51 protein-coding genes (1 of these 51 only partly in view) are annotated in these 57,671 nt (G+C 36.0%); 9 read left to right on the top strand and 42 right to left on the bottom strand.

Going from position 1 to position 57,671, the window contains the following annotated elements; all coding sequences use genetic code 11:
• The 6 genes from ACFFGL_RS11535 to rfbA all read right to left on the bottom strand — a co-directional run.
• A protein-coding gene (locus ACFFGL_RS11535) for a M1 family metallopeptidase (protein ID WP_309729654.1) crosses the window boundary here: on the bottom strand, nt 1-1,512 show its 5' portion. 414 nt of this gene lie to the left of the window's left edge; 1,512 of the gene's 1,926 nt are visible here — the first part of the coding sequence; the start codon lies at nt 1,510-1,512; the stop codon falls past the left edge of the window.
• 232 nt (nt 1,513-1,744) lie between these two features.
• Complete coding sequence (locus ACFFGL_RS11530) at nt 1,745-3,001, bottom strand: sulfate adenylyltransferase subunit 1 (protein WP_309729652.1); 1,257 nt, start codon at nt 2,999-3,001, stop codon at nt 1,745-1,747.
• A gap of 37 nt (nt 3,002-3,038) precedes the next feature.
• The gene (gene cysD, locus ACFFGL_RS11525; protein ID WP_309729649.1) at nt 3,039-3,944 is read right to left on the bottom strand and encodes a sulfate adenylyltransferase subunit CysD; all 906 of its coding nucleotides are present in this window, start codon (nt 3,942-3,944) and stop codon (nt 3,039-3,041) included.
• Between the two features lie 25 nt (nt 3,945-3,969).
• A complete protein-coding gene (gene cysC / locus ACFFGL_RS11520; RefSeq protein WP_309729646.1) occupies nt 3,970-4,566 on the bottom strand; it encodes an adenylyl-sulfate kinase in 597 nt (198 codons plus the stop codon).
• Nucleotides 4,559-4,990 carry a DUF2061 domain-containing protein gene (locus tag ACFFGL_RS11515; RefSeq protein WP_309729643.1) on the bottom strand — a complete coding sequence of 144 codons (432 nt, stop codon included), beginning with the start codon at nt 4,988-4,990 and terminating at the stop codon, nt 4,559-4,561. Before ACFFGL_RS11515 ends, cysC begins: the two co-directional genes overlap by 8 nt.
• 74 nt (nt 4,991-5,064) lie before the next feature.
• Entirely contained in the window at nt 5,065-5,931 is an 867-nt protein-coding gene (gene rfbA / locus ACFFGL_RS11510) for a glucose-1-phosphate thymidylyltransferase RfbA (RefSeq protein WP_309729641.1), read from the bottom strand.
• 252 nt (nt 5,932-6,183) lie between these two features.
• Between rfbA and ACFFGL_RS11505 the strand changes: the two genes are divergently transcribed.
• Complete coding sequence (locus tag ACFFGL_RS11505) at nt 6,184-7,467, top strand: OmpA family protein (protein ID WP_309729638.1); 1,284 nt, start codon at nt 6,184-6,186, stop codon at nt 7,465-7,467.
• Nucleotides 7,468-7,637: 170 nt separating this feature from the next.
• Here the strand turns inward: ACFFGL_RS11505 and wecB (ACFFGL_RS11500) are convergent, their stop codons facing one another.
• The 6 genes from wecB (ACFFGL_RS11500) to ACFFGL_RS11475 all read right to left on the bottom strand — a co-directional run bounded on the left by wecB (ACFFGL_RS11500) (nt 7,638) and on the right by ACFFGL_RS11475 (nt 14,483).
• Nucleotides 7,638-8,702 carry a non-hydrolyzing UDP-N-acetylglucosamine 2-epimerase gene (gene wecB, locus ACFFGL_RS11500; RefSeq protein WP_374708762.1) on the bottom strand — a complete coding sequence of 355 codons (1,065 nt, stop codon included), beginning with the start codon at nt 8,700-8,702 and terminating at the stop codon, nt 7,638-7,640.
• 73 nt (nt 8,703-8,775) lie between these two features.
• The gene (locus tag ACFFGL_RS11495; protein ID WP_309729633.1) at nt 8,776-9,120 is read right to left on the bottom strand and encodes a phosphomannose isomerase type II C-terminal cupin domain; all 345 of its coding nucleotides are present in this window, start codon (nt 9,118-9,120) and stop codon (nt 8,776-8,778) included.
• A gap of 10 nt (nt 9,121-9,130) precedes the next feature.
• On the bottom strand, nt 9,131-10,372 hold the full coding sequence (wecC, locus tag ACFFGL_RS11490) for a UDP-N-acetyl-D-mannosamine dehydrogenase (protein WP_309729630.1): 1,242 nt from the start codon (nt 10,370-10,372) through the stop codon (nt 9,131-9,133).
• Between the two features lie 85 nt (nt 10,373-10,457).
• Nucleotides 10,458-12,857, bottom strand: coding sequence for a GumC family protein (locus tag ACFFGL_RS11485; protein WP_309729628.1), 2,400 nt, complete (start codon nt 12,855-12,857; stop codon nt 10,458-10,460).
• Nucleotides 12,858-12,864: 7 nt separating this feature from the next.
• On the bottom strand, nt 12,865-13,623 hold the full coding sequence (locus tag ACFFGL_RS11480) for a polysaccharide biosynthesis/export family protein (protein WP_309729625.1): 759 nt from the start codon (nt 13,621-13,623) through the stop codon (nt 12,865-12,867).
• Between the two features lie 119 nt (nt 13,624-13,742).
• Nucleotides 13,743-14,483, bottom strand: a complete 741-nt coding sequence (locus ACFFGL_RS11475; RefSeq protein ID WP_309729622.1) for a tyrosine-protein phosphatase — start codon at nt 14,481-14,483, stop codon at nt 13,743-13,745.
• 286 nt (nt 14,484-14,769) lie between these two features.
• Here ACFFGL_RS11475 and ACFFGL_RS11470 point away from each other — a divergent pair, with 286 nt between their 5' ends.
• Nucleotides 14,770-16,698, top strand: coding sequence for a polysaccharide biosynthesis protein (locus ACFFGL_RS11470; RefSeq protein ID WP_309729619.1), 1,929 nt, complete (start codon nt 14,770-14,772; stop codon nt 16,696-16,698).
• 125 nt (nt 16,699-16,823) lie between these two features.
• On the opposite strand, the gene wrbA is transcribed toward ACFFGL_RS11470, so the two are convergent.
• The 8 genes from wrbA to ACFFGL_RS11430 form a co-directional block, all read right to left on the bottom strand.
• Nucleotides 16,824-17,420 carry an NAD(P)H:quinone oxidoreductase gene (gene wrbA, locus ACFFGL_RS11465; RefSeq protein WP_309729616.1) on the bottom strand — a complete coding sequence of 199 codons (597 nt, stop codon included), beginning with the start codon at nt 17,418-17,420 and terminating at the stop codon, nt 16,824-16,826.
• Between the two features lie 223 nt (nt 17,421-17,643).
• Nucleotides 17,644-17,796 (bottom strand): hypothetical protein, encoded by a 153-nt coding sequence (locus ACFFGL_RS11460; RefSeq protein WP_309729613.1) that lies wholly within the window; start codon nt 17,794-17,796, stop codon nt 17,644-17,646.
• A gap of 10 nt (nt 17,797-17,806) precedes the next feature.
• Nucleotides 17,807-18,037, bottom strand: coding sequence for a hypothetical protein (locus tag ACFFGL_RS11455; protein WP_309729610.1), 231 nt, complete (start codon nt 18,035-18,037; stop codon nt 17,807-17,809).
• A 12-nt stretch (nt 18,038-18,049) separates the two neighbouring features.
• Nucleotides 18,050-18,445, bottom strand: coding sequence for a DUF5675 family protein (locus tag ACFFGL_RS11450; protein ID WP_309729607.1), 396 nt, complete (start codon nt 18,443-18,445; stop codon nt 18,050-18,052).
• Nucleotide 18,446: 1 nt separating this feature from the next.
• Nucleotides 18,447-19,202: a hypothetical protein gene (locus tag ACFFGL_RS11445; RefSeq protein ID WP_309729605.1), complete on the bottom strand. Its 756-nt coding sequence runs from the start codon at nt 19,200-19,202 to the stop codon at nt 18,447-18,449.
• Nucleotides 19,203-19,582: 380 nt separating this feature from the next.
• Nucleotides 19,583-20,326, bottom strand: coding sequence for a hypothetical protein (locus tag ACFFGL_RS11440; protein WP_309729602.1), 744 nt, complete (start codon nt 20,324-20,326; stop codon nt 19,583-19,585).
• Between the two features lie 223 nt (nt 20,327-20,549).
• A complete protein-coding gene (locus ACFFGL_RS11435) occupies nt 20,550-21,383 on the bottom strand; it encodes an RteC domain-containing protein (RefSeq protein WP_309729599.1) in 834 nt (277 codons plus the stop codon).
• A gap of 18 nt (nt 21,384-21,401) precedes the next feature.
• A complete protein-coding gene (locus ACFFGL_RS11430) occupies nt 21,402-23,810 on the bottom strand; it encodes an aminotransferase class I/II-fold pyridoxal phosphate-dependent enzyme (RefSeq protein WP_309729597.1) in 2,409 nt (802 codons plus the stop codon).
• Nucleotides 23,811-24,048: 238 nt separating this feature from the next.
• Between ACFFGL_RS11430 and ACFFGL_RS11425 the strand changes: the two genes are divergently transcribed.
• Both ACFFGL_RS11425 and ACFFGL_RS11420 read left to right on the top strand, forming a co-directional pair.
• Complete coding sequence (locus tag ACFFGL_RS11425; protein ID WP_309729594.1) at nt 24,049-24,432, top strand: DUF7793 family protein; 384 nt, start codon at nt 24,049-24,051, stop codon at nt 24,430-24,432.
• Complete coding sequence (locus ACFFGL_RS11420) at nt 24,422-25,330, top strand: helix-turn-helix domain-containing protein (RefSeq protein ID WP_309729591.1); 909 nt, start codon at nt 24,422-24,424, stop codon at nt 25,328-25,330. The genes ACFFGL_RS11425 and ACFFGL_RS11420 overlap by 11 nt, the downstream gene beginning before the upstream one ends.
• A 224-nt stretch (nt 25,331-25,554) precedes the next feature.
• On the opposite strand, the gene ACFFGL_RS11415 is transcribed toward ACFFGL_RS11420, so the two are convergent.
• A complete protein-coding gene (locus ACFFGL_RS11415; protein WP_378928471.1) occupies nt 25,555-25,773 on the bottom strand; it encodes a hypothetical protein in 219 nt (72 codons plus the stop codon).
• 408 nt (nt 25,774-26,181) lie between these two features.
• Here ACFFGL_RS11415 and ACFFGL_RS11410 point away from each other — a divergent pair, with 408 nt between their 5' ends.
• From ACFFGL_RS11410 to ACFFGL_RS11395, 4 genes are all read left to right on the top strand, one after another.
• Nucleotides 26,182-26,421, top strand: a complete 240-nt coding sequence (locus ACFFGL_RS11410) for a ribbon-helix-helix domain-containing protein (RefSeq protein WP_309729589.1) — start codon at nt 26,182-26,184, stop codon at nt 26,419-26,421.
• Complete coding sequence (locus ACFFGL_RS11405; RefSeq protein ID WP_309729585.1) at nt 26,414-26,701, top strand: type II toxin-antitoxin system RelE/ParE family toxin; 288 nt, start codon at nt 26,414-26,416, stop codon at nt 26,699-26,701. Before ACFFGL_RS11410 ends, ACFFGL_RS11405 begins: the two co-directional genes overlap by 8 nt.
• Before the next feature lie 760 nt (nt 26,702-27,461).
• Nucleotides 27,462-27,926: a MauE/DoxX family redox-associated membrane protein gene (locus ACFFGL_RS11400; RefSeq protein WP_309729582.1), complete on the top strand. Its 465-nt coding sequence runs from the start codon at nt 27,462-27,464 to the stop codon at nt 27,924-27,926.
• A gap of 221 nt (nt 27,927-28,147) precedes the next feature.
• Nucleotides 28,148-28,414: a DUF6520 family protein gene (locus ACFFGL_RS11395; RefSeq protein ID WP_309729579.1), complete on the top strand. Its 267-nt coding sequence runs from the start codon at nt 28,148-28,150 to the stop codon at nt 28,412-28,414.
• A 61-nt stretch (nt 28,415-28,475) separates the two neighbouring features.
• On the opposite strand, the gene ACFFGL_RS11390 is transcribed toward ACFFGL_RS11395, so the two are convergent.
• From ACFFGL_RS11390 to ACFFGL_RS11375, 4 genes are all read right to left on the bottom strand, one after another.
• Entirely contained in the window at nt 28,476-31,343 is a 2,868-nt protein-coding gene (locus ACFFGL_RS11390; RefSeq protein ID WP_309729576.1) for a M16 family metallopeptidase, read from the bottom strand.
• A gap of 16 nt (nt 31,344-31,359) precedes the next feature.
• Nucleotides 31,360-32,763, bottom strand: coding sequence for a RagB/SusD family nutrient uptake outer membrane protein (locus ACFFGL_RS11385; protein WP_309729574.1), 1,404 nt, complete (start codon nt 32,761-32,763; stop codon nt 31,360-31,362).
• A gap of 11 nt (nt 32,764-32,774) precedes the next feature.
• Nucleotides 32,775-35,690 (bottom strand): SusC/RagA family TonB-linked outer membrane protein, encoded by a 2,916-nt coding sequence (locus ACFFGL_RS11380; protein WP_309729571.1) that lies wholly within the window; start codon nt 35,688-35,690, stop codon nt 32,775-32,777.
• A gap of 369 nt (nt 35,691-36,059) precedes the next feature.
• Complete coding sequence (locus tag ACFFGL_RS11375; protein WP_309729568.1) at nt 36,060-36,248, bottom strand: hypothetical protein; 189 nt, start codon at nt 36,246-36,248, stop codon at nt 36,060-36,062.
• A gap of 468 nt (nt 36,249-36,716) precedes the next feature.
• Here ACFFGL_RS11375 and ACFFGL_RS11370 point away from each other — a divergent pair, with 468 nt between their 5' ends.
• On the top strand, nt 36,717-37,001 hold the full coding sequence (locus ACFFGL_RS11370) for a helix-turn-helix domain-containing protein (RefSeq protein WP_309729565.1): 285 nt from the start codon (nt 36,717-36,719) through the stop codon (nt 36,999-37,001).
• A gap of 51 nt (nt 37,002-37,052) precedes the next feature.
• On the opposite strand, the gene ACFFGL_RS11365 is transcribed toward ACFFGL_RS11370, so the two are convergent.
• From ACFFGL_RS11365 to ACFFGL_RS11285, 17 genes are all read right to left on the bottom strand, one after another.
• Nucleotides 37,053-37,697 (bottom strand): acetyltransferase, encoded by a 645-nt coding sequence (locus ACFFGL_RS11365; protein ID WP_309729562.1) that lies wholly within the window; start codon nt 37,695-37,697, stop codon nt 37,053-37,055.
• Between the two features lie 10 nt (nt 37,698-37,707).
• Entirely contained in the window at nt 37,708-38,313 is a 606-nt protein-coding gene (locus ACFFGL_RS11360; RefSeq protein ID WP_309729558.1) for a sugar transferase, read from the bottom strand.
• Nucleotides 38,306-39,505 carry a glycosyltransferase family 4 protein gene (locus tag ACFFGL_RS11355; RefSeq protein WP_309729555.1) on the bottom strand — a complete coding sequence of 400 codons (1,200 nt, stop codon included), beginning with the start codon at nt 39,503-39,505 and terminating at the stop codon, nt 38,306-38,308. Before ACFFGL_RS11355 ends, ACFFGL_RS11360 begins: the two co-directional genes overlap by 8 nt.
• Nucleotides 39,506-40,645, bottom strand: coding sequence for a non-hydrolyzing UDP-N-acetylglucosamine 2-epimerase (gene wecB / locus ACFFGL_RS11350; RefSeq protein ID WP_309729801.1), 1,140 nt, complete (start codon nt 40,643-40,645; stop codon nt 39,506-39,508).
• A 13-nt stretch (nt 40,646-40,658) separates the two neighbouring features.
• Entirely contained in the window at nt 40,659-41,075 is a 417-nt protein-coding gene (locus ACFFGL_RS11345; protein WP_309729552.1) for a WxcM-like domain-containing protein, read from the bottom strand.
• Nucleotides 41,076-41,092: 17 nt separating this feature from the next.
• Nucleotides 41,093-42,238 carry a capsular polysaccharide biosynthesis protein CapF gene (locus tag ACFFGL_RS11340; RefSeq protein WP_309729550.1) on the bottom strand — a complete coding sequence of 382 codons (1,146 nt, stop codon included), beginning with the start codon at nt 42,236-42,238 and terminating at the stop codon, nt 41,093-41,095.
• A 37-nt stretch (nt 42,239-42,275) separates the two neighbouring features.
• Nucleotides 42,276-43,283 carry a polysaccharide biosynthesis protein gene (locus ACFFGL_RS11335; RefSeq protein WP_309729547.1) on the bottom strand — a complete coding sequence of 336 codons (1,008 nt, stop codon included), beginning with the start codon at nt 43,281-43,283 and terminating at the stop codon, nt 42,276-42,278.
• Nucleotides 43,280-44,167, bottom strand: a complete 888-nt coding sequence (locus ACFFGL_RS11330; RefSeq protein ID WP_309729544.1) for a glycosyltransferase family 2 protein — start codon at nt 44,165-44,167, stop codon at nt 43,280-43,282. The genes ACFFGL_RS11335 and ACFFGL_RS11330 overlap by 4 nt, the downstream gene beginning before the upstream one ends.
• A gap of 31 nt (nt 44,168-44,198) precedes the next feature.
• Complete coding sequence (locus ACFFGL_RS11325) at nt 44,199-45,275, bottom strand: glycosyltransferase family 4 protein (protein WP_309729541.1); 1,077 nt, start codon at nt 45,273-45,275, stop codon at nt 44,199-44,201.
• Nucleotides 45,276-45,316: 41 nt separating this feature from the next.
• Nucleotides 45,317-46,468, bottom strand: coding sequence for an O-antigen ligase family protein (locus ACFFGL_RS11320; RefSeq protein WP_309729538.1), 1,152 nt, complete (start codon nt 46,466-46,468; stop codon nt 45,317-45,319).
• Nucleotides 46,469-46,520: 52 nt separating this feature from the next.
• Nucleotides 46,521-47,711 carry a glycosyltransferase family 4 protein gene (locus ACFFGL_RS11315; RefSeq protein ID WP_309729536.1) on the bottom strand — a complete coding sequence of 397 codons (1,191 nt, stop codon included), beginning with the start codon at nt 47,709-47,711 and terminating at the stop codon, nt 46,521-46,523.
• A complete protein-coding gene (gene murB / locus ACFFGL_RS11310; RefSeq protein ID WP_309729533.1) occupies nt 47,663-48,514 on the bottom strand; it encodes a UDP-N-acetylmuramate dehydrogenase in 852 nt (283 codons plus the stop codon). Before murB ends, ACFFGL_RS11315 begins: the two co-directional genes overlap by 49 nt.
• Before the next feature lies 1 nt (nt 48,515).
• Nucleotides 48,516-49,808 carry a flippase gene (locus ACFFGL_RS11305; protein ID WP_309729530.1) on the bottom strand — a complete coding sequence of 431 codons (1,293 nt, stop codon included), beginning with the start codon at nt 49,806-49,808 and terminating at the stop codon, nt 48,516-48,518.
• A gap of 6 nt (nt 49,809-49,814) precedes the next feature.
• Nucleotides 49,815-51,059, bottom strand: coding sequence for a UDP-N-acetylglucosamine 1-carboxyvinyltransferase (gene murA, locus ACFFGL_RS11300; RefSeq protein WP_309729526.1), 1,245 nt, complete (start codon nt 51,057-51,059; stop codon nt 49,815-49,817).
• 1 nt (nt 51,060) lies between these two features.
• Complete coding sequence (locus tag ACFFGL_RS11295; protein ID WP_309729523.1) at nt 51,061-52,080, bottom strand: NAD-dependent epimerase; 1,020 nt, start codon at nt 52,078-52,080, stop codon at nt 51,061-51,063.
• A gap of 15 nt (nt 52,081-52,095) precedes the next feature.
• Nucleotides 52,096-53,496, bottom strand: a complete 1,401-nt coding sequence (locus tag ACFFGL_RS11290) for a nucleotide sugar dehydrogenase (RefSeq protein ID WP_309729520.1) — start codon at nt 53,494-53,496, stop codon at nt 52,096-52,098.
• A 2,274-nt stretch (nt 53,497-55,770) separates the two neighbouring features.
• A complete protein-coding gene (locus tag ACFFGL_RS11285; protein ID WP_309729518.1) occupies nt 55,771-57,078 on the bottom strand; it encodes a nucleotide sugar dehydrogenase in 1,308 nt (435 codons plus the stop codon).
• Nucleotides 57,079-57,671 lie beyond the last annotated feature (593 nt).

Raw genomic sequence — 57,671 nt, 5'->3', positions numbered from 1 at the left:
GAATCGTTCTTCACCTAAAATATATTCGCGTAACAATATTAGACCAACCGCAGGTTTGTAATAAGCGGTATAGCCTAAATTCCGCAGATTGGTAACATCTGGATAATTGTCGATTCCTTCTCGGGTTTCCTTAGTTAAATAATTGGTTAAATTTCTTGTTTGATCTAAACTAGAAGGATATTCTTGATTATTAAAAGCGAGGGTGCTATAATGATTGATAAATGTATTAAAACCTTCATCCATCCAAGCATATCTTCTTTCGTTACTGCCGACAATCATTGGAAACCAATTGTGACCAAATTCGTGGTCGGTTACACCCCAAAGAGATTCACCCTTACTTTTCCAACTACAAAAACTTAAACCGGGATATTCCATTCCGCCAATATCTGCTGCTACATTTACGGCACTTTTATAGGGATAAGGAAAATATTCTTTTCCGTAATATTCAATTGATGCTTTTGTATATTCTGTAGAACGACTCCACGCTCCCTGCCCGTCACTTTCTTTAGGATAAGCTGATTGTGCGATTGCTTTTTTTCCATCGGTTAAATTAATTTTTGCGGCGTCCCAAATAAATGCTTTTGAACTTCCAAAAGCAACATCGCGGCTATTTTCCATTTTAAAGTGCCACGTTAATTTTCCACTATTAACAGGTCTTGAACTTGCCGTCCCAACTTCTTCTGGCTTTATAATGTAAACAGTAGACTCACTCTTTTTAGCTTTTTCCATTCGGTCAAGCTGGGTTTTCGTAAGGACGTCTTTGGGATTTTGAAGTACTCCTGATCCCACTACAATATGATTATAAGGAACAGTAACTTTATAATCATAATCACCATAATCTAAATAAAATTCTCCGGCTCCTAAATAAGGTTCAATATTCCAACCTACCACATCATCATAAACTGCCATTCTGGGATACCATTGTGCCATTGCGTAAATAGTACCATCTTCCACTTTTAAACGACCCATTCTATCCATTCCCTCTACAGGAATTTTATAGCTGAAATTCATACTTAATTCAACATCTTCGCCGGGTTCTAAAGGTTCTTTTAACCAAATTTGCATACGTGTGTCGGTAATGATGTATTTTGCAATTTCTCCTTCAACTTTAACTTGGGAAAGGTTGTAACCGCCTTCTTCATCACCATTATAACGATTGCCTTGAATGGGCGTAGTAAGCGTTCCGCGAGAATTTTCAGAAAAGCGGTTTTGCTCTACATGCAACCACAGAAATTTCAAGTCTTCTGGACTGTTGTTTGTATATTCGATTTCAACTTTTCCGGTCGCGATATGTGTTTGATCATTTAATTCGACTTCTATTTCATAATCTGCGCGATTTTGCCAATAATCGGGACCGGGTTTTCCAGAAGCTGTTCGGTAGGAATTTCCGCGTCGATACATAAATTCATCGAACATTCCCTGATTATTTTCTTTTGCCGGTTGATTTTGCGCATTCATTAAAAATGGAACAAACGCGAGGATCGCCCATAGATTTTTTTTGAAATATTTCATTGTAAATTTTTAAATTGACGTATTTTCCAGTCAAATTTACTAAAAGTGCATTAATGCCGAAAGTTTAATAAATCTGAATGTTAGAAGAATTTTATTTTTTTGTTAAATGAATCGCTCTAGTAAGAATTACTTCACTAAAACCAAATCTTAATTAGATCAACTTCAAAATAGCTCAGTATAACTGCAAAAACCTCACAAAAGCTTTCTTTATTTTAACGTATTTTTATAAAGGCTAAACAATCATTCCGGCAGCTACGGTTTCTTTGGTTTGCTCATCAATTAAAATTAAACTCCCCGTATTTCGGTTTTCTCTGTACGCGTCGAGCATTATAGGTTTGGAAGTTCTTATTTTTATGCGCGCGATATCATTCATTGTCAAATTTGTATCTTCGGTAATTCTATTATAGGTATTGATGTCTATTTTATAGGTTACTTCTTTAATTATAGCGCGTTGCTCGTTTGTGGTATGCATTAAGGTATATTTCGCTCTCGGTTTTGCAGCTTCGTTATTTAACCAGCATAACATTACATCGAATTCTTGAATTGTTTCGGGTTGATTGTTGGTTTTCACTAACATATCGCCACGGCTTATATCGATATCATCTTCTAGCGTCATTGCTACCGACATTGGCGCAAAAGCTTCATTTATTTCTTTATCAGCAAGGTGAATGCTTTTTATTTTTGAAGTAAATCCTGATGGAAGCGCTGCAATTTCATCGCCAATGCGGTAAATTCCGCTGGCGATTCTTCCTACATATCCACGGTAATCTTTAAATTCTTCATTTTGAGGTCGTAAAACGGTTTGTACTGCAAAACGAGCGTCTACCTTATTTATATCACTACTGATATGAATATTTTCTAATTCATATAATAAAGGTGAACCTTTATACCATTCCATATTTGCGGAACGATTAACTACATTATCACCCAATAATGCGCTTATGGGAATAAAACGAATATCGGTTAATAATAATTTTGAAGAAAACTCTTCGAATTGTGTGATGATATCTTCATAAACTTCTTCTTGGAAGTCTACTAAATCCATTTTATTGATACAAACAATGATGTGCGGAATCTGCAATAAGGAAGCTATAAATGAATGTCGTTTGGTTTGTTCGGTCACACCGTGACGCGCATCGATTAAAATTACCGCAGCGTTAGCTGTAGAAGCGCCAGTAACCATATTTCTTGTATATTGAATATGACCCGGAGTGTCGGCGATGATAAATTTTCTTTTAGGCGTAGTGAAATAGCGATAGGCAACATCGATGGTAATTCCTTGTTCACGTTCATCTTTTAAACCATCGGTAAAAAGTGCTAAGTCGACACCTTCTTGTCCTTTTTTTCGAGAAGTATTTTCTACGGATTCTAACTGATCTTCAAAAATAGATTTTGAATCGTATAACAACCTTCCTATTAAAGTACTTTTTCCGTCATCTACACTTCCTGCAGTTGTAAATCGTAATAATTGGTTTTTATCTATTTTCATATTAACTGTAAATAATGGAGAAATATTTTATTCGTTTTTAGAAATAACCTTCGCGTTTTCGATCTTCCATAGCGGTTTCCGATCGCTTATCATCAGAACGGTTTCCGCGTTCGGTTTTTCGCATACTGGCAACTTCGGTTACAATTTTTTCTATGGTATCGGCTTCGCTTTCAATTCCGCCAGTTATAGTGATATCGCCTAAAGTTCTAAAACGTATTTTTTTAGTTTCAACTTTTTCATTTTCTTCAAGCTTTAAAAATTCTGAATTGGGTATCCAAGAATTATTTCTCCAAACCACTTCCCGCTCGTGTGCTAAATAAAGTGACGGGATTTTGATATTCTCTTTGCTGATGTAGTTCCAAACATCCATTTCTGTCCAATTACTGATAGGAAATGCACGAAAATGCTCGCCTTCAAAATGTTTCCCGTTTAGTAAATTCCATAATTCGGGACGTTGATTTTTAGGATCCCACTGTCCAAAATCATCGCGATGAGAAAAGAAACGTTCTTTGGCTCTGGCTTTTTCTTCATCTCTTCTTCCGCCCCCAATCGCGCAATCTATTTTTTCATTTTCAATAATATCTAAAAGCGTCGTGATTTGTAAAGCGTTTCTAGTCGCATTTTTTCCTTTTTCTTCGGCTACTCTTCCTTTGTCGATTGATTCTTGAACCGAGCCTACCAAAAGACGCGCCTTTAATTCTTCAATAAGTTTATCTCTAAATTGAATGGTTTCAGGAAAATTATGCCCCGTATCGATATGCATTAGCGGAAATGGAATATTTGCGGGATAGAATGCTTTTTTAGCCAAATGAGTGACTAAAATTGAATCTTTTCCGCCGGAAAATAAAATTACGGGATTCTGAAATTGCGCGTAAACCTCACGTACAATGTAAATTGCTTCCGCTTCTAATTCTTCTAAATAGTTTAAATAATATTTACTCATATTTATTTTATTTCAACTAGAAATATTAGCTAGTACTAAATTTTTTATTCAGGTATGTAAGCAGTTTTTGAGTTGCTTCTTCTATGGTGTTTTCTTCCGTATTTATTACAAAATCAGGATTTTTGGGCGTTTGATAAGGCGAATCGATTCCGGTAAAATTATGAATTTCTCCTTTTCTAGCTTTTTTATATAAACCTTTTACGTCACGTTTTTCACAGGTTTGCAGACTTGTTTCAACGTAAACTTCGACTATATTTTTATTTCCTACAATTTCTTTAATCCGTTCGCGATCTTTTTCTAAAGGTGAAATAAATGCGGCTAAGGTAATAATTCCTGCATCTATAAAGAGCTTAGAAATTTCAGCAATTCTTCTTAAATTTTCTGAACGTCCTTTTTCTGAAAAATCTAAATCTCTGTTAATTCCCTGGCGAATATTGTCTCCATCTAATACATAGGTATGCTTTTCTTGTTGGAATAATTTTTTTTCTAAAGCGTTGGCGAGGGTTGATTTTCCTGACCCTGAAAGTCCAGTAAACCAAACTAAATAAGAAGAATGACCATACTTATTTTCTCGATTTTCTCTGGAGAGGCTGTAGATTTGTTTTATTGTATTTTCACTCATTGCATCTTCTTTTTATTCCATAATTGCTTTTGTACCAAATTCTTTCGTGCAGGTAATATAAAACTGGTTTTGTAATTAATTCTACGCCTCCAATTTTTAATCCTGCGATAAGATTTCCTGTTAGAAACCAACTTAGTAAAAACGTATCTAAGGTTCCTATAAAACGCCAGGTGATTGCTTTGGTTATGTGACGGGTTTTACTTTTCTGAAATTCATCATTTTTAGTTAAATCTACCCTTACCCATACACGTTCGTGCGCATAATAAAGTACCATTTTAGAAAAAGTTTCTAAAAAACCGATTTTTATTCCTGTAAATGGATTCCCAACTAAAATGGTAGAAATAAGCATCGTATCTAAAGTTCCCACTAAACGCCATGTAACTGTTTTTGCTAGGTGTCTTTTAGAACTTACTTGCTGTGACATTTATTAATGAAATCTATATCTCAAATTTAAACTTCCAAAGATATAATAGCATTGCAGTAGTTACAAATCGAAATTTAAATCTCTTCTGCTATTTCACTTAAATATTTTCCGTATTTCGATTTTTTATATTTCTCGGCGGCTGCTTTCAATTGGTCTTTATTTATAAAACCTCTTCGATAAGCTACTTCCTCAATACAACCAATCATAGTGCTTTGCCTATTTTGAAGAACTCTTATGAACTCGGTAGCATCATCTAGAGAATCTACGGTTCCTGTATCGAACCAGCTCATCCCACGTTGCATCACGCCTACTTCTAGCTGATTTTTTTCTAAATAAAGTTGATTTATAGCGGTAATTTCCTTTTCCCCTCTTGCTGAAAAAGGAATTTGTTTCGCCATTTCTATTACTTGATTATCATAGAAATAAATTCCCGGTACAGCATATTTAGATTTTGAATCACTAGGTTTTTCTTCAATCTTTGTGGCTTTATGATTGTCATCGAAAGTAACTACACCATACCGCTGCGGATCTTTAACGGGATAAGCAAAAATGGATGCTCCGGGTTTATTTCTCTTTTCACGAAGTAAATTTCCTAATCCGTTACCGTAAAAAATATTGTCTCCTAAAATTAAAGCTACATGATCATCCCCAATAAATTCTTCTCCTATTATAAAAGCTTCGGCTAATCCTTGAGGTTTTTCTTGAACAGCATACGTGAATTTACAGCCTAATGCACTTCCATCACCTAACAGCTTCTGAAAAAGAGGTTTATCTAAAGGCGTGGTGATGATCAAAATTTCTTTAATATCTGCAATTAATAATACCGATAAAGGATAATAAATCATCGGTTTATCGTATACCGGGAGTAATTGTTTACTTACAGCTATAGTAATAGGAAAAAGGCGCGTTCCAGAACCACCTGCCAAAATTATACCTTTCATATGTGAATTTTGGTGATAAATATAATAGAATTTTACTTACTCATTCTTCAGTACCTAACATATATTATATGTTCATTATGCATAATTGGAAAGTTATAAATCATAAGAAATACAGAATCATGTTAATTCATATTAAAAAATCTTAAATAAATGATAATTCGAGGGGTATAATGCCCACCCCCTTTTAAAAAATTTTATATTTGCTCACTAGACTACAACGTCAATCAATTTATATCAGAAAAAATTTTAGACATGAAGAATTTGAAAAAGATTACACTTTTAGCAGCCTGCACTCTTTTAGGAGTAAATGCTCAAGCTCAAGATGATACGAGCCAAGAAAACCAGGATTTTAATCGCTGGTCTATTGAATTAGAAGCTGGTGTTCATAAACCTAGTAGAGCTTTTGCTCCTGGTTACTTCACCAACACACCTAGCTTTGGACAAGGTGGACTTGGGGTACGTTATATGTTTACCAATCGATTCGGTTTAAAAATCGATGGTGGATACCAAAGTATCGAAAGTGATGATGAATCGTTAGAATTTAAAAGTCGTATTATTCGCACCTCACTTCAAGGAGTTGTTAATGCAGGAGACATTATGAACTTTAGAGAATGGAGTAACACCATTAATGTTTTATTTCACGGTGGTTTAGGATATTCGGTTTTAAAAGCTGAAGAGCCTTTTGAACAAGGAAATGACCAGATGTTAAACTTAATTGCTGGTATTACACCACAAGTTAAGTTAAGTGACCATTTTGTATTAACCGGTGATGTTTCTGCAATTGGAAATATTCGTCAATCTTATACTTATGATGGAACAATGAGAAATAATATAAGAGGAGTTGATGGCTTTTTAGTAAATGCTTCAGTAGGTCTTACAGTTTACTTAGGTAGCGCTGAAAAACACGCAGACTGGTACAATGAAAAAGAAGATGGTTTAGCTAAAGATGTAGATTCTCTTCGTCAACGTTTAGCTGATATCGAAAATGATATGAAAGACACCGATAAAGATGGTGTTCCAGATTATTTAGATCGCGAACCAAATACAATGAATGGTGTTGCTGTTAATAGTAAAGGAGTAGCAGTAGATAAAAACGGAAATGGAGTTCCAGATGAAATTGAAGATTCATTAGATAAACGTTACGCTAAATCAGGAAGTAATAATACGGTAAGTGGAGCTGATTCAGGAACTATTAGAAAATTAATCGATGAAGGTTATGTAAATGTTTATTTCAAGTTTAACAGCACTGAACCAGAACCTTATTCTTTACAATCTGTAAATTACTTAATTAAGTATATGATGGAGCATGAAAATGCTGAAGCAGAACTAATTGGTTATGCAGATGAAATTGGGGATCCAGGTTACAACAAGACACTTTCTGAGCGTCGTGCTAAAGAAGTTTATGATATTTTAGTTGCAGCGGGAGTAAACGCAGATCGATTAAGCCACACTGGAAGTGGTGAAGATACTTCAGTAGATAAATCTTCAGGAGGAGCTCGTCAATTAGTAAGAAGAGTTACTTTCAAATTAAAATAATTAGTAGATAAATATTTTGATAAAAAAAGCGTCGATAATATCGACGCTTTTTTTATTCCCTATGAATTAAACCAATTCACTAAATAGTGAATGTGAGCTTTTCAAAAAAAATAAAAATAAATTGAAATAGTTTTTCTATAACTTTTAGGAAGAAAGAACAATGTATTTGATTACAACTTTTTCATGTGTTCTAAAATCCTATTACAAGCTTTTCCATCTCCATACGGATTATGTCGTTTGCTCATTTTTTCAAAAGCATTAGAATTTTGAAGTAGTTTTGTAGCTTCGCTAACTATTTTTTCTGAATTAGTCCCTACTAAAATAACCGTTCCTGCTTCAACAGCCTCAGGACGTTCTGTTGTATCTCGCATAACTAAAACCGGTTTTCCTAAACTTGGCGCCTCTTCTTGAACCCCACCACTGTCAGTAATGATTAATTTAGACCTGTTCATTAACCAAATAAAATCTTGATAAGCCAACGGTTCAATCAACATAACATTTTTTACTTCGTGTAATATTCGGTTAACCGGTTCCTGAACTTTCGGATTTAAATGTACAGGATAGACTAGAAGTGTTTCAGGATTTTGTTTAGCAATTTCTTTTAACGCTTTACAGATTCTTTCAAACCCTTTACCATGATTTTCACGACGATGTCCTGTGATAAGAATTACCTCTTTCTCTTGAAAAGTTTCCTTTAGATTTTCAACTACTGGTGTGGGATTTTCGTTTACTTTTTTCACGCTGGAAAGTAAAGCATCGATAACGGTATTTCCGGTTACTAAAATATTTTCTAGTGGAATATTTTCCTTTACTAAATTCTCTTTAGAAGTTTCAGTAGGTGCAAAATGAATATCTGCAATTCTTCCGGTTAATTGTCTGTTAATTTCTTCTGGAAAGGGAGATCGTTTATTGTGAGTGCGTAAACCTGCTTCTACATGACAAACTTTTGCGCCACTATAAAAAGCAGCAATACTTGCAGCCATTGTAGTGGTAGTATCGCCATGAACATATACATAATCCGGCTGAAATTCTTCTAAAACAGTTTTTAGCTGGACGATTATTTCAGCAGTAAGTGTATACAAATTTTGGTTTGGCTTCATCAAGTCTAAATCGAAATCAGGCGTGATTTCAAAAAAATCCATGACTTGATCTAGCATTTCTCTATGTTGCGCGGTTACACAAACTTTCGTTTCAAATGTTTCTTCTTTTTGAAAGCATTTTACCAAAGGAGCCATTTTAATAGCTTCGGGTCTGGTTCCAAAAATTATAAGATGTTTAGTTTTCAAAAGCTATAAATTTTTCAATAGATTATTCTCTACTATAATCGTCTTGAATTCTTACTATATCATCTTCACCAAAATAAGTTCCTACTTGTACTTCAATAAAAACACAATTTTCATCTTCTTTTGGATTGGCAATTCTATGTTTTGCTCCTTGCGGAATTTTAACTACTTCGCCTACTCCGTATTCTTTTACTTCTCCGTTGATAGTGACTTGACCGACACCTTGAACAATCGTCCAAATTTCGGAACGCTTATGATGGTATTGATAAGAAAGACGATGGTTAGGATGAACTTCTACACGCTTTACTTTATAGCTTTTTGAATCTTCTAATACCCAATATTGCCCCCAAGGACGCTTATCGTGTTCCATATTTTTTCTTTTAGCTAAGATTACTTTTTATTCCGCAAAAATCCAAAATTTGCTGATGAGATTTAAATGTTAACGATTTAAATTCTTTATGTGCTACTAAAAATGCAACAATATCTGCCTTTTCAGCCGCAATTTTATAATCGGTAAGCTTGAAAACCTGATGCTCTTTAATATTCGGTTCTACCATATAATAGGTTTCTTCTTTAGCATCTTGTAAAACTTTTTGAGCGATATATTTTGCAGGCGATTCTCTTAGATCATCTATATTAGGCTTAAATGTTAATCCCATTAATGCAATGGAAGGTGTTCTGCCGTGCTTTAACTGAAATTGATGTTTAGCATTTCTGATTTGCTCAGCACACCAAAAAGATTTATAATTGTTGATCTCTCTCGCTTTCCCTATTAATCTAGATTCCATCGGAAATTCTGAAGTGATAAAATAAGGATCGACCGCAATACAATGACCCCCAACACCACAACCGGGCTGCAAAATATTTACACGCGGGTGTTTATTTGCAAGATTTATTAACTCCCATACATTAATATCGGCTTTGTCACAAATTAAAGAGAGTTCGTTGGCAAAAGCAATTTGTACATCGCGAGATGCGTTTTCTGTAAGTTTGCACATTTCGGCAGTTCTCGCATTTGTTTTATGCAACTGTCCTTTTACAAATTTTCTATAAAATGCTACCGCTTTATCTGTACTTTTTTTATTTATACCGCCAATTACGCGATCGTTATGAACTAATTCGTACATCACATTTCCTGGTAACACGCGTTCGGGACAATAAGCTACATTTATTTTACCCTTCAGTTCCGGACGACTAGTTTCAATAAGGGTTAGCATTTTCTCAGTTGTTCCTACCGGTGAAGTGGATTCAATTATATATAAATCATCTTCTTTTAAAAGCGGAATTATTTCTTGCGTGGCTGCTTCAACATAGGAAATATCGGGTTCATGATTTCCCTTAAAAGGCGTGGGAACTACTACAACGTAGGTATTCGCTATTTGCGGTTTTAAACCCGCTGAAAAATAACCTGTCTTTACGGCTTCTTCAACTACATTATCTAATTCAGGTTCTACGATGTGGATTTTCCCTTTATTAATCGTATCAACTACTGTTTGATTTAAATCTACACCGAAAACTTTTGTTTTTCCTTGTGCGATTAATGCAGAAGTCGGTAACCCGATATAGCCTAATCCTATAGTTACAACTTCTGGTGAATTTTCTGAAATTTCATTTTTGCTCATCGTATCGCAAAGATATAAAGATTGTAATTAATCTTGTATAAATTTCGATGAGGATATAAGAGAACTATTTAAATAAAAATTGAAATTATCTTTTCCAAAACTTCCATCGGCTAACAGGAGAAGCTTCAGAATAACCGTATCCATAACCATAATTATATCCATAACCTCCTTTTTCTTCTACCCCATTAATTACAAGAGCAATATTTTTAAGCTTCTGCTGATGATACATTTCTTTAATATGTTCCATAAGCTTTATATCGGTATAGTTAGCTCTTGCTACATACACGGTAAGATCAGCATGATTAGAAATTAATAAGGTATCTGTTACAAGAATAGTAGGCGCGGTATCCACTATCACATAATCATAATTACCTTTTACATATTCCATTAACATATCATAACGACCATTCAGTAATAACTCAGCAGGATTAGGAGGAATACTTCCTGATAAAATGATATCCAAATTTTTTATATCTAACACCTCTTTAATGACCATATCGTTTATGTTCACCGATGAATCATATAAATAGGATGACACCCCAGGAGCATTTTTCCCTTTTTTGATATAGGTATGCAGTTGGGGGTTTCGTAGATCACATCCCATTAATAGCACCTTTTTACCCGTGGCAGCTAGGGTACTTGCCAAATTAATAGACGTAAATGTTTTTCCTTCTCCTTTAGTAGAAGAAGTTACATAGATCACTTGCGCTTCATCAAGTTTTTTGTCCGGTGATTTAAAATAGGATAAGTTTGTCCGTAAAATTCTAAAAGCCTCTGCTATAACTGTACGATCGAACGCTTTTAAAATGACAGCGTGTTGTTTTTCAACTTGTGGAATTTCAGCTACTACAGGAATATTACTTCCTAATAAACGCTTTACCTGTTCTTTATTCGAAATTTTAGTATCTAATAAAAACTTCACATATAAAACACCAAATGGCAACAATAAACCTAAAATTAATGCCGCTAATAAGATAATGGCACTTTTTGGAGCTACCGGTTCTGGTTGTGTATAGGCGTAATCTACCATTTTTATAGTTGGTGCAGTCGTAGCAAATTGTAAAGCTGCCTCTTCCCTTTTTTGAAGTAAAAACAAGTATAGCTTTTCTTTTACCTCACGCTGACGTGTAATTGCTCTGATTTCTTTTTCCTTTTTAGGAAGCGTACCCAGCTGACCAGAAGAAACATTTTCACGCTGACGGATATTTCGAAGAGAGATTTCCAGACTATTTATATACGCAGTGACACTCCGAGTAATATTCTTTTTTATACGATTAAGTTTCTCTTCTAAATTTAAAATCAATGGATTCTGTTGCGTACCAGAGATAAGCAATTTCTCTCTTTGTAACACCGATTCATTATACGATTCTGTAAGGGTATTTACACTTTCGTTCTCGATACCTAGGTTTGCAGGCAATAATGTATATTCTTCACCTTGTTTCAACACCTCACTAAAATCTTCCGCTACTGCTTTTTGTGTTTCAAGCTCATAACGTCTCGCTTCTGCCTGCCCTTCTTTCGTAAATAATTGAGTGGCATTGGCTTCAATATCTACAAAATCATTATCTTGTTTATAATCTACAATTCCTCGTTCTACCGTATCAAGTTCTTTAAATAAAAATTTTAGACGTTCGTCTATAAATTCTCCTGTACGTTCCGATATACGCTGCTTATCTCGAATTCCATCATGGTTGAATTGATACGTTAACCGATTTAAAATCGCCTCATTTTTTGGTGGAGTTTGCCCTTTTAGAGATATATTTAATATTTCACTTTTTTCACCTACCGGAGATATTTGAATCTGTCTGGAAAGACTATTCACGACTTTTTCAGGAGCATTAAAAGCTATCAAAAACACCTCATCTTGCAGGGCTTTTTGATAGTCTCCTGTATAATCTTCGTTTAAAATGACTTCAAAAGTATACCCCTCTACATTTACTGCTTCATTTAAGATTGCATTTTTTTCCTCTTCCGATCCTTCCTTCTGAGCAATAAATTTGTCGGCCTCAGTAAAAATGATCCTAAAAAGCTTTTCTTCTTCTTTATTTATAAGAGAATCGTGCAGATTCCATCTGATATTAAAGGGGACATTTTCTTTCCACAGCTCTGCATTCTTTACATTTCCTTCCTTATAATAACGGGTGCTTAATTCAAGATCGTTTACCACTGTCCCTAATATCCTTCTCGACTTTAAGATTTGGATTTCATTTTCCAAATTCACTTTACTCATATCGAATAAAGTACTTGCCCCTTGTAAACCGGTAAGATCTAAGCCGCTTTCGTTTTCCTTTAAGACTTTAATTTCTGTATTGGTCTGGAAAATTTTAGGAGCATAACGCAAGTAAATAAATGCTAAAAATAAAGCAAGTATTACAGTACCTACAAACCATGGCCAATACCTTAAATACTTAACGATGAGTTGCTTTAAATCTTCTCCCTGCTCTTCTTCTTTATTCTGATAGGGTTGCTGTGCTTGTTCTATCATTTATTTCCTATCTAAAAATTATTACTGCGGCACTTAACATAATTGAGGCTAACGATAACAATGAACCCAAACTTCCTATAAATCCTGCGGAACGCACTTTTGGGTTATTAGGCTCTACGTAAACAATATCATTCGGTTTTAAATAATAATATTCTGTATTTAACCAATCGGACTGGGTAAGATCTATCCGTTTTGTTTCTTGATGCCCTTCAGTTTGTCGTATAATGAGAATATTTTTTCTTTTCCCGTTTATGGTTAAATCTCCTGCCATTCCCAACGCTTGCGGTAACGAAACCACCTCTTCAGTAGTCGTATAAGTACCGGGAGCTTTTACTTCACCCATAATAGTAAACTTGTTATTAATCAATCGTACTTTTACAGAGGGGTCTTTTATAAATGCTGTAAGCTTATTTTTTAATAAAGTTTGAACTTCTTGTGTACTTTTCCCAAGCACTTCTATTTCTCCAAGTTGTGGGTAAGTAATAGTTCCATCTTTACCTACTAAATAGCCATCTAGTTTTAAGAGGTCAAGTTGTCTATTGTTTTGCACTTGCAGCTTTTCAAAACGAAACGGTAAAGTGGTTTCTTCTTCTAACGCGGTAATATCTATCTTTAAAATATCATTTACCTGAATTTTCGGATGCTGATATAAAGAATCTACCGCTGCTAATTCAGCTTGATCTATATCTTGAAAATATAATACTTCTTTCTTAGTTGCACAGCTTGCTAAACTGACAAGTATAAGGACTACTAAAATCTTTCTCATAAGATTGCAAATATAGATAAGTTTTTTAAGATAAAAAGCCTCTATTTTCTTTTTACAGCAAATACCGTTAGCAATACATTAACTTTTACTCAAGTCTTCAATAACTAGTTTTTCAAAAATTATTTTTTAAAAAGTGCATTATTATTTTTTACCAATTTTTTAATTTCTTCCGCTTGACTCTTTTTAACTTTTATAGTCGCTATCTTCTCCAAATGTTTTTCATGGTGAGCATCGGTCCCTAGAAAAGTATACGATCCTTTTTTTAATAATGAAAAAGCTTTTTTCTGTACGTGCTCTCCGTAATGCCGACTTAACGACAATAGATTAAGCTGAAATTTACAGCCTAATTCCAATAATTTAGCATAGTCCTTTTCGTCTTTATAAAAATTATAGCGTTCGGGATGCGCTAAAATAGGAATATATCCCGTGTGTTCAATTTCAAAAATAATTTCCTCTAAATTTAAAGGCGCTTGAAAATAAGACATTTCTACTAAGACATATTTTTTCGCTATTGTACAAATCTCTTTCTTTTTCAATAAAGTTCTAAAATTCTCTTCCAACATATATTCAGCTCCGCTTCCTTCAACTTTTACTTCTGCTTTTTTTTCTTCTATTAACTTCTGAACTTGCTCTAGTTTTTGTTGAATAGTATGCACAGAATTAGGGTAATTTCCTTCCATCACATGAGGGGAAGTTACTATTTTCTTTATTCCTAAATTAGCGTAGGAATTCAGCATTTTTAACGTCTCATCTTCGTTTTGTGCTCCATCGTCTATCCCGGGCAACAAATGATTGTGAATATCCACCATTCCATTTATTACTTCTGACAAGGCTATTTTGGTAGGAAAAAACAAACTCATATCCTTATTTTTACGTATTCATACAAAGGTAAACATATGGAAGAATTTTTATTTAGTTCTCTTCAGAACTTTCATACTTATCTTCATTTTATTTAAAAGTAAAGTATTCAGTTTGAAAATTTTAGCCTATACCATGGCCTATTAATCTATTCACCTAAATAATGATGCTTCAAATCAAAAATTTTTATCGCTTCTATTTTTGAAAATTTTAAAACAAAGTTGTTAAAAAATATTACCTTTGCCGTATTACTCCCCAGGTAATACAAGTGCATAATGTTGATATGAAATGATAGAGCGAACAAAGAAGGTTGGCACTTTACTAATTAAGCTTGCCAAACCACTAGTAAAAAATTATGTTCCGCGAAAGTATATTTTTTTAATTGATTTATTTCTAAGCTTTCTAGCGGCACAATGTGCTTTTTTTCTTGTATTTAGCACCGAAGGTGTTTATCCTATTTTTACAACATCTATAGGTATTTGGATCATGCTTGGGGTGCAAGGCTGCTGTTTTTTACTATTTAAATCTTATTCCGGATTAGTTCGCTATTCGAGTTTTCGCGATGCCATTAAACAATTACGGGTAACAAGTGTTTCAGTAATTAGTTTACTATTAATTAATCGAATTTATTTTTGGCTTACTGGAGAAAAACTCATTTTAGATGCCGGAATTATCGTATTCGGTTTTATAGCCTTTTCTTTTCTTTTCTTTTTCCGAGTGGTGATTAAAAAGACCTACCAAGTTATGAACCGTAGTAAAAAGAGAAAAACCGCTTATATTCTCGGAATCGATAGAGAAGACATAGCGATGGCCGAAGGAATTATCTCTGAAAATGACAACAGTTTTAAGGTTATTGGTTTTATTTGCAATCATTCAAAGTCTCATCAAACCCGTATTTTCAACCTTCCTATTTATAATATCGAGCAACTTGAAAAAAGCTCAACCCTTGCCGATGCAGTAATTGTTAGTGATGCCAATTTACAAAAACTCCGTGAAAATGACAGTCCTATTTTAGGGAAGCTATTAGACCTGCAATTAAAGATCTATAAACTACCAAAATTACAAGACTGGCAAGGACAGTCAGGTTACGGAAATCTTCAAGCGATTAAGATTGAAGATTTATTACAGCGTTCTCCTATTCAATTAGATCGTGAAAAATTACGGGGCTTATACCATAATAAAACGATTTTAGTGACCGGTGCTGCGGGATCTATTGGTAGCGAGATTGTGCGTCAACTAATTCCTTTTTCACCAAAAAGAATTCTTTTATTAGACCAAGCGGAAACACCCCTTCATGAATTGGTGGTTGAATTGGATAAAAATTATGAGGAATCACAAGGCTTATGTTATGAGAAAATCATCTGTAACGTACGCCGAAAAAAAAGATTACGTCAACTTTTTGAAGAATTTCAACCTGAAATTGTTTTCCACGGAGCGGCCTATAAACACGTTCCGATGATGGAATCGAATCCCATCGAAGCCTTAAGTGTTAATTTTCAAGGAACTCGAAATGTAGCCGATTTAGCGCTTGAATTTAAAATTGAACGTTTCGTATTTGTTTCTACTGACAAAGCGGTTAACCCTACCAATATTATGGGCGCTTCTAAGCGTTCCGCTGAACTCTATATTCAATCGTTAGCTTTACAACAAAATCATTATACCACATTTATTACCACGCGTTTCGGGAATGTACTCGGCTCGAATGGTTCGGTAATTCCACATTTCAAAAAACAAATTGCCGAAAATGGTCCCGTTACTGTTACACATCCCGAAATTACGCGGTATTTTATGACTATTGATGAAGCTTGTCAACTCGTTCTTGAAGCCGGCGCTATGGGAAATGGGGGCGAGATTTATGTTTTTGACATGGGTTCTCCTATTAAAATTATCGATTTAGCCCAACATATGATTCGCCTTACAGGCTTGGTTCCTTATAAGGATATTCAAATTGAATTTACCGGTTTACGCCCCGGAGAAAAACTTTATGAAGAACTCTTGGCCGATAAAGAATCTACACTGCCTACGCATCACGAAAAAATTATGATCGCCCAAGCTACTCATAATTTTGATGCTTCGAAAAAAGCTTTGCTTACTAAACTTCTTGATAGTGTAAAACGCTATGAAGCTGAAACCGCCATTTGCACCTTAAAAGAATTAGTCCCTGAATTTAAACCAGCGGATTTAGCTCAACAACTTGAGAGTAAAAAATATTCTTAATTATCTATAGAAGTTTTTAAGAGTTTTACATTTTTGATGAACAGCCTATATATTATATTATTAAAAGAAAAAGGATCAAACTATATGAAGTTCGACCCTTTTTATAATTTAATTTAAGAGCTATTTTAACTTAGCTTTTCTGCTACTTCTAGAGCTCTTTTTACTTGCACTGCGATCGCCTTTTTCTGTTTATCGTCAAGGTCTTTCCCGCCTACCATACTAAACCCATAAGGGTTCCCTCCGGTTTCAAATATAATCGGATCTGCATAACCCGGAGCAACGGTTATTGCGCCCCAATGCATCATTGTTTTATATAAGGAAAGTAGTGTAGTTTCTTGACCGCCGTGTGGATTTGCAGCACTTGTCATTCCAGTCACTATTTTATTTACCAATTTTCCTTTTTGCCACAATCCTCCTGTTGCATCGAGTAAACTTTTTAACTGAGATGGTAAATTTCCGTAACGCGTTGGCGCACTAAATATAATAGCATCTGCCCAATCTAGATCATCTACCGAAGCTATTTTTATATCTTTCGTTTTGTTGTAATGCTTAAACCAATCTTCATTTTCTTTCATCACCTCTTCAGGTACTGTTTCTTCTACTCTTCTAAAACGAATTTCCTTTACGCCTATGTTTTTCGCTGCAGTTTCAGCTTCTTTTGCCAAGTTATAATTTGTCCCTGTGGCACTATAATAAATAATTGCTAGTTTTAAATTCTTCATAATTAGTTTTTGTTTTGAAGATACTTTAAATCAAATCTTTAAAAGAAAAACAAGCTTTAAAATTTTTATAATTTTTTTCCATTCTTTCGGTTACTTTTCTAATCGTAGTATTTTAAAAGCTGTATTTATTAAATTTTAATTAGCTAAGTTGTGCGTAAAATGGTAACAAAAAAAGAACCGTCTCCTAAGAGACAGTCCTTTTAATCACTTCAGTATATTGCGTTTACTTGTCTTGCTTAAAATAAGCTTTTATAAGAAACGTAACCACAAAACTTACTAATGCTCCAATCGCAGCCAAGGCGATGGTTCGCATAATCTCTTCAGAATTCAACATTGGCAAAACACTACAAATGGTGCCTCCCGTTGTGCCATTCACTAAAAAATTACTATTTTTCATCTTTTAAAGCACGTTCATCATCACTTACGGTTAATTGACTTACGCCACTTAACACCCCTCCTGCTACGGTAAAATAACCGGCAATCGTCGTCACGATGGCGGGTAAAGCTACCGGAGCGGCCACAAGGGTACCTCCGATTCCTGCTATGGTAAGTCCGATAGTTCGTAGGACTTTAAAGAATTTAGGTGTTGGTTTTTTGGTTCTATCTGATAATTTCATAAGCTATTGTTTTTAAGAATTAATAATTAGAAACACAGGTTCTTTACGCTTAAGAGCGGGATACACCTGTTGTTTCAATTGCTGAAAAGCTACCCTGGAATCCAATCCCTTCCCTGGACCACTCAAGCGTTTTACCGGCGCTATACAACCCCGTAATTCGCGTAAAGCGTTATTAGCAGGATGAAATAAAATAAAAGACCGATTAGGTACCCCCAGCACATGAAAATGCCATTTAAACTTTGGGCTATACCGAAGTTTTAACCGGTACTTCCCTTCAGGAATACACGAGTGTGATCGCTTATTATTTTTCCAAGGAAGTTCAATGCAATGGCACAACAGCTTTCCTTTTATAAAGAGGGACCCATTTGATCCCTTTTTGAAATAACTTCGTTTTAATACCAGTTCCATACTATACTTGATCTACTAAAGTTATTGCCAAGCAGTTGAAAGCACCGTTTTTAAGCGGGTACATTTCGCCATTAACTTCTTGAAAAAACTCCACGCCTAGTACACCTACAACCGGTAATGTACTATCGGTCGTTAACGCTGCCGTTAACGTACTCGCCGCTTGTGCTGTTGTGGAATGTGGTAAAATAGTAGTCTGTTCCATTCCAAAATTAAAACTACTCTCTTCGAAATCCAGTTCTACTCCGGCAAGACTTAACCGGTAGTGGGTAGTGCCTCCGGGAGCTGCAATTCTTACGGCTGCTTGGTAACTGCTTATAGCTACGCTAAGCTCTCCTGTGGTTCGATCTAACGCGCATACAAAAGGAGTAAAAAAGGTAGAACCCAACTTCCCGTTTTGATTAAATTCAAAACCGTTAATTAATTGCATATTGCCCTCTTGCACGTTGCGTTCACCTCGTATATTTACCGTATCTGATTTGATAACGCTTAATAACGCTCGGGTTAGACGCCCTACACAACGCCGATCTTTTGCGTTCTGTAGTAGTACTTGTATTGAGTTACGCATTAATTTGCCGGCTTTTCCGGCGGTAGCAAACTCCGCGTTGTTTTCCCGGGTTCGCTGAAATACAGGGTCGGTAGCAATACGTTGGGCACTCACCCCTCCTTTTTCGCGTGCTAAATACCCATCGCTGGTTTTGTAAAAAGAGATGCCTCCTAGCGTTCCCTTTAATTTGATAATGCCTGATTGTTCGGCCATAATAATAAAATTTAACTAATGAAAAAATTAGAATGATTAGCAGGTTCATTCTCTCAAACCTCATAAATCTCGATGCATCGTGTAAAAGATTTATAGGCCAAAAATGAGCGCTTCTTGTTCTTTCATTTCACAAGGGGGGAACAACCGGGGTATAGATTTAACAGTGCATTAACATTTCTATTTTAAATAAATCGTTCGAGTTAGCGGTTAGCTGAAATCAAAAAACCGATATTTAAATTACCCCTAAGGTATTATTGCTTTATGCGATAAGCGGTAGTCGTGAATAATGTAGTGTGCAGAATTAAGCGTACTGAGTTACCCATAATAATAAATTTTTATCTTCCAACATTAACCAAGATTTATTCAATATATCCTTTATACTACTCCACTTTAAATACTTTCAAAATTCGTGCAGGGTGGCATTGCTTATGGTTAAGCAAAATATCACCAAGCACCGGATCTTGCTTATAATAAAGTAAAGTTGTGATAACGATAATAAGCGTATTAGAAGGGAAAGAAGTACTTACAAAATTATGAACAGGTACTTCGGTGTAATTGGGAGATACCTCTAAGGTAAGCAACTGTTGTTGACAAGGTTTATAATCTTTTTGTTGAAAGGCACCAATCCAATACCCTATTCCTATCCTCCCCGTATAAGGCAACCAATGAAGTTGAGTTCTTGGTATAAAAGACTTTTGTGTAAAATGGATTTTGTTTTGCGCATCTACTTGCCAGTTGACCAACCACAAATCAGAAAAATCTTTATACTGACTTTCACGATTAAACTCGAAACCCTCCAACAATTCAGGAGTGCCTTCCCATAAATTCTTTTCTCCTAAGGGTAATGCCGTATGGGTTCGCATAGCTTGAAGAATTTTGCTTCGCATTCGGTTATACATCTCCGGACTATGGTAGGCTTGAACTATTTCTTGTAAACCAGAATTTAATTTGTTGGTAATTTTCGAGGCTGTTCCAAAATCTAAGGCTGATTTTTGGGTAGATTTGGTTTGCTTTAATTGGGTATAATCGGGTCTAGCCTGTACGATAACTTTCCCTTTTACAATACGGAAAATCAAATTGCCTACCCTTCCGACTAATTGGTTCTTTTCGTTTAAATATGCCATAATATCAATGGTTTTAAAGTTGCTGTTTTATGATTATTAATAGGCTAAGTCCACTATGCTCCCACTTTATGCTGGAGATAAGTAGCTAGGCCCTCGCGCGGGTCTCGATCTACCGTGGACTCACTAGGGGTTTGCCTAGGCTTTTAGATAACTTAGCTCGTAAAAAAACGAAAACCGGCTATAGGTTTTCGCGGGGGTGTTACTTCTTTCAGAGAGAGAAATGCTACTCATCGGCTTCGTACATGCGTTGTTGGAGCGCTATTTTAAGATGATCTATAAACTTAGTGTGCTCCATTTTTCTAGCTCGTATTTCTCCATAGGTATGGTAGAGATCTCCTAAATCGATTTGAAATATATTTTGAAATGCCCCGGCAATTTCTTTCAAGTCGGCTTTTCCGCTGTTTACCGCTTGGGCGGAATACAAGGCATAGACCAATTCGGTCATGGCTACTTTCGAGGCTGTCCATTTTAGGTTATAAGCCTGCTCCCCTTCTATGGGGAATTTTTCTTTGTGCAGGTTTTCCAAGGCATGCTTAATATAATCAATCAACTTATGCATGGCTTTTATCTTTGCCCATAACAGATCGTGTGAAGTTTCAAATTCTGAAAACTGTGTATAATTAATCAAAGGGCGTATTAGCTCGGTAGCGTGTGGCGTTTTCGAAAAAAACTGCTGGTCTAAATAGGACTGTTCCGTTTCCATATAGTTAGAAAATTCTGAATAACGGTAAAAGAATTTATTGATGGTTTTCAATTCCTTTTTAAAAAAAGAAGTCTGAAACTGTAAACCAGCTTTGGGCTTTCGAAGTTCGCACATTCGCATTTCCGTAAAGAAAATTAAATAGCTCATCGGGACGGGTTTCAAATTCTTAAAAAAATGCACCTCATCGGTCACCGCTTCAAACTCTTTCTCTTCATTCCATTTTTTGAGCTGCGTTAAGGTTCGCTTACTCAGGTAAATTCCTTTTAAGGCTAACGTGCTAGGAGTTAATCTTTTTTGCTTTAGGCAAGCAACTTGTTCTTGAAAGTTTTTAATGAATTGTTCTGCCCTTTTCATATTTTTCTGCTGTTAAATTTATCCCACCTGGGTTTCCAATTCATCCATTAAAAAATTATTTTCCGCTTTTATATAGGCCTTTTGCGGGTATAATTGCGCGCCCAGTTTTCGTTTTTCGAAATTGGCACTAATCCCCCAGTCTACTTTTTTAAAGCCTAAACGCTTGGCTTGTTGCAGACTTTCAAATAACAATTGTCGATAAGTCGCATAGGTTTGGTTATGGGTATAATTAATCCCAATAAGGCTGGGCACATATATTTCCTGTTCGCTTTTATAACAAAACATTACCCCTAACAGGATCTCTTCTGCCCTATTATTTGTAGAAATGACGATAAATTCCCATTGTGGGGAGCTATTCATTTTTTTAAAAACAGCAATAGGGTATCGAAAAGTATTTAAACCCTTATTGCGCTGATGCACGGCGGTAAAAAGTTCATAAAAGGCGCCCAACCTTACCGCTGTTACCTTTTCTTCCACTTGTACGTTTACCAAGTCTTGGTATGGTAGAATATCCTTTTTAAAATGCTTTCTTGAACGTGACGATAAGGTTTGTAAAAAACCATTTCTGTTTTTCCATGTCATTTTTTCTACAAGAGCGACTTCCGGCATGGCTATCGGGATATAGCCTTGTTTGAGAAAGTAAGCCTCCCAACTATTGTTAAAAGGAAAATCCCGCCAAACAATTTGAGCGACTTTATGCTTACGCGCTAAGGTATCCAGTTGTTGAAAAAGCATGCGCATCGCTTTTTTATAAGCGCTATGTTTGGTATTGCAATAAAAAGGCAATCCATCAGAGAACAAGGAACCCAAGCTTAATACAGGAGAGCTGCGCCAAAACGGATCTTTTTTTCGGTGTTCTTCTATCTGCTTAGAAAGCGACTCAGGGGCTAACACATCATCTTTCCATCGGCTAAGACTAAAAGCTGCCAAAACGATTAGTTCATTTTCAGCATCTACCATACGGAAATAAAAAAACTGCCATGCCTCGTGAGCAGTGGTTGATTCTTTAAAGGCTTCTTCCGTAAATTTTAGTCCGTTCCAATCTAATATCCCCTTCCCCTTCATATGCGTATTCCATTCTTCTGGTGCAATGTCTTGAATGCTTTCAACTCGTTGACAATTTACGTCCTCCGAAACAGTAGAAGAGATTTCTTTTAATCCATAAAAATCCTGCTGAAACGCTGCTCGCAATTGCACAAAACTATTGCCGGTAGCTTTCATTACTTTTGGATAAAGTGATTTTAGTGCCTGCACCAAGGCATAGATTTCTTCTTTTTGATTATGCTTGGATAAGGTAATTCGTAACCCCGTATTCTTAGAAGGAACCGCCGGAAATAACCCCATGTTCACATAAAAACCTTCTTTAAGTAAGGCTTGTGTAAGCGTATATCCTGTTTCGGGTATCCCGGTAGCGAGAAAATACACCGGAGAATTATTATGCGCCACTAAAGGAAGATGTGCTTCTTCAATAAGCCGATTAAAATAATGTACTTTACTTTGCAGCGCTTTCTGCATCGCTTCTATTTCCTTAGAAAGGTGAATCTTTGCGGAAGCAATGGCAGCTCCTACAGAAGCCGGATCTAATTGAGCGGAAAATGTTAGTGAGCCTCCAAAATTCTTAATTTTCTCATGCCATTGTGGATCACCACAAATAATAAGCGATCCATTTGCTCCAAAGGTTTTACTCAGCGTTCCTATAATCACACTATGTTTCGGCACCCTGCCCATTTCTTGAAATACATAGCCTCTGCCTTTGCTTCCTGCCCAGCTCATTCCGTGTACATCGTCAAAATATAAGCGTAATTGCGGGTATTTTTCAGCCAAGTTCTGTAACTGTTTTACGGGCGCAAAATCGCCATACATCGAATATACGCCATCGGCCATATACCAAATATGTTCCGCTTTAGACCCCCACTCCTTAATTTTTTCTTCCAACAGGTCTAATCGATTATGACGCAATAGCACAATTTTCACCCCGCGTAGTTTTAAACGTTTGGCAGCATCTTGCACACTCCAATGCACCTGATGATCTAAAATGATCATATCACGATCGCCTACTAATACAGGAAGTGCCGCCATATGTGCCAGGGTAGCATTTTTGGCAATAATTACCGGCTGTTCGTACAACTGCTCAATTAAACCTTCCAGTTCTTGGTATAACGGATGCGCGATATAAGATTTCGATAAGGGGTATTGCGTTCCATAATTGCGAATAGCATCAATAGCTCCTTTCTTTAAGCGAGGGTCCTGTTCCAGTCCTAAATACCCGGTGGTTCCAAAATGGTATAATTTTTTTCCTTTAATTTCAATAAAACGTCCATCAAAGTACGTTCCTTCAGCTTGTAAATGTAAAATATTACAGTCTTTTGCGTGACTAAAAACACGATCGACCGTGTCTAAAAAATGATTGTGTTTAATCTGAGCCATAAGCGGAATTTTAAGTGATTTAACAATTTTAATACTTGAAGCTATAAAAATGATTTTCATTTTTTAGGAGATCCCTATACGTCTGTAGCATAAAATCCCTTAGAATCAAATTTTAATCCGCACGAGGCAAACTTCAATACAAAAACAAGCCTTTATCGATGATATTTACGGGTTACCGGAGCTCCTTTACCTATTAAACCAAATAATTCTTTGTAATTTGGTTGGTAAAGTCCTCCGCATGCATAATTTTTTTAAGCATTCTTACGCAGAAATGCTCCTTAGTAACGGTATACTGTATTTCACCTATTTACCTATTGGGAGTTTCGATGAAAACGTAGCCCGCCAGCTGGTTGCTGCTCGGTTACAATTACAGCGTGAACAAGCCTATCCGGTCTTATGTGATATCCGCGCGTTAAGTTTACCCACCAAAAAGGCCCGTCATTATTTAGCTGTAGAAGGCTCTTTATTAATCAAAGCCGTGGCGTATTGGGTACAACCGCATAGCACGCAGGAGCTTACCCGTTTTTTTAAAAACATTAATCAGCCAGTAGTTCCCAGCGCAATTTTCACCCAACGCGATGAAGCCTTAACCTACCTAAACCAATTTATTCATGACTTATAATTCAAAAGAATATCGGCTAGAAAACTTACGGCTTATGATTTTTGAATTAGCCAAGGGGAACTTTTCACACCGTATACCTATAGAACATCATGAAGACACTATCCAAGATTTTGAAATCCTTTTAAATTTACTTGCTGAAGAGTTAGGTGATTTTTTTGTGTATTCGGGCTCATTTAACGAACGTAACATTACCGGTCCTTTTGTGTTCGTTTTAAATGAGTCGTTTGAGATTTGCGGAACCAACCGCTATTTTCAAGAACTCTTAGGTTATCCACAAGAAAAATTATTGCATCAAGCCTTGGCGAAGCATATGACAACAGGAGCTTACCGACAACTGCAAGAACAAATCGGCACCCATTTAAACGCTACCTCTCCTCAAAATTCCTTAAAAACCTTACTGTGTTTTCAGACCCAAGAAAAACATTCGCTTTCCTGTTGGAGTTTTTGCCATCGCCTATGGGATGGCGAAGATGCTTATTACTTTTTTCGAGGGTTACCCATTGCTTATGAGCATGAAAGCCCGCTTAGCCCTGTGGCAAAAGACCCTGCTGCTTCTTATACAAACATCCAGTTACAAGCCGATTTTCAAAAAATAAGAGCGGTACATCAATTTGTTTTGGAAAATTTACATTGTAAATTACCTCCGCTTCACAATCTTGCCCGGAAGTTCCATTTAAATGAGTTTAAACTCAAAACGGGGTTTAAAGAATTATACCAAACTACGGTTTTTAAATTGCACTTAGAAAAACGCTTAGAAATGGCGATGCTCATGATTAAGTTTACTCCTACTTCTCTTAAAGTAGTAGCTCATAATCACGGCTTTAAAAGCGCTTCTCATTTTTCCCGGGCTTTTAAAAAGAAGTATGGCAAACCTCCGAGTTATTTTAAACATAAATAGGGAGGGTTATGAGGTAAAATATTAGCTGTTAGTGGTTCTCGATACATTTTTAACTCCATTGCATTTCGTTAAAAACATTCGAACTGACAGCCGTTTTGTGTTCATTTCGATTTCCGTAAGGGTAATGGAAGGAAAAGTATTGAGAAGCAATGTTCTCATTCTTCTTGATTTTGTTACATTCATGAAAAGTAGGCCGGGTTGTTCTAAAACTTTGGTTTCTTTTGTCATCCTCTGAGGAATTTCAATCCTGTTCTCGATACATTTTTAACTCCATTGCATTTCGTTAAAAACACTCGAACTGACAGCCGTTTTGTGTTCAGTTCGATTTCTGTAAGGGTAATGGAAGGAATAGCATTGAGAAGGAATGTTCTCATTGTTCTTGATTTTGCTTCATTCATGAAAAGTAGACCGGGTTGTTCTAAAACTTTGGCTTCTTTTGTCATCCTCTTAGGAATTTCAACCCTGTTCTCGATACATTTTTAACTCCATTTCATTTCGTAAAAAACACTCGAACTGACAGCCGTTTTGTTTTCATTTCGATTTCTGTAAGGGTAATGGAAGGAAAAGTATTGAGAAGGAATGTTTTCATTCTTCTTGATTTTGCTTCATTCATGAAAAGTAGACCGGAGTTAAAAATAGCGTAAGAATATAAGTTGTTGATAAAATTCAGAAAATCGCTCCACTCACACAGCCTAAAATTTTACGCTTTCATCACTATTAATTTTACGCAGGATTTTCGATAGGACGGGGGGATAAAATGTTTAATGTTTAAAGTATTTTGAATCTAACCCAAAAGAACAAGTTTTGGATAATATGCATTTTTGGTGTAAATTTACATCAAAATTAACATTATGGGACGGCAGAGTATTTCATTTACGGAACCAAATGATAACTGGTTGAAAAGTCAAGTTGACAATAAAGAATATGCCAGTAAAAGTGAACTTGTTAATGACTTAATTAGGCAAGCAAGAAAACAACAAATTCAAATTGATTGGATAAAATCTAGACTAGATAAAGCTGAGAATAGTGGGTTTACATCTGATAGTAAGTCACAAATATTAGCTCAATCAAAGTCTTTACTGAATGGCTAATTATAGATTAAGTAATCTAGCTAAAAAAGATTTAATAAGAATTCATCAATACGGGGTACAAAAATTTGGTGTTAACCAAGCGGATAAATATTTTGAAACATTTTTTGAATATTTTGAAATCATAGCCAAACAACCCTATTCATTTGAATCGGTTGAATTTATAAAGAAAGGATATAGACGCTGTATCTGTGGTTCTGATAGTATTTATTATAAAATAAATAACGATACCGTAGAAATTATGGCGATAATCGGGAGTCAAGATTTAAACAATATTCTTTAACAAGAAAATAGAAATATCACAGCAAGTATTTTTTTTGAAAAGCTGCTAAAATGCGGATAGCGATCGCTACGCTTTGCATTCCTCTCCCTTCGGGCGAACAACGTGGGGGGATTCATTTTTTTCATTGCTTTAAAAATGCATTCCTCTCCCTCTAGTCGTCGGATGCAGTAAAAATCTAGGCTTACGAAACTATTGCTAAATTGTTGGCTCGAAAGCTAAATTTTAGGAACTCCCTGCGGTTAGACAGCCTAGTAGTATTTACTTTTTGCCATTGCCGCAAAAACTAAGAAAAAAGTCTAGGCTTATTTTCCTGAATTTGAAAAGCTACTAAAAAACTTTAACCTGCGGATAGCAACCGCTACGCTAGGCTATCCTCCGCATCCTACGCTAAGTTTTTTCTTGATTTTGCTACATTCATGAAAAGTAGGCCGGAGTTAAAATAGCGTAAGAACATAAGAGGTTGGTGATAAAATTTTAGGAACTCGTTTCACTCAAACAGCCTAAAATTTTACGCTTCCATCACTACTAATTTTACGCAATATTTTCGATAGGCCGGGGAAAAATGAAAGGTTTAATGTCTAAAAATATGGTAAAGATAAACAGCAGGCTGAAACTTCTCGATACATTTTTAGCTTCATTGCATTTTACAAAAAACACTCGAAGTGACAAGGTACGTTCTTAAAAATACCTAACCGTCAATACTTTATACCGCATGGAAAACTTGTTTTATAGACCTTTATATCTATAAAATGATTTACTCATGAAAACAAACATCTATATACTCCATTTTATACGCTATGGATTTTTAATACTCTTTTTTTACGCAGGATTAACGAAGCTGTTAACGGGAGACGCGTTTTATAATAATTTATACAATTCGCCCCTTTTACCCAAAAACCCCGGTTTTATTAACGTCTTGGCTTGGAGCCTCCCTTTTCTTGAAATTAGCATAGCCTTAAGCCTACTAGTACAGCATTATATTAAACCTTCATTGCTCGTGGTGGTGGGTTTGTTAAGCCTCTACGCTGTATATATAGTCGCCCTTCTCTGGTGGGCACCTTACCAGCCCTGCTCTTGTGGGGGTGTGAGTAGCTTATTGAGTTGGAAACAGCATCTTTTACTAAATGGGGTAGGCATTGCTTTCGCTTTTATGGGACTTTATGTTATTAGAGCTAGGAAAAAGAGAAGAGAGGATAGAAGAGAGAAAATAGAGAGTCGAAAATAGAGAAAATAGAAGATAGAAGATAGAAGATAGAGGATAGAGGATAGAGGATAGAAGATAGAGGATAGAGGATAGAGGATAGAGGATAGAAGATAGAAGATAGAAGATAGAAGATAGAAGATAGAAGATAAGGAATAAAAATTTTTGTTGCGCAACAGACAGGGGAAAGCTGAAAACCTGTAGAAGAGAGTAAGCATTTTTATTAATACTAAAATTTTTACATTATGAAAACTAAATTTTTAATTCCCGTATTGGCATTAATTTTTGCTACGGGTATGTCGTTTACGACCGTAGAATTAGGAAATGAACAAGCCATGGATTATTTCCGTAACGGAGGCACGTGGGTGCCAATCCCAGAAATTAATTGCGGTGTAGTAGGAGCAAATAATTGTCAAGTTAGATTACCCGATGGTAGTATTCATGACATTTATGATCTTCAAGATTTTAATTCTTTAAAGAAGACCACGCGTACCACTCCGGTTGAGCTGTAAAATATATTAATCTCATAAAAAAGAAAAGAAGCACACTACAATGGTGTGCTTCTTTATTTCGTTATAACCTTTCCTCTCCCTTCATAATCACTTCTACTTTATTGTTGTCTTTAAAATAGGTATTGGCCATGCCTATCATATCTTCTAGCGTAAGGGTATTGATGAAATTTTGGTAAAGGTTCAAGTTTTTCCAATCCTGCTCATAACGTAAATGCTCAAAAAGTAGCTGTTGCATCGTACGATGTTTTCTAAGATTATCACTAGCATACTTCACTGAAATTTTTTCCTTCGCCCGAAGAAAGTATTCACGTATAATTTTACCCTTTTTCAGCTCGTTTATAATTAGCCCGATTTCCTTTTGTATGGGCGTTAATTCATCCGGCTGGCAGGTGATTAAAAAAGAAAATTGATGACGTTGTTCATCTAAATTGTAATGACCGTACGTGCCGTAATTATAAATTGAAAATCCTTTTTCATGCCGTAAACGTTTGAGCATAATTTCGGTAAGCTCACTAAACACTTCTAAGCTTAAGCTTTCTTTCCATCGATTTTTAGTGTTTGAACGCCCTCTATAATAACTGGCCTGATACATGACATTTTCCATAGGAGTAGCACTATAAACCGTTTGCTTTTTAGGGCCTTGTAAGCTAAAATCGGGAGAATGATGGATGGAGGAACAATCTGTCTGTGTTGTTTCTTTTTGGGGAATGTTGCTCAAATAGGTCTGTACCAGTGGTATAATTTCCTGTATTGCCATATTGCCGGTAATTAAAAACGTCCAATCTTGCGGGGAACTAAAAAGTTGATTATAGATCTGATAACTTTTGGGGGCGTTGGTTTTTGAAATCCCTTCTAACGCTTCTTTCCCCTTTAGACTACGTAAGTTAAATAAAGGAGGTATAGCTCGATCTCCTACACTATGGCGGATAGCATTTTGAAAATCAGCCTGTAAACTTTTCTCTTCGCTACGTGCTGCTAAGGTTTCTTCTTTCCAAGCCTCTACAGTAGCATCTTCTACATGAACCGGTCGAAAATAGAGACTTAGGATTTGTACGAGCTCTTCTGCACTGCTTAAATCTCCCTTTACTTGAACACTAGATTCGTAATAATCAATGTATGCACTACTATTGAGAATGCCATTATTTTCTTTAAAACGATCAAGCTCTCTTTTAGAAAATCCTTTTATCGCTTTATAGTGTACCAAACTTGGGGCATTTAGAGCCGAATAATAATCTTGATCGGGAAAACACGAGGCTCCCTTTGTAGTCCACCCTTGAATAGTTAGAGTATTCGCCTCCACACCCGCAGACGGCTGAAAAGCCTTCATTATAATTCGTAGCCCGTTTGCCAATAGAAACTCTTCGGTACCGGGTATGGTAGGTTTTACCTTGGTATAGGTTACTTTTTTTAGGTGTTCTTTCTCCTTTTTAGTGTAAAGTTCTTCTATAATTTTTGGAGCTTGATAAGCTTCTACGGGTTGCTTATACGCTTCTACTATCCACTGGCGAACTTCCTCTTCACTATACTGGAGGGCTTTACTACCCTTGGGAGCAATAATTCCGATATCCTGAGGGAGGGAAGAAAGAAATTCAGTGCAGTAAACATTCAACTCTTCCACCGAAAGTTCTTGTATCCATGCTAGCAGTCCCTCTTTTCGATAAGGAAAAAGCATTTCGTTTTTAAGGGCGTAGTTAAAAAGTTCCCCATTCCAATAGGCCTGTTTGGCTATCGGAATTTCCGAGAGATAAATCTTTTTTACCTTTTCCAGTTCATGTTGATAAACCCCATCCCTTTTTAATTGTAGGATTTTTTGCACCATTAACCCAAAAGCGTGTTCCCGTTGAGCAATGGGAGCGGTAAAGCTTAGCTCAAGAGAAAAAGGGTTTCCTCCATAGGTATAGGTATCTTTAGCTCCGATATGAGCTGAAAACAAGGGCGATTCCATTTCCATTTCCAGATAGCGCTTAGAGAGAATTTGGCTTATCAACTGAAAAGCAATATAGTCTTGAAACCCTTCTTTGGTGTGTAAACGATTCACCAATTGCGGTTGTCTAATATACCAGAAAAAGCTTGCATCTTCTTTCTTGGTCGTTTTAAAACCATTATCCCATTGCTGAACTTTAAACTGTGGGGCACAGCTTTGGTGTGCCTGATGAATATCTATAACAGGGTAAGAAGTGTTAGGCTTAGGTAAATCTTTAAAGAATGCTTTAATCCGCTTTTCTATTTCCGCAGGAGCTTCTATATTCCCTACAATCATCACGTTCATTAACTCCGGGCGGTACCATTTTTTATAAAAACGCTTTAGGTCTTGAGGAGGAAAATGCTTAATGTGTGTCAAAAAATCATCAAAAGAGCTTCGAAAAGGAAACATCTTGGCTTTTAGATTCTTTTGCGCCTTAAAATACGCCCAGTTTTCTTGATTTCCCATCAGATATTCCTGTAAAACCGAACCTCTCTCTTGATTAATATACCTATCGCTAAGCTGCAAATTCGTAGCGATATCCCGAAACCAACGTAAGCCCATTTCAAAAGCCTGCGTGTTATGCGTGGGAATATTGAAATCATAACGCGTATATTGATTCGATGTCGTACCGCTTATATCCCTAATGTTCATTCCTAAGCGTTGAAGTTGGGCTTCATCTTTTATACTTTTGGGGATATGCTTTGTAGGTTTAAAAGCCATATGTTCTGTAAAATGAGCTAACTCCAATTGCGAAGAATCTTGGTGATGAGCACCTACATTCAAATACAACCGCATAGTGGTTTGGGCAGTCGGTTCGTCTATATCTTTAATAAAATAGCGCAACCCGTTCGGGAGTTTTCCATACCGCAAGCCTGCGATATGGTCGAGATCTGTCTGTGATTGTACCGGCAACCCGGCCAATAGTGTACATAAAAATAAACCTAGTATATGATTAAAATTCATAAGTTGTGGTATTTAATTAATAACCGGGATGCTGGATAAGGTTGGGGTTGCTTAGTAACTCTTTAGCCGGAATAGGATACCGCAGATCTGTTTCTTGCCAACCCGGACTTTCGGCAGCGAAAAATTCATTAGCCTTTCCGGTACGTTTGGCATCTAACCAGCGGTGCCCCCATTCGGTAAAGAGCTCTTTTCTTCGTTCGATAAGGATTTCTTCGAGTAATGCCTGTTGACTTATACCCGAATTAGAATCTGCCAGCAAAGCCACTCCTGCTCTTTCCTTAATGTGATCGATATCGGCTACAGCTCCTTGCAAGTTATTTTGCCTTGCTCGCGCTTCTGCGCGAATCAAGTATTGCTCTGCCAAGCGCATCACCATCGAATATTCGGTAACTTCTGCCGAACTGTTCTGAATTTTATACTTATAGGCATAGTACACCTCCAGTTCTTCATGATAGTTCACCCAGTTGAGCTTTCGCTTATCTTCAGCCCCCATCGCATTCACTAATTCTTCGGTGAGTTTTACATACGATAACGAAGGAAAATAAGGGTTGATGATAAATACCGAGCCTTCGTTGGTATTGGTGGTAACGGTACCGGCGCCTTTGGGGGAAAGCTGCCAAATGGCCTCTTGGCTATTTGCTAAGAATACCTCATTCATATCGGTAAGCAAGCTATAGGTCCCGCTTTGTGCAATCACCTCGCTGCTGTATTGTTCGGCTAATTCCCAATTTTCTAAATAAAGGTGTACCCGCGCCAATAAGGCCTTGGCAGTATAAGCATTCACTTGGGTGCGTTCTTCCACGACCGCATTTCCCTCCAACTGGCTTATGGACATTTCCAGATCGTTCACTATTTGCTCCTGTATGCGGGTAGTAGTACTAGCTTCCAAAAGCGCATTCGTTTCATAATCGGTAGTTAACACTAACGGCACTTCCTCATATAAATTCGTTAAGTAGAAATAGGTAAAAGCCCGTATAAAAGTAGCTTCCCCTTGTAAACGTGTGGCCAGTTCCGGGGAGAGGTTGTTAGCCTGTTGAATCCCTTCCAACAACGAATTTGTCATATAAATAATGTTATAGGCACTTCTCCACAGGCTTTCATTATACGTATTATCGGGCAATAAGCTGTGCTGTTGAAACTGTAAAAGATCTAAGGCATTGGTATTGATAAGGGCTAAGTTATCGGAAGACAAACCTCCCAATACACTTACGCTTCCTAACCATCCTGCACTGTAACTAGCTTGGTAAAGTTGATTGTAGATACCTCGCATGGCACTTTCGGCCGTTTCATCACTGGCAAATACTTCGCTGCTTACCAGTTTATGATCCGGTTCTTCTACTTCCAGCCAATCTTGGCATGAGCTGATGCATACAAGTACTACTACCAAGCTTAACTGTTTAATTTTGTCTACTATTTTCATGGTATGTTGATTTAAAAATTAAGTTGAACTCCTGTGGTAAGGGTGCGTAAGCCTGAAAAGGCAGTTCCGCCGTTAGGTATGGCCGGGTCCATTCCTTTATAGGGTGTGATCGTTAAGAGATTCTGGCCGGTCATAAAAAAGGTCACCTCACTTAAGCTTAAGGATTCCAGCCAACGGGTGGGTAAACTATAACTGAGGTTCAGGGTCTTTAAGCGCAAAAACGAAGCATCTTCAATCACTAAATCAGATTCGGTAGCTCGGGCATAGGCTTGAGATGCTTCCGGGGTTTGCGAAACTTGCGTATAGGGGCTTGAATCATCCCGTACTTCATCGAGTTGATTTTGCGGAAACCCTGTGTTAAACAAGCCGGTAAAGCTTCCTTTTTGCTTTACAAATTGAAACAAGAATTGAAAGGAAAAGCCTTTATAACGAAAGCTGTTATTCAATCCGCCAAAATACGCTCGAGAGCGATCAAATATAACCTGACGGTCCTCTTGGTCATAGACTTCATCTCCATTTTGGTCTTTTACCTGATAATACCCCGTCGCTTCATCTATCCCTTGGTAGGCATACAACAGCCCAATATTTAAAGGATGTCCTACGCGATAGCGATCGGCATAAGGGGATTCTTCCAAGCCGGGGTAACGTAGCAATTCATTTTTTGGAAAACTGATGTTAAATGAGGTCTCCCACCGGAAATCTTCATGCCGAATATTCTCACTAGAAAATTCTATTTCTACGCCCCTATTTTCTACCGTAGCCGGCAGATTAGCCTGTACACTGGTAAACCCGGTAATTCCCGGTAAGGGATACCCCACCAATTGGTTAGAAGAACGGTTGCGGTACACACTTACCCCTACATCAATTCGACTTTTAACAAAACCCAACTGCACGCCTGCCTCGGCTTTTTTGTTTACTTCCCAAGAATAGTTAGGATTTGCTAAGCCCGTGGGATATAACCCTCCCGGGCCCATTGTCGCCTCATAGGCATCTAAATACCCATAATCGGGAATTTGATCATTCCCGGTGGTTCCATAACTTCCGCGCAGTTTTCCGAAGGATAACCAGTGGAGGCGATCCTTAAAAAAGGCTTCTTCGGTAAAGATCCAAGCCGCACCGATAGCCCCAAAATTGGCAAAGCGGTTTCCTTCCGCAAAACGCGAAGACCCATCCCGCCTTCCGGTAAGGTTTAGGTAATATTTTTTATCCCAATTTAGTCCTAACCTAGAAAATACGGCTTCATAGCGGTAATCGGTATTTCTGGCCCGTGCATTTAGTAAGCTTTCTGCCGCGCCTAAATTCCCAATTAAAGCTTCAGAGATATAGTTATTTCCTTGTACGCTAAAGGTGTCGTATTGGTTTTCCTGAAAGGTACCTCCTACCAAGGCTTGAAGGTTTAGCTTGCCCCATTGCTTCGTGTAGTGCAATTGGGGTTCGATAATCCAAGATTTACGTTGGCTTTTGGTGGTTAACGACGTATGCAACGGCGTTCCTGCGGGATTATACGAACGCTTGGGCATTTTTACCAGTTCATCACTTCTATAATCGGTAAACCCCAGGTTGGTTTTTAATTCCAGCCCGTCGACAAGTTCATAAGAAAGGTTAAGGTTGGTAATCAAGTTACGCGCTTGGGTAGTACTGCTATTAAAAATCCCCTCTAAGGGATTAGTAAGCCCCGCTTCACTCCATGCTTCCCAGTTTAAGCTACCATCCTCTAGATAGAGCTCCGGTGCATTGGGTGGGAGTTGAAAAGCTTTTAAACCAAAATTAATTCCATCGCCCAAGAGTTCATTTTCATCTACCCCATAATTGAGTGCTAAGTTGAGTTGAAACTTGTTATCCTTAGCATGGTGATCGAGGTTAAATCCTCCGGTAAACTTTTGGTATTGTAAATCGACCGGATAAATACTTCCCTGCTGATGAAAAGCCCCGTTTAACCTAAAATGGGTTTGGTCGTTTCCGCCTTGGGCGGCAATGTTTACATCGGTAATGGCTCCTGTTCCTCCTAGAAATTCTTCTTGCCAGTCGGTTTCCTTGTTTTGGTCCCACAATAGCAAATCATAGGCATTGGTTTCATCGGGCTCTACGTCATCATTTGTAAAGGCTTGTTGGCGCAAGCGTAAATATTCTTTTGTACTTAATAAATCCAGTTTGTTAGGTACGCTAGCGAGTCCGCTGTATATACGCGCTTGAATTCCTTTTTGCCCCTTGCCTTTTTTGGTGGTAATTAAGATGACCCCATTAGCCCCACGCGAACCGTAAATAGCGGTCGCATCGGCATCTTTTAAGACTTCGATGCTTTCTATATTGGACAGGTTTAGCGTGCTTAGCGGGTCGATCCCTGCAAAGCCCAAACTGCTATTACTTTCTACAGGCGTAGAATTTATGGGTACCCCATCGATAATGTAGAGCGGGTAGTTCCCTTCTTGTCGTAAACTGTTTTGCCCTCTAATACGAATAGTTGGTGCCGCTCCGGGAGTAGCCGAGTTTGTTGTAATCTCTACTCCTGCCATACGCCCTTGCAAGGCTTGTAGTGGACTTACCAAAGGTTGTAATTCAATATCTTTCCCACTCACCCGGGCAATATTCCCCGTTCGCTCTCGCTCGGTGGTACTGTAGTACCCCGCGTTAATGACCACCGCGGCTAAAGCTTCTTGGTCGGGTTTTAACTGTACATTAAGCTCCTGCCGGCCGCTTACCGCAACGCGCTTTGGCGCGAGCCCTAAATAGGTAAACGCCAGACTGTCGCTGGTCTGTACTGCTAATGAATATTGCCCCTCAAAATTGGTGGTGGTTCCCTGTTGGGTTCCCAGGCGTTGCACATGAACGCCGGGGATGGCTTGTCCCGTTGTATCGGTTACGGTTCCGTTTAAGAGGTAGGTGTTTTGCCCGAAGGCCTGCCCGCTATAGAGGTAGCACAAGAGCATAAATAGTCCTGCCCCATAGACGGGAGTGTAGAAATTTTTCATAATTTTGTCATGATTTTAGTTACATATTCTTTAATTAAAATTTTGAACCTTCCCGTGGTCTGCAAACTGATGGGGAGGTTTTTTGGTTTTTAAGCTTTTAGCTGTCATGCTGAGCTTGTCGAAGCATTAATTAGGCTTACCATGCTACTTATATTTAATACTGTAAGCTATAGGCCCTAAGCGAGTTTCTAAAAAAATATTTCTCAACTTCAAAACACTTCGACAGGCTCAGTGTGACAACTATTATTCTAGGTAATTGCTATCAACTGTTCGGTTTTTGTTACATAAGCATTGGTTTTAATTCTACATTTTTTTTCTGATGTTTTATTATTCATTTTTTTCATTGCTGTAAAAATGCATTCCTCTCCCTCTAGTCGTCGGATGCAAAAAAAATCTAGGCTTATTTTCCTGAATTTGAAAAGCTGCTAAAAAACTTTGGCCTGCGGATCGCAAACGCTGCGCTAGGCAATCCTCCACATCCAACGCTAAGTTTTTTCTTGTTTTTGCTACATTCATGAAAACTAGGCCGGTTTTAAACGTCAATATTGTCTTGCTGTTTAGCCGTTAGCCTTTAGCTGTCATGCTGAACTTGTTTCAGCATCTCATCCTGCTTGATTGTACGCTAAACTTGCAACAGTTCTATATAAAATTTAAAAGAAAATGCTTTGAATAAACGTGTAGGATAAGTTTTATGAGCGTTGCTCAGGGTTCTATTAAAACTTAACACGATATAACTTAAAGAAGAGAAAATCCTAAGTACAAAAAAGGCGTAGGTCTCAACTTATTGCATCGGCGGTACTGGTATACCCTGCACACAAATAAGAGAGTACCTACGCCCGGGCCGTAGGCATCCTTACTTATCCTCTCGTGTGCTAAAATTACCAGTTTTCCGATACGAGATTCAAAGCGAATGCTTCTAATATTTTTTTGATAGAAGAATCGCAAATATAATAATGTGAGTCAAATATAATAAAAAGTTTTTAAATGCGCTCGATCGTGCGCAACTATTCTTTAAGTATTCTATTGTTTTGTTATATGGTTAGAATTAATAAAATTATTTGTGAATATATAACAAAAGAGTGGTTAACACCGTGGCTTGATTCTAATAAGTCCCAAAGATCTTTTGCTGACCACCATAATATTGAGGAAAGTACTGTTAGGAAAATAAAAAGTTCCAAAGAGTATCGTATTCCTGTAGAAAGTCTCTATAAAATCTGCGACTCAAGAAATATATCACTTTCTGATTTTTTTAAATTGATTGAAAAGTAAAATTCTTTAAATTAAAGTTTTCCAAAGAATTTTTATACACAGTACAGATCACTAATGGAATTTTATAGGCTTAGCAGGAATACCGACTGCAGTACAATTAGCAGGCAAAGACTTTGCTACAACAGCCCCAGCTCCTATTGTTGTATTCTCACCTATTTCTAGTTGGTTAATTATTTTTGCCCCTGTACCCACGTATACACTTTCTTTTATTTTTACCTCGCCTGAGATATTCACCGAAGGCATGAATGAACAAAAGTCACCTATAAAAGTATCATGGCCCGTTGTACAGCTAAGGTTTAATGTAACAAAATTCTCCATATTAATATTACACGTTATAATGTTGTTTGCGCAGATAATTGAACCCTTCCCTATATTTACTTCATCCCCCATGTAGACATTCGGATGGATTAAGGTGGGAAATCGGAAATTTTTATTTTTTAATGATAGAGCTATTTCTTTTTTTACTTTTGGAATACCCACTCCTAAAGCTACACTTATTAAATCATTTCTTTCACTCAAATTCTTTAAAGAACCTAGTAGAGGAATACCATTAATAAGATTAGGCAAACCTTCAGCATCATCGTAAAAACCTTCAATCTCATATAGCGGTGTACTGTTAGCATTATTTATTTGATCAATGAGCATTTTCACTTCTCTCCCAAAACCTCCAGCTCCTACAATTACAATTTTTTCCATACTAATTAATTTAATTTCTCCCCGTAAACGATTCAGTGGTAGCTTGTCCCTCTGTATTAATCCCTTCAGAAATAAATACCTTTTTTATTGTTTTAAAAAGTATTTTTATATCCAGCAAAAAACTAATATGTTCTACATACCATACGTCATATTCGAATTTTTTAGTCCAAGAAATTGCATTTCTTCCATTAACTTGTGCCCAACCCGTAATGCCCGGGCGCACTTTATGTCGCTTTTTTTGTTCGATGGTATATAAGGGTATATATTCCGGTAACAAAGGTCGAGGTCCCACTAAACTCATATCCCCTTTTAACACATTTAGTAGCTGTGGTATTTCATCGAGGGAGGTTTTACGTACAAATTTACCAATACGGGTTAAACGCTTGGCATCCGAGAGTAAATTCCCTTGCTTATCTTTTTTATCATTCATCGTTTTAAATTTGATGATGCTGAAAATACGTTCGTTTTTACCTGGACGACGTTGAAAAAAAAAGGGTTTGCCGTTATTCGCAATCGCCAACCCTATCCAAACGATTATAAAAATTGGACTTAGAAGGACTAAACCTATAAGCGCGGCGATAAAATCAATAAGGGGTTTGAGGAAATTTTTATACATTAATTTTCTTTTCAATTAATTGACAACTACGTTCTACCAAATAATATTTATGCAATAAGTCCCAACCTCTCTGTCCCATTGCAGTTAAGTCATCACTACATAATTGATTTATTTTTTGCTGCATAGTAGTAAGGTTACCGGCTTCTACCCAATAGCCACATTTTGCATTTTCAATCACCTTTCCAATATCCGTATTTACATCAGTTGCTGCAAGCACTGGTTTTTTCATCTCTAGATAGGACAAAAGCCTGGAGGGAAAATTAGGAATTGTAAATCGTTTATCCAAAAAAATCATTCCCACATCACAGGTTGCCAGTAACTTGTCATATTCGTCTTTAGGTAAGCCCGAAAGCAGCGTAGCTTGTGGTGACCTGTTGCTTTTAAACCAATCAGCCAATTTATTGTATTGTGTCCCTGTACCCACTACAAGAATATGTGCTTGCTTGGTTGGGATTGCTGAAATTGTCTGTATCAAAAAATCAACACCCTGAGGAATCCCTAAATTCCCCCCATATACAAACACTTTTTTATCTGCTGGTATGTTATATTTTTCCCGTATTGCTTTTTTCTCAGCAACTGTATACTTAATAAAAACAGGGTTGATGGTATTAGGGTTAATTTCCACCTTATCTTCATGCACCTCCTGATTATGTTTTAAAATAAACTCTTTATTAGCTTCAGACATACAACCTATGGTGTCAGAAACTTTATAAAGTTGCTTCTCTTTCTTCTTAAAATAACGGTGCAGCAAGCTTCCTTTTTTTATAAATCTCATATCCACGGCATTTTGTGGGAAAATGTCTTTTAATAATAAATAAGCATACGCATTATCACGCTTTTTGATGTATTGAACTACTTTCGTAAAGGTGATGGGGGGTGTTGAGTACAATACCAAATCAAATCTTTTGCCTTTAAGGTATTTTTTGATAGATTTTAGATATTGACTTTCAACCATCACTTGTCCGACCCCTTTTTCTATTAAAGAAGATTTGGTCAGGTTCATCGTTTTCACATTAAGGATAGTTGCTTTGCCTTGTTTTTTTACCCTAGTAGATTGTTTTAATCTCCTTTCCACTGGTGCTACTATATATACATTATGGCCACGTTCTACTAACTCATTCAGTAAATCCTGATAAATACCACGTTTGTCGAGCGTGGTAATCCCCGCCATCGTTAAAAATAACACATTCATTTATTGAGGTTTTTGCCATACTACTCTATTGATATAATCCGTATAGCCCAATATAATGCGGACTACTTTTTCTGACACATTCGGCATGCTGTAATCCGATACTTCTCTAAAATTTCTTTTGGTCTTTACTTCTTGTCCTTGTACTTGTAATAAGGCTTGTAGGATACGTTCCGGTTGCAGACCTACCATCATTACCGAAGCTTCTTCCATCGCTTCGGGGCGTTCATGCGCCTCTCTAATATTTAAGGCTCTAAAGTTAAGAATAGAAGATTCTTCAGAAATGGTACCGCTATCTGATAAAACAGCAAAGGCATTTACTTGCAAGGCATTATAATCATGAAAGCCTAAAGGTTTTAAAAAACGTACCAATGAATGTACCTTCACCTTTTTTTGTTCAATCATATTTCGTGTCCGAGGATGCGTTGATACAATGATTGGGTATTGATACTTCTCTGCAATCGAATTTAAACTCTCAATTAATCCCTTAAAGTTTTTATCGGTATTGATATTTTCCTCCCGATGTGCCGATACCACAAAATACTCTCCTTGTTGCAAGGTTAAGTTTTCAAGCACCGTAGATTGTTTAATCTCCGGTAAGTAATGATGCAAAACCTCATACATCGGAGAACCGGTCTTTATAATACGATCGGCCGGTAAACCTTCGCGTAACAAATATTCTCTTGCAATGTTGCTATAGGTCAAGTTAATATCGCTTACATGGTCCACAATTTTCCGATTGGTCTCTTCCGGTACGCGTTGGTCAAAACAACGGTTCCCGGCTTCCATATGAAAGATCGGTATTTTTCTTTTTTTAGCCGGTATCGCACATAGACAAGAATTAGTATCCCCCAACACTAAAAAAGCTTCCGGCTGCACTTGTTCCAATAAGGGATCTACCTTTATCAAGATATTCCCCACTGTTTCTGTGGCGGTTTTACCCGCCGCTTCTAAGAAATAATCGGGCTTTCTTATCCCTAAATCCTCAAAAAAGACTTCATTTAATTCATAGTCATAATTTTGTCCGGTATGGACTAAGATATGTTCTATCGCTTCAGATTGATCCAAAGCTGCTAATACTCGGGATAAACGTATAATTTCAGGTCGGGTTCCCACCACCGTCATTACTATCAATTTTTTCATGAGTTGTTCATTGTTAACTTGTAAAATAATTTCTGTCGAATCTATATTCGTCATTCACTTCTCCCAATTGATAATCTGCCATGGCTAAAAGTTTGGCACCTTCCTCCAAAGACTGAATACTGCTTATATAGCCCGGAGGCACATATAATATATCTAGTCCCTCATCAGTTACCTCAAAGCTAAGCACTTTTGAATTGGGATTGGGCTGTTCCCAATTATCAATTTGAATCAGCTTTATTTGAAATCGTCCTTTTAAAGCAGAAAACCATCTTGTTTCAATAGAATGACCTTGCCAGGCTCTTACAAAAGAGGTATCTACATTTTCAATGGTGTATATGCGTTTGACTTTGGTGGCATCAAAATCATTATTGAATTGAAGTTCCCCCCGTTCGTCTTTATGTTTGCCTCCGTTGATTAATGTTGGTTGCATGCGCATCTTTGCTTTAGTTAAACCTTATCAAAATACGTGTCCGGTCGCTCCGGGTCAAAAATTTCATTGACCCACATTACGGTTACCATGTCAGTATCTCCCATATTTTCAATATTATGCGTATAACCAACGGGGATATCCAGCACTTCCAATTTCTCTCCCGAAACTATATATTCAATGACTTCTGAAGGTTCATCTACACGTCTAAACCGAATAGCTCCTTTTCCTGAAACCACTAAAAATTTTTCGTTTTTGGTATGATGCCAATGATTCCCTTTGGTGATGCCCGGTTTTGAAATATTTATAGACACTTGCCCTCTATCCGATGATTTTAAAAATTCTGTAAACGAACCTCTGTCATCTGCATTCATTTTTAAAGGGTATGAAAATTGATCTTCCGGTAAATAACTCAGGTAGGTGGAATATAGTTTTTTGGTAAGTGCCTCTGATAAATTGGGAACCTGCAAGCTTGAACGGCTTTCTTTGAATGATTCAATTAATGCCACAATTTCTCCTAATTTAATGCTGTGCTCAACTGCGACTTTACAGTAACTGCCTTGTTGATTTGTCTCGTCAACCAGTGCGTTGACAAGTTCCTGTATCACATCATCGATATATACCAGAGTCAGCACCACATTGGAATCATTCACTTGAATAGGTAAGCCGTGGGCAATATTGTGGCAAAAAGTAGCCACGGCACTGTTATAGTTAGGTTTACACCATTTGCCAAACACATTAGGAAACCGGTAGATCAACACCTTAGCTCCTGTTTCTTTGCTATAATTAATGAGCAAGTCTTCCCCTGCTTTTTTTGATTTGCCATACGGGTTATCTAGCTCAGCCTGAATAGAAGAAGAAATCATGACCGGGCAGGTGTTGTTGTGTTTTTTTAGGAGTGAAAGGATTTTGCTCGTGAATCCATAATTCTCTTCCATAAACTCACTTTGCTCCTTGGGTCTGTTAACCCCAGCTAAATGAAACACAAAATCTGCTTCTTTGCAGTAAACATCTAATAGTTCAGGATCTGTATTTCTACCAAACTCCAAAATACTTATTGCCGAAAGTAATCCTTTATGCTTTACTTTTCCTTCTTTTATGTTATAAAGTTCTGCCACGAGATTTTTTCCGATAAAGCCCTTTGAACCTGTGATGAGAATTTTCATAATAGAATTTCAATTTAATTTTTAATACGTTAGGTATTTATTTCATCATTTCCTGAACAATGAGTAAACTTTTGAGAAGTTTTTTCATCCCTTCCACATCTTGCTGTTCTGTATTATGCGAATTGTAATCTTCAATAGCTGAAATAGCTTCTTCTCCTTCCGAAAAATACTGGTCATAATTTAAATCTCGATTGTCAGCCGGTATTCTGTAAAAATCACCCATATCTTCTGCTTTAATCATTTCCTCACGGGTACAAAGCGTTTCATATAGCTTTTCCCCATGACGAGTTCCTATTATTTTGGTTGGGTTATCTGATTTGCATAATTCCTTTAAGGCTTGTGCTAAATCTCCAATGGTACCCGCTGGTGCTTTATTCACAAATAAATCTCCCGGGTTTCCATTTTCAAAAGCAAACAATACCAATTTTACAGCATCATCTAGAGACATCAAAAAGCGGGTCATTTTAGGATCAGTTATAGTTATTTCTTTACCTTCTTGAATTTGTTGTAAAAATAAAGGGATAACAGACCCTCTAGAAGCCATTACATTCCCATATCGGGTTAGGCACACCGTTGTTTTCTTGAGGTTTCGAGATGCCGCCACAGCCACTTTTTCCATAAGTGCCTTTGAAATACCCATCGCATTAATTGGGTAAGCTGCTTTATCGGTACTCAAGCAAATAATTTTTTCAACCTTATTAAAAGCAGCTGCATCAATTACGTTTTGGGTGCCTAAAACATTGGTTCGGGTAGCTTCTAACGGGAAAAACTCACAAGAGGGTACTTGTTTTAAAGCTGCAGCATGAAACACATAATCAACCCCTCTCATAGCACCTTCAATACTATTGTAATTTCGAACATCTCCAATATAAAAACGAAGCTTATCGTTTCTAAGTACCTTACGCATATCATCTTGTTTTTTCTCATCTCTTGAGAAAATACGTATTTCTGAAAAATGATCAGTATGCAAAAAACGTTTTAATACTGCATTACCGAAAGAACCGGTACCACCAGTAATAAGCAGGGTTTTATCTTTAATTTTCATTTTAGTGTTGTGTTATAAATTTTAAAACTAACATAAATAGGTGCGTACAATACTTTCGACAACAATTCCGATATTTTTGGATTCAAAGAAATTTTTTTTTCTAAAAACCCAATAAGGCTATTGAAGCAAAATGAAAGATTAAATAAAAAAAGAGGTATAGCGGGAAAATTCAAGTACCTATAATCTCTTTTTTTTCTATTTTCTAATATTTTAGTCCAGGTATTAGCTCTGGATTGCAGCTGCACTCTTGCTCTTCTCCCTGCATTACTACCCCTTATTCTTACTTTTACTAAAACCTCATCTAATGCACCCAATGGATATTTATCACTAATCATTCCCCATAAATACGAATCTTGTCCAAATCTCAAGTTTTCTGAAAATCGAAAAGACTTATTTTCGATAAACACACTACTTTTTATTATCACACAAGGAGTAGCAATGGGCGAGGAAATATGTCTTTTGATAAAGATATCTCCTTCAAAGCCTGCTACTCTAACTTCTTTGATTGTTTTATAATTTTTATCATTAAAAATGGAGTAAGAAGAATGTGTCCATTCCAAATCATTCGATTCCATAAAATCTATTTGACTCTCAAGTTTATTGGGCAACCATATATCATCAGAATCTAAAAATGCAATATATTCACCACTTGCTTTATTTATACCGTAATTCCTTGCGTGTCCTGGTCCTCTATTAACTGTTTTAAAGTAATTAACCTTACTTCCATATTCTTCTATAAATAATTTTAAATCCTCCTTTGAACCATCATTTACTAATATAATTTCAAAACTTTTATAAGTTTGGCATAAAACACTTTGAACTGCTTGCTTTAACCATATTACATTTGAATAAAAAGGTATTATTACACTTACACTGACAGACATTTATTCTTTTAATTTTCAATTTCTACTAGAATTATATATAATCCCCAATTACATCCCTCTTTTGTAAATCAGAAATAAATTTACTCATAATTACTTCGGGGTTATGATAATCATTCAATTTTTTAGCTTCTATAGAAAATTTATTTCTTAAATCTTCATTATTCATTAATTTTTCTAATTTTTCTGAAAATTCTTTATTATTTCCCATTTCTATTAAAAATCCATTTTTACCGTTTATTATCATTTCACTCGGCCCCGTTGGACAATCAAAGCTCACGCACGCAACACCAGCACACATTGCTTCTAATAGAGAATTGGGGAAACCTTCAGATTCAGATGTAAAAGCAAAAATAGAAGACTTTGAAAGGTAATAATCCACGTTTTTCTGAAAACCTAAAAATTTAACTTTGTCTTGAATATTTAATTTAACGACTAGATCTTCTAACGATTGTCTCATACAACCATCCCCTAAAATATATAAATTCCAGTCTTTGTCACCTATAGAATAAAAAATCTCAATTAAATTATCTAATCCTTTTCCTTTCACCAATCTTGAGACATTTATAATAATTTTTTGCTTTTCAGTATTTTTATCAATATTTAATTTTCTAATAGGATTTGGTACAACAATCACATTTTTATTTTGAAATTTATCTTCAAATATAGATTTAGCTTCACTCGTTTGGACTACAATACTTTTACATTTCGGATAAAGGAGAGAACTTAAAATGTTATTTAATTTTCCATAAGTCACATAAGGGCTACTTCTATGAAAAGGAACTGTAGAAGTTTTTACCCCCACTAAAGCGAGAATTATATAAGGACTTATTTTACCTGAAAAACTTAAAACGATATTTGGTTGAAATGATTTGGCTAGTTTTCTTAATTTATAAAGAGATATTGGTATTAAATAAATATCTTTGGTTCTTTTTTTTCCATGTATTATTTCAATACCATTAGGTATATCAAAGTAGACCTTATCATTTGAAACTGTAAAAATTTTAACAAGAAAACCCTTTTCTTTAAGGGCTATCGCAAAATTAAGTGCGGCTCTCTCCATCCCCCCTCCTTCTAATGTAGGTACGGTTATTAAAATTCTATTAATCATATTTTCTATTTATTATAGTCACAGAAAGTTATTTACTTTATTTATTCATTTTTATCACGTGTAGTCAATAAATAAGGTAAAAGTAAAAATTGAGAATATGGAAATGAGGACATATACCATCTCGAAGTTAAGGAAACTACAAAACCTAGTATGATTAAACATATAAAACAATTTCTTTTGAAATATACCCACCTTTTATTAAATACAAATTTGATTGCGGTAATAAATAGTGCTATATAAATACATATACCAAATAACCCAAAGCTGACTAATAACTCTAACCAATCGTTGTGTGAAGCATGACCCGAAAATTTATAAGAGGATTGAAATCCTCTACCAAATAAATAGTTAAAAATATTATCCGAATTATACCATTTATTAAATATTATTCCAATCAAATCAACTCTTCCAGACGAGTCTCCAGCTAACATTAACTGAATTCTTTTTACTAAAAAATCATTTTGACTATAGTAATCATAACCCCAAATACCTATAAATAAAATTAAAAACAAAGTGGATATTTTTTTTAAAAAGGCCCTTTTTCTCTCTATCTTTTTTATACCTTGAAATTGATTATAAAAAAAAATAATTAAAGTTAACACCCCTACAACAATTGCAGCTCTTTTTGCACTTTGAACTATAAAAACCCATAGGATTAATACAGAAACGATTGAAAATATTTTTTTCTTTAAAAGAAATGTAAAAGGAAGTAAACCTAAGAGCATATATATAGTATTATCTATTACATCTTCTCTATTTTTTAAATCCTGCAGGGTTATATTTGCATTTATGAACCTATAGCTTAAAAGACATAAAAGTATAAAAAACACCAAATTTAAATGTTTTCTTCTCAAAATTCCTTTGTGAGAAAAAATATAAAAGGGGTAGAATGGCAGCATATTAAAGAGCACGCTAATTATATTAGCGGAATCAACTGTTGTGTAATCCCAGGCAAAATATAAAACATTACATATTAAGAGGGCTGTCCAAACCTTTACAAAAAGAATTGTTTTTTTCGATAAAATTATTCTAAAAAATAAAAAATATAAGGCAGATATCATCATTAATAAAAATCCTGCTATTGTTGATATTTGTGTTCCGTATGGATAAAAAACCCCTTGGGAATAAAATAAAACAATTAAAAACAACATTAAATAACATATACCTTGAGAACTAAAAATAAAGTTTTTCATAAATAAATAGTTAAGTATTAATAATTTAATAGAATTCTTGATATAAAATTTATTAACTATTTATAAAATAAACTCGTAATATCTTTAACTTCATTATAATGTTTTTCCAAAAGGGAACATTATAAGAATTCATAATAGCTATATTATATACATTTTGATACTTTGTACTTACTTGCTTAACATCGAATTTTTCTAAAAATAAATTCAAAGAATATTTAGATTGTTTATTTCTGTAATCAATGTTATCAATTAATTTAATTATACTACTCAAATTTTTATTATTTACTTCATCTGTTACTATATTTCTTGGAGAAAAATTAGTTTCAAAAAAACTATCAAAATTATCTTTATTAATCAAGATAGGGTAGTTAGAATTCGAAGCCGGTGTTAGTACAGGCAAAGCTAAAGAAGCAGCCTCCATTAACCCTCTACCTGTTCCGATTACCGCGTCTGCTAAATACAGCATTTGAGAAGCTTCTTTAGTGTACTTGTCGTCGGTTAAAAAAACCACATTAGCATTTTCAGCATATTCCTTTAACTCGACTAAAACACTTTCTTCTTCTACGCTTCCAATTATATAAAGTTTTATTTTTGATCGAAAACGTGAAAGCTCTTTCACTAATTTTATAGAATCTCTTATACTTTTCTTATATGAATTTCCGATACGAGCAATTCTAACAAAATTAAATAAAGATTCATTTTTCTCAACGTCCTTCACTGATTTAATATTAACAGCTCTGACTCTATTAGGGATTAAATAAATATTTTTTGCATATTTTTTATTCTGATTATCAAACCACTTCATATTTTCTTTACTAAAAAGAATCAAATTCTCAACGTAAGGAAAATATGGAGGATTTGAACCACCACATTTATTTAGAACAAACTTGTATTTATTACCGTTTACTAATAATTTAGCTATGTTATATACACTTACGTCAAAACAATGGATAATATCTGGCTTAAAAAAATTAAAAAATGAATCAAGTTCATTTTTTACACTCCACATATTTAATCCATTGAACCTGATTCTCCTGTAAAAAAAGGGATTCTCCTCTATTATTTCAGATCTAACTGGTCCTAAAACTATTATTTTAACCTGATTAAGTTTAGCTATTTCCCTAGATATATGGTTAAGCGAATGAAAGTGGCCTCCTTTTCCCGTCCCAAGCCCATTTATTAGATATAATACTTTCATATGACGCGTTGTTCCACTTCCAAGTCCACTTGATACCTTTCCCATACTTGCTTTTTTACTTCTTTAATTATATCTAATATATCCTGACCAGTAGCTTTATTATAATTAATTATAAAGCCTCCATGTTTTTCAGAAATTTTTGCTCCGCCAATTGTAAACCCCTTTAGACCCAATTCATCCATGATTGCACCTACATAATAACCCTTTGGTCGTTTAAAAACACTACCTGCGTTAGGAAACTCTTTAGGCTGTTTTGCCCAACGCTGCGTTTTGATGATTTCCATTTTTTCTTTAATTTCTTCTTTAGGCTTCGGTTGAAGCTGTAACGAAGTTTTTAAAACTACCTTATCTGTATTACGTTGAAAAAAACTATTTCGGTATTCAAACGAGATATCTTCTTTCTCAATTTCCTTTACTTGAAAATCAGCTAAATCTAAATAGCGTACTTTTACAAGTACGTCTTTAATTTCTTCACCGCTCGCCCCAGCATTCATTACTACTGCACCACCTAATGAACTGGGTATATCATAAAATATCTCCAAGCCACTTAAACCGTATTCTAATGCCAATTCACTTAATCGCAACATGGTAACCCCAGCTTCGGCTTCAATAGTTTGCCCGTGTACTGTCACTAAATTAAAATTACCATTAAATATAAGGAAATTGATGTCATAATAGTTTTTAGATAAAATCACATTATGGCCGCTTCCTAATAATACAAAGGGTTGTTTTAATTTATAAAAATCAATAACATCTTGTTCGCTTTCCGGAAAATAAGCCCTTTTACAAGTTGCTTGTAGGCTATAAGAGTTATAGTTGGTTAAGTCGAAGTTTGTATGAATCTTCATTTTATTTTTTAATTTTCTTTATGAGATTTAGGATCGGGTCAAAATCTGATTTTTTATAGTGCAGGATTTGTATTATTGGAATCTGTACTTCTTTGCTATAGAAATGAAGGAATAGTAAACCCGCCAATGTATAGCTAATAGTTGAAGCTATGGCCGCACCATTGGCTCCATACTTTGGTATAAATATCCAGTTTGCTCCAATATTTATAATTAGCGCGGGAAGCATAGCCCATATGGAAACCCAAGGTTTCCCTTTACCTGCCAAATCCATATTCATCACTTTATAAATAGTCAATATCAATATCCCAGGCAATAAATAATTTAATACAGTAATACTACCTCTAAATTCTTCACCATACATTCCTACTATAATTATTTCAGATAATAAGATCAATGTAATAGAACCAAGTCCAATTAAAATAAACGAGACTCGTAAAAGTTGAGCAACTTTATGCGAAAATTCCGAATCTTGTTTTGAAACTGCGCTTCTTGCAAAAACTATTGTAGAGAATAACATGGGTATCTGCCATAAATATTGGGTTATTCCTGAACCTTTTGAGTAAATTCCCATTTCAAAAGCTGTACTAAGTTGGTCAAGTAAAACAATATCTATTTTGTAGTTTAAATTAATAATAAACAAAGCAAATGCATAAATAAGCCCAAGCGACAACATTTTTTTAATAATAATCCAGTCATATCTAAGTGAAAAAGATTTTAGAAACCTATTTTTAAAAAGCAATATCACAAACATAAATAAAACCCCTCCTATTTGTGCAATTAAAGCACCACTTACCCCTAACCCTAAGCTCATAACAAAGAGTGCTATTGCTAACAGACTAATCAACGAAGGAATCCAGTTAATTTTATTAAAAGTTCCAATATCATTTTTTCCTAAAAAAATACCTGAGTTGTAGGTATTGAACAAACTAAAGGGTATAGGTGCTAGAGCTAATAATACCCATAATAAATTCGTTCCCGACTTACTGAAATAATGCATTAGAAAAAAACAAACAATAACTGAAATAACAGTAGATAACATCCAAATTTGTGTAATGGCTGTTTTAATTTCTTCTTCAGTATATATCTTCTTTCCTAAGTAATAAGTTGTAGATTGCCTTATTCCTAAAGATCCTATGGTCATAAAAAGCGAAGGGTAAACTAGTAATCCGGCAATAACTCCATTGCCTTCCGGTCCTAAATACCGTGCTGTAATAATCGATGAAGCTAAACCAAATAAGATCATAGCTCCTTTCGATAGACCTACCCTAAAAATGTCTTTTAAAAATGAAGCCATTTTAGGTTAGTAATTTTTGATTCCCAAAGCATTCAATTTCCCTTCTAAATTTTCATAACCACGTTCAATTTGCCAAGCATTTTGAATTGTCGTTTCGCCTTCAGCTGTTAAGCCAGCTAATAGTAATGCAATACCCGCTCTTAAGTCTAATGCTGTAACTGCAGCACCTTTTAGTGGCGAACCCCCTTCAATTACCAACATATCTCCTTCTACTTGGTACTTCATACCCATTTTTGTCAACTCTTCCGCATAGCCATAACGTCCCGGAAAGCGTAAGTCTACAATCTTCGACTCACCCCTACTCATTGCGCCATATACGGCAAACAAAGGTTGCATATCAGAATTAATCCCCGGATAAGGCCCCGTACTAATTTCTACCGGATAAGCTTTACCACCTCTCACAATCAAACTGTTTTCACCTCTATAAAACTTCATTCCACTTTCTCTTAAAAAAACAAGCGGAACTTCTAAGTGCTCAAATGGAAAGTTTTGTATTTCAACATCGCCTCCCGTTACCACCGCACCTATTGCCCAAGTTAGTGCCTCCATGTTATCGGGTATAACTGCATGCTTTACACCACTTAATTTTTCAACCCCTTCAATTTTAATACACTTTTGCCCAAAAACTTCAATCTTGGCACCCATTTTAGTTAGCATAGCAATCAAGTCCATGATTTCCGGACGAATATGAGGATTCCATAAAGTGGTTTTGCCCTCTGCTAAAGAAGCAGTCAGTATCGTATTTTCAGTAGCTCCTGTAGAACGTATGGGTAATGTAATTTCACTTCCTTTTAGGCGCCCATTTACTTTTGCACAGAGATAATCATCCTCTTCCCAAACTTTTGCGCCTAGTTTTTCGAGAAGCATTACATGCAAATCGTATTTTCGTTCTCCTAGTTTACACCCGCCGGGTAATGGCACCCGACCCTCGCCAAAACGCGTAGTTAATGCACCTAAAATTAGTAATGTATTTCTGATTGAACGTTCTTCCCAAAATAAGGTGTTAGAGACTTTTTGTCTATCTTCAGTAATAATAACTACATCTTCTATGGTAGTGTATTTTTTACCCAACACTTCCAACATCTCCAAATGTACTTTTACATCCAGCAACCCATTTGGGAAATTATTTAACTCAACTGTATCATCAGTAAGAAGTGAAGCTGCTAATAAACGCAGAGAACTGTTTTTCGCTCCACTAACTTTTACTTTCCCATTAAGTGTTCCTTTTTTTACTGTAATTGTTTTATTCATCTTAGTTATAGTAATCCTTATACCAACTCACAAAACTACGTATTCCGTCTTGAATGAGCGTGTTAGGTTTGTAATTAAAATCGTTTTCTAAAGTAGTGGTGTCTGCCCAGGTTTTTTCTACATCGCCGGGTTGCATGGGTAACATTTGTTTTTGAGCGGTTTTACCAATTTCTTTTTCTATGGATTCTATAAAGTCGAGCAATTTAACCGGATTGCCGTTGCCAATGTTGTAAAGACTGTAAGTTTTATCGTCAGGTTGAGGTTTTAGAAGTGTTTTTTCTACTCCAGCTATGATGTCGTCGATATAGGTAAAGTCACGGGATAAGTTACCATTATTAAACACTTTAATGGGTTTATCCTTCAAGATAGCGTCAGTAAAAAGAAACATAGCCATATCAGGTCTCCCCCAAGGACCATACACGGTAAAAAAGCGCAAGCCTGTGGTTTGTATACCGTATAAATGGCTATAGGTGTGCGCTAATAACTCATTTGATTTTTTGGTTGCAGCATAGACACTGATTGGATGATCAACATTATCTTTTTCGGAAAAAGGGACTTTTTGATTGTTTCCATATACACTGGAGCTACTAGCATATACCAGTTTTTCTACGTTATAGTTTCGACAACACTCCAAGACATTTAAAAAACCAACAATATTACTATCTATATATGCCTCAGGATTTTCTAGAGAATAACGTACTCCTGCTTGGGCTGCTAAATTGCAAACCCTCGTGATACTCTTTTCTTTAAATATTTTAGGTAAGTTTTCTCTATCTTCTAGGTTTAAGCGTATAAAACTAAAGTTTTGATAACTAGCAGAAGTACTCCAATTATTAAAATATTGAGCCTCTTCCTGCTCTACTCCCAACTCTTTAAGTCGGTCGTATTTTAATTGCACATTATAATAATCATTGATATTATCTAAACCAATCACAGTATAGTTCTCTTTTAGCAACTTAAGACATAAATGAAAACCAATAAATCCGGCTGCCCCGGTAACTAATATTGTTTTGTTTTCCATACGCAATTTTTAAAACTAATTTTCTCCTATTCTATAAACCCTAAACCCAATCGCTTCCAGTTCTTTTCGGTCTAAAATTCGTCGACCATCAAAGATAAAAGCCGGTTTTTTCATCTGCTCGTAAACTTTCTTCCAGTCATAGGTTTTAAACTCATCCCATTCGGTTAAAATGGCAATGGCATGCGCATCTTTACACGCCTGATAGGGATCTTCGGTTGCCTTTAACAAAGCTTCATTTTCTGCTTCGCTTCTGGTATTTAAATAATTAAGATCGGTTTGCATTTGCGTCTCAGAAACCTTTGGGTCGAACACCCTTATCTTTGCTTGTTCATCCATTAACTGATCGGCTACATAAATGGCAGCAGATTCACGCGTGTCATTCGTATCTTTTTTAAATGCCCAACCTAAGAAGGCGATTTTCTTATCGGACACTGTATTGAACAACGTTTGTACAATTTTCTCGGCAAAACGTCGTTTTTGATGATCATTCATGATAATGACCTGCTCCCAATAATCAGCTACTTCTGTTAAGCCCAGTGATTTTGAAATATAGACCAGGTTTAAAATATCTTTTTGAAAACAAGACCCCCCAAAGCCTACCGAGGCTTGTAAGAATTTTGAACCAATACGGGAATCGAGTCCGATGGCTTTTGCTACTTCTTTTACATTCGCGCCCGTAGCTTCACATAATTCTGAGATCGAATTTATGGAAGAAACCCGCTGCGCTAAAAAAGCGTTAGCCGTTAGTTTTGATAATTCAGAAGACCATACATTGGTGGTTAAAATACGTTCTTTCGGTAACCAAGCGGCATAAATATTGACTAAAGCTTGAATAGCTTTTTGGCCTGCTTCACTTTCTTCGCCTCCAATCAACACGCGATCTGCTTCTTCAAGATCTTTAATCGCAGTTCCTTCGGCTAAAAATTCCGGATTCGATAAAATTTGAAAATTAACCCCATTGCCAGTTTGATCTAAAATGGTCTTTATTGCTTGTGCGGTTCTAACGGGAAGGGTTGATTTTTCAACGACAATTTTATCGGTTTTTGCTACTGAAGCGATTTGACGTGCGCATAATTCTACATATTTTAGATCGGCTGCCATTCCCTTTCCTTTCCCATAGGTTTTGGTAGGGGTGTTTACCGAAATGAATATCATATCTGCCTGATCGATCGCCTGCTCTACTTCCGTTGAAAAAAATAGGTTTCTTCCCCTTGCTCGCTGAATTACGTCGGACAACCCGGGTTCATACACCGGAAGGCTACTTACATCTTCATCATTCCACGCAGCGATGCGTTTTGCATTGATATCTACTACTGTTACTTTTACGTGGGGGTTTTTATCTGCTATTACTGCCATGGTGGGGCCACCCACGTAACCGGCACCAATACAGCATATGTTTTTTATGTGCGTCTGCATTCTCTTTTAAGGCTTAATTTTAAGGGATTTAAAATTTGGTGCAAGCTAAGAAATTTTATCAACTTATGCTTCGTATGAAGGGGGGAAGTTTAGTGTTGAATGTTGAATGAGTAATTTTTAATGATTAATGTTGGAGGTGGGAGGGTGAATGAATAATTTTTAATGAATAATGATGAATTTTTAATGTTGAAAAGTTGAAAGTTTCTCGACTGTGCTCGAAATGACAATCGCTTATTGTCATGCAGAACGAAACAAGGTGAAATGAATTATTTACTTTTTTACTCACCCGCTTTATTATTGTTTAAGTATTCGTGAATCAAGGATTTCCATTGCAGGAAAAATACATTCCTCTCCCTGTGATCGTCGGATGCACTAAAAGGTCTAGACTTATTAAAAATAAATAAGAAAATGCTACGGAACCCTCAACCACAGATAAAAACAACTCCCTATGGTCTAACAGCCTGAAATTTTACGGTACCTGCTCTTCAAATTTTACGAGCTATTTTTTATAGGCCGAGGTGAAATAGGTAGGTCGGGGTTAGAAATGAACAATGTTTAATGTCTAAAATATAACAAAAATAGGCAGCAGTTTAAAACTTCTCGATACTATTCCTTTCATTTAGATTACAGGAATACATCGAAGGGACAGGTGAGAACCTGACATCTAATATTCAATGGAGTTAATCAAGTTTTGACGTTGTTCACTTTTTTCATTGATAAAAAAACGAACCAAAAAAATCTAGGCTTACGAAACTATTGCTAAATTGTTTGCTCGAAAGCTAAATTTCAGAAACTCGCTCCACTCAGACAGTCTGAAATTTTACGCTTTATTACTCACTACTTTTTTATTTCATTATTGAGTTCGTGAATCTTCGATTTCACCGCCAATTTTACCCAATATTTTCGATAGGCCAGAGTTAAAAAAATGAATAATGCGTAATGGATAATTTTGAATGTTGAAAAGTTGAAAGTTTCTCGACTGCGCTCGAAATGAACTTGATCCCCCTAGCCCCCGAAGGGGGAATAGATGATTATTGTTCTATTGAGCGGAGGAACGGAGTCGAAATATCTTTTTGTTAACGTAGTAACAGGTTTCATTCCTTTACTTTTTTACTCACCCACTTTATTATTGTTTAAGTATTCGTGAATCAAGGATTTCCATAGCCGGAAAAATACATTCCTCTCCCTGTGATCGTCGGATGGACTAAAAGGTCTAGACTTATTAAAAATAAATAAGAAAATGCTACGGAACCCTCAACCACAGATAAAAACAACTCCCTACCGTCAAACAGCTTTTTATCTTTTTGCCCAGGCTGCCTCCTTGATTTTTAAATTATTTTTAGATAGGTCGATACTACTTAATATCTTACCCAATATTTTCGATAAGCCAAATTATTCGGTCTTAGCTTTTAGCTAGTTTAATTTAAAATTGCAAACCCTGTCAGTTCGAGTGCTTTTTTTTTAGAAATAGAATGAAAAAAGTGTATCGAGAACAGAATTGAGAATTTAAAGTGGATTTTTATTGATGAAATGAATTATTTACTTTTTTACTCACCCACTTTATTAATGTTTAAGTGTTTGTGAATCTCTGAAGTTGATTTTTATTGATAATATGAATTGTTCATTTTTTTCATTGATAAAAAAACGAACCAAAAAAATCTAGGCTTACGAAAGTATTGCTAAATTGATTGTTCGAAAGCTAAATTTCAGAAACTCGTGTTGCTCAGACAGTCTGAAATTTTACGCTTATTTCACTGCTAATTTTACGCAATATTTTCGATAGGCCAGAGTTAAAAAAATGAATAATGCGTAATGAATAATTTTTAATGTTGAAAGTTTGTAAAGTAGAATGTTGGAGGGCGAATGAATAATTTTAATTGTACACTTCTTTTCCAGTATTTCATTCTTCATTTTTTTCATTGCAAAAAAACGAAGCAAAAAAGTCTAGGCTTAAGAAACTAGTTCTAAATTTATTGATTGCTTCTTAAATTTTAGGAACTCCCTACGGTCAAACAGCCTAAAATTTTACGCTTTCTTTACCTCCAATTTTACCCAATATTTTCGATAGGCCGGAAAACTCTTAAACTTTGTTTGTTTTAGTCTTTCTTTTTAAAATTTCACCCCTGTTCTAGATACATTTTTAACTACATTACATTCCGTTTAAAATACTCGAACTGACAGCTTCGTTCCTGTTACTTAGAGTTATTCCTGTATTGTTAAAAAATTAATCTAAAAAAACACCTTAATGAATAAGCTTCAGTTTAAAAGCTAGTTTTATAATTTGGCGTCAATTTTTTCCTTTAAAAAGCTTTTTACATCGTAAACTACCGCTTTTGGGGCTTTTAGTTTTTCTAAATCAAGCTTAAGAAATTGGTGATGCGAAACGGCTAAAACGATGGCTTCATATTTATGCGTGTCCGGTTCCAGTTCTTTATGCGAGGTAATGTTATACTCATGTTTTACCTCTTCTGGGTTTGCCCATGGGTCATATACATCTACCTGAGTCTCATATTCTTCCAAATTTCGCACTACATCAATCACTTTGGTATTTCGAACATCGGGACAATTTTCTTTAAACGTTATCCCTAACACCAACACTTTACTTCCTTTAACCTTGATATCGTTTTTAAGCATTAGTTTAATGATCTCACTCGCAATATATTGCCCCATAGAATCATTCATCCGCCGTCCCGCTAAGATAATTTCGGGATGATAGCCGATTTCTTGAGCTTTCTGCGCTAAATAGTATGGATCTACTCCAATACAATGTCCACCTACTAAGCCGGGTCTAAAGGGAAGAAAATTCCATTTGGTTCCTGCCGCTTCTAATACCGCCAGGGTATCGATATCCATTTTATTGAAAATCTTGGCGAGCTCATTTACAAAAGCGATATTGATATCGCGTTGTGAATTTTCAATAACTTTTGCTGCTTCCGCTACTTTAATTGTCGGCGCCAAATGAGTTCCTGCCGTGATGATGGAAGCATATAACTGATCAACTTGTTTGCCGATTTCAGGTGTACTTCCTGAAGTTACTTTTAAAATTTTTTCTACTGTGTGTTCTTTATCGCCGGGATTAATGCGTTCCGGCGAATAGCCTACATAAAAATCTTGATTAAATGTTAAGCCTGATGTCTCTTCTAACACGGGCACGCATTCTTCTTCGGTCGCCCCAGGATATACGGTACTTTCATAAACCACCACATCTCCTTTTTTTAAGGTCTTCCCTACGGTTTCACTTGCTTTTACCAAAGGCGTTAGTACCGGGCGGTTATTTTTATCTACCGGAGTGGGGACGGTAATAATATAATAATTGCAGTGTTGGATATCTTCTAGATTTGAAGAGCAATATAAACCGTTCTCAACTGAACTCGGACTTCCATTGGTTATCGGGTTCTCTTTTACTAAAACGGATTGCAAAATATCATCTTCTACTTCTAGGGTATCGTCATGACCGTCTTGTAGCTTTTGTACACGCTTTGTATTAATATCGAAACCCACCACCGGATATTTCGTAGCGAAAAGTCTGGCTAATGGAAGGCCTACATAACCGAGCCCTATAACTGCAATTTTTGGATTCATCTTCTTTATTTTAAAGGTACAAATTTACATTATTTATATGGAAGTTCAGTAGGTTTTTCTTTGGAGTGTTTTTTTCAACCATAAACAAATATTTGTTTAAATGTAGTAACGAGTATTTTATTTTCATAAATAGCTTTACTTTTTGCCATTGAAGTAAAAATCTAGGCTTACGAAACTAGCTTTAAATTTATTGCAGGCCTTCTACATTTTAGGAACTCCCCCTTGGGATAACAACTGGTAATATTCATTTTTTTCATTGATAAAAAAACGAATCAAAAAAATCTAGGCTTATTTTCCTGAATTTGAAAAGCTGCTAAAAAACTTTGGCCTGCGGATAGCAACCGCTCCACTAGGCTATCCTCCACATCCAACACTAAGTTTTTTCTTGATTTTACTACATTCATGAAAAGTAGGCCGGAGTTAAAATAGCGTAAAAAGTTAAAAAATTATTGCTAAATTTCAGAAACTCGTTCCACTCAGACAGTCTGAAATTTTACGCTTTCTTCACCGCCAATTTCACACAATATTTTCGATAGACCGGGGAACTCCTAAACTTTGTTTTTTGGTATTGAAGAGTTTGAAGGTGTCTTATA

It is taken from the genome of Mesonia maritima, from assembly GCF_042433895.1.
GTDB classification, from domain to species: domain Bacteria; phylum Bacteroidota; class Bacteroidia; order Flavobacteriales; family Flavobacteriaceae; genus Mesonia; species Mesonia maritima.
Note: the sequence above shows the minus strand (reverse complement) of the source record. Positions and strands in the feature narration are given on the sequence as shown.

Excerpts from the sequence above, each read along its gene's own strand:
- ACFFGL_RS11530 (WP_309729652.1), bottom strand. The coding sequence starts at position 3,001 with ATGAAAATAGATAAAAACCAATTATTACGATTTACAACTGCAGGAAGT.
- cysD (WP_309729649.1), bottom strand. The coding sequence starts at position 3,944 with ATGAGTAAATATTATTTAAACTATTTAGAAGAATTAGAAGCGGAAGCA.
- cysC (WP_309729646.1), bottom strand. The coding sequence starts at position 4,566 with ATGAGTGAAAATACAATAAAACAAATCTACAGCCTCTCCAGAGAAAAT.
- ACFFGL_RS11515 (WP_309729643.1), bottom strand. The coding sequence starts at position 4,990 with ATGTCACAGCAAGTAAGTTCTAAAAGACACCTAGCAAAAACAGTTACA.
- rfbA (WP_309729641.1), bottom strand. The coding sequence starts at position 5,931 with ATGAAAGGTATAATTTTGGCAGGTGGTTCTGGAACGCGCCTTTTTCCT.
- ACFFGL_RS11505 (WP_309729638.1), top strand. The coding sequence starts at position 6,184 with ATGAAGAATTTGAAAAAGATTACACTTTTAGCAGCCTGCACTCTTTTA.
- wecB (WP_374708762.1), bottom strand. The coding sequence starts at position 8,702 with ATGGCTCCTTTGGTAAAATGCTTTCAAAAAGAAGAAACATTTGAAACG.
- ACFFGL_RS11495 (WP_309729633.1), bottom strand. The coding sequence starts at position 9,120 with ATGGAACACGATAAGCGTCCTTGGGGGCAATATTGGGTATTAGAAGAT.
- wecC (WP_309729630.1), bottom strand. The coding sequence starts at position 10,372 with ATGAGCAAAAATGAAATTTCAGAAAATTCACCAGAAGTTGTAACTATA.
- ACFFGL_RS11485 (WP_309729628.1), bottom strand. The coding sequence starts at position 12,857 with ATGATAGAACAAGCACAGCAACCCTATCAGAATAAAGAAGAAGAGCAG.
- ACFFGL_RS11480 (WP_309729625.1), bottom strand. The coding sequence starts at position 13,623 with ATGAGAAAGATTTTAGTAGTCCTTATACTTGTCAGTTTAGCAAGCTGT.
- ACFFGL_RS11475 (WP_309729622.1), bottom strand. The coding sequence starts at position 14,483 with ATGAGTTTGTTTTTTCCTACCAAAATAGCCTTGTCAGAAGTAATAAAT.
- ACFFGL_RS11470 (WP_309729619.1), top strand. The coding sequence starts at position 14,770 with ATGATAGAGCGAACAAAGAAGGTTGGCACTTTACTAATTAAGCTTGCC.
- wrbA (WP_309729616.1), bottom strand. The coding sequence starts at position 17,420 with ATGAAGAATTTAAAACTAGCAATTATTTATTATAGTGCCACAGGGACA.
- ACFFGL_RS11455 (WP_309729610.1), bottom strand. The coding sequence starts at position 18,037 with ATGAAATTATCAGATAGAACCAAAAAACCAACACCTAAATTCTTTAAA.
- ACFFGL_RS11450 (WP_309729607.1), bottom strand. The coding sequence starts at position 18,445 with ATGGAACTGGTATTAAAACGAAGTTATTTCAAAAAGGGATCAAATGGG.
- ACFFGL_RS11445 (WP_309729605.1), bottom strand. The coding sequence starts at position 19,202 with ATGGCCGAACAATCAGGCATTATCAAATTAAAGGGAACGCTAGGAGGC.
- ACFFGL_RS11440 (WP_309729602.1), bottom strand. The coding sequence starts at position 20,326 with ATGGCATATTTAAACGAAAAGAACCAATTAGTCGGAAGGGTAGGCAAT.
- ACFFGL_RS11435 (WP_309729599.1), bottom strand. The coding sequence starts at position 21,383 with ATGAAAAGGGCAGAACAATTCATTAAAAACTTTCAAGAACAAGTTGCT.
- ACFFGL_RS11430 (WP_309729597.1), bottom strand. The coding sequence starts at position 23,810 with ATGGCTCAGATTAAACACAATCATTTTTTAGACACGGTCGATCGTGTT.
- ACFFGL_RS11425 (WP_309729594.1), top strand. The coding sequence starts at position 24,049 with ATGCATAATTTTTTTAAGCATTCTTACGCAGAAATGCTCCTTAGTAAC.
- ACFFGL_RS11420 (WP_309729591.1), top strand. The coding sequence starts at position 24,422 with ATGACTTATAATTCAAAAGAATATCGGCTAGAAAACTTACGGCTTATG.
- ACFFGL_RS11415 (WP_378928471.1), bottom strand. The coding sequence starts at position 25,773 with ATGACAAAAGAAGCCAAAGTTTTAGAACAACCCGGTCTACTTTTCATG.
- ACFFGL_RS11410 (WP_309729589.1), top strand. The coding sequence starts at position 26,182 with ATGGGACGGCAGAGTATTTCATTTACGGAACCAAATGATAACTGGTTG.
- ACFFGL_RS11405 (WP_309729585.1), top strand. The coding sequence starts at position 26,414 with ATGGCTAATTATAGATTAAGTAATCTAGCTAAAAAAGATTTAATAAGA.
- ACFFGL_RS11400 (WP_309729582.1), top strand. The coding sequence starts at position 27,462 with ATGAAAACAAACATCTATATACTCCATTTTATACGCTATGGATTTTTA.
- ACFFGL_RS11395 (WP_309729579.1), top strand. The coding sequence starts at position 28,148 with ATGAAAACTAAATTTTTAATTCCCGTATTGGCATTAATTTTTGCTACG.
- ACFFGL_RS11390 (WP_309729576.1), bottom strand. The coding sequence starts at position 31,343 with ATGAATTTTAATCATATACTAGGTTTATTTTTATGTACACTATTGGCC.
- ACFFGL_RS11385 (WP_309729574.1), bottom strand. The coding sequence starts at position 32,763 with ATGAAAATAGTAGACAAAATTAAACAGTTAAGCTTGGTAGTAGTACTT.
- ACFFGL_RS11380 (WP_309729571.1), bottom strand. The coding sequence starts at position 35,690 with ATGCTCTTGTGCTACCTCTATAGCGGGCAGGCCTTCGGGCAAAACACC.
- ACFFGL_RS11375 (WP_309729568.1), bottom strand. The coding sequence starts at position 36,248 with ATGAATGTAGCAAAAACAAGAAAAAACTTAGCGTTGGATGTGGAGGAT.
- ACFFGL_RS11370 (WP_309729565.1), top strand. The coding sequence starts at position 36,717 with ATGCGCTCGATCGTGCGCAACTATTCTTTAAGTATTCTATTGTTTTGT.
- ACFFGL_RS11365 (WP_309729562.1), bottom strand. The coding sequence starts at position 37,697 with ATGGAAAAAATTGTAATTGTAGGAGCTGGAGGTTTTGGGAGAGAAGTG.
- ACFFGL_RS11360 (WP_309729558.1), bottom strand. The coding sequence starts at position 38,313 with ATGTATAAAAATTTCCTCAAACCCCTTATTGATTTTATCGCCGCGCTT.
- ACFFGL_RS11355 (WP_309729555.1), bottom strand. The coding sequence starts at position 39,505 with ATGAATGTGTTATTTTTAACGATGGCGGGGATTACCACGCTCGACAAA.
- wecB (WP_309729801.1), bottom strand. The coding sequence starts at position 40,645 with ATGAAAAAATTGATAGTAATGACGGTGGTGGGAACCCGACCTGAAATT.
- ACFFGL_RS11345 (WP_309729552.1), bottom strand. The coding sequence starts at position 41,075 with ATGCAACCAACATTAATCAACGGAGGCAAACATAAAGACGAACGGGGG.
- ACFFGL_RS11340 (WP_309729550.1), bottom strand. The coding sequence starts at position 42,238 with ATGAAAATTCTCATCACAGGTTCAAAGGGCTTTATCGGAAAAAATCTC.
- ACFFGL_RS11335 (WP_309729547.1), bottom strand. The coding sequence starts at position 43,283 with ATGAAAATTAAAGATAAAACCCTGCTTATTACTGGTGGTACCGGTTCT.
- ACFFGL_RS11330 (WP_309729544.1), bottom strand. The coding sequence starts at position 44,167 with ATGTCTGTCAGTGTAAGTGTAATAATACCTTTTTATTCAAATGTAATA.
- ACFFGL_RS11325 (WP_309729541.1), bottom strand. The coding sequence starts at position 45,275 with ATGATTAATAGAATTTTAATAACCGTACCTACATTAGAAGGAGGGGGG.
- ACFFGL_RS11320 (WP_309729538.1), bottom strand. The coding sequence starts at position 46,468 with ATGAAAAACTTTATTTTTAGTTCTCAAGGTATATGTTATTTAATGTTG.
- ACFFGL_RS11315 (WP_309729536.1), bottom strand. The coding sequence starts at position 47,711 with ATGGGAAAGGTATCAAGTGGACTTGGAAGTGGAACAACGCGTCATATG.
- murB (WP_309729533.1), bottom strand. The coding sequence starts at position 48,514 with ATGAAGATTCATACAAACTTCGACTTAACCAACTATAACTCTTATAGC.
- ACFFGL_RS11305 (WP_309729530.1), bottom strand. The coding sequence starts at position 49,808 with ATGGCTTCATTTTTAAAAGACATTTTTAGGGTAGGTCTATCGAAAGGA.
- murA (WP_309729526.1), bottom strand. The coding sequence starts at position 51,059 with ATGAATAAAACAATTACAGTAAAAAAAGGAACACTTAATGGGAAAGTA.
- ACFFGL_RS11295 (WP_309729523.1), bottom strand. The coding sequence starts at position 52,080 with ATGGAAAACAAAACAATATTAGTTACCGGGGCAGCCGGATTTATTGGT.
- ACFFGL_RS11290 (WP_309729520.1), bottom strand. The coding sequence starts at position 53,496 with ATGCAGACGCACATAAAAAACATATGCTGTATTGGTGCCGGTTACGTG.
- ACFFGL_RS11285 (WP_309729518.1), bottom strand. The coding sequence starts at position 57,078 with ATGAATCCAAAAATTGCAGTTATAGGGCTCGGTTATGTAGGCCTTCCA.